The sequence below is a fragment of the Achromobacter marplatensis genome (assembly GCF_049060505.1).
Taxonomy (GTDB): domain Bacteria; phylum Pseudomonadota; class Gammaproteobacteria; order Burkholderiales; family Burkholderiaceae_B; genus Achromobacter; species Achromobacter marplatensis_A.
Genome location: NZ_JBMGRB010000005.1, coordinates 453180 through 508533 on the forward strand (window position 1 = coordinate 453180; position 55354 = coordinate 508533).

At 65.6% G+C, this 55354-nt stretch carries 55 protein-coding genes (1 of these 55 running past the window's edge); 21 read left to right on the forward strand and 34 right to left on the reverse strand.

What is annotated here, in order from left to right; all coding sequences use genetic code 11:
• The 3 genes from ACI0FO_RS15745 to ACI0FO_RS15755 all read right to left on the reverse strand — a co-directional run.
• Nucleotides 1-59 carry the beginning of a Bug family tripartite tricarboxylate transporter substrate binding protein gene (locus ACI0FO_RS15745; RefSeq protein ID WP_233213992.1) on the reverse strand. The gene continues 865 nt to the left of window position 1, outside the view, so the window shows 59 of its 924 coding nt (coding positions 1-59); its start codon is at nucleotides 57-59; its stop codon lies off the left edge, out of view.
• A gap of 65 nt (nucleotides 60-124) precedes the next feature.
• Nucleotides 125-1177, reverse strand: a complete 1053-nt coding sequence (locus ACI0FO_RS15750) for an NADPH:quinone oxidoreductase family protein (RefSeq protein ID WP_416028115.1) — start codon at nucleotides 1175-1177, stop codon at nucleotides 125-127.
• Entirely contained in the window at nucleotides 1177-2391 is a 1215-nt protein-coding gene (locus ACI0FO_RS15755; protein ID WP_416028017.1) for a CaiB/BaiF CoA transferase family protein, read from the reverse strand. The genes ACI0FO_RS15750 and ACI0FO_RS15755 overlap by 1 nt, the downstream gene beginning before the upstream one ends.
• A gap of 89 nt (nucleotides 2392-2480) precedes the next feature.
• On the opposite strand from ACI0FO_RS15755, the gene ACI0FO_RS15760 reads away from it, so the two are divergent.
• Nucleotides 2481-3419 carry a LysR family transcriptional regulator gene (locus ACI0FO_RS15760; RefSeq protein ID WP_416028019.1) on the forward strand — a complete coding sequence of 313 codons (939 nt, stop codon included), beginning with the start codon at nucleotides 2481-2483 and terminating at the stop codon, nucleotides 3417-3419.
• A 58-nt stretch (nucleotides 3420-3477) separates the two neighbouring features.
• Here the strand turns inward: ACI0FO_RS15760 and ACI0FO_RS15765 are convergent, their stop codons facing one another.
• The gene (locus ACI0FO_RS15765; protein WP_416028020.1) at nucleotides 3478-3921 is read right to left on the reverse strand and encodes a MarR family winged helix-turn-helix transcriptional regulator; all 444 of its coding nucleotides are present in this window, start codon (nucleotides 3919-3921) and stop codon (nucleotides 3478-3480) included.
• A 3-nt stretch (nucleotides 3922-3924) separates the two neighbouring features.
• The gene (locus ACI0FO_RS15770; RefSeq protein WP_416028022.1) at nucleotides 3925-5523 is read right to left on the reverse strand and encodes an MDR family MFS transporter; all 1599 of its coding nucleotides are present in this window, start codon (nucleotides 5521-5523) and stop codon (nucleotides 3925-3927) included.
• A gap of 397 nt (nucleotides 5524-5920) precedes the next feature.
• Between ACI0FO_RS15770 and ACI0FO_RS15775 the strand changes: the two genes are divergently transcribed.
• Both ACI0FO_RS15775 and ACI0FO_RS15780 read left to right on the forward strand, forming a co-directional pair.
• The gene (locus ACI0FO_RS15775) at nucleotides 5921-8410 is read left to right on the forward strand and encodes an AsmA family protein (protein WP_416028024.1); all 2490 of its coding nucleotides are present in this window, start codon (nucleotides 5921-5923) and stop codon (nucleotides 8408-8410) included.
• The gene (locus tag ACI0FO_RS15780; RefSeq protein ID WP_416028025.1) at nucleotides 8407-8793 is read left to right on the forward strand and encodes an MOSC N-terminal beta barrel domain-containing protein; all 387 of its coding nucleotides are present in this window, start codon (nucleotides 8407-8409) and stop codon (nucleotides 8791-8793) included. The genes ACI0FO_RS15775 and ACI0FO_RS15780 overlap by 4 nt, the downstream gene beginning before the upstream one ends.
• Nucleotides 8794-8827: 34 nt before the next feature.
• On the opposite strand, the gene ACI0FO_RS15785 is transcribed toward ACI0FO_RS15780, so the two are convergent.
• From ACI0FO_RS15785 to rsmD, 4 genes are all read right to left on the reverse strand, one after another.
• The gene (locus ACI0FO_RS15785; RefSeq protein WP_416028027.1) at nucleotides 8828-10060 is read right to left on the reverse strand and encodes a benzoate/H(+) symporter BenE family transporter; all 1233 of its coding nucleotides are present in this window, start codon (nucleotides 10058-10060) and stop codon (nucleotides 8828-8830) included.
• Nucleotides 10057-10308 carry a YfhL family 4Fe-4S dicluster ferredoxin gene (locus ACI0FO_RS15790; protein ID WP_006227600.1) on the reverse strand — a complete coding sequence of 84 codons (252 nt, stop codon included), beginning with the start codon at nucleotides 10306-10308 and terminating at the stop codon, nucleotides 10057-10059. Before ACI0FO_RS15790 ends, ACI0FO_RS15785 begins: the two co-directional genes overlap by 4 nt.
• A gap of 109 nt (nucleotides 10309-10417) precedes the next feature.
• Complete coding sequence (gene coaD, locus ACI0FO_RS15795) at nucleotides 10418-10921, reverse strand: pantetheine-phosphate adenylyltransferase (protein WP_006227601.1); 504 nt, start codon at nucleotides 10919-10921, stop codon at nucleotides 10418-10420.
• A 58-nt stretch (nucleotides 10922-10979) separates the two neighbouring features.
• Entirely contained in the window at nucleotides 10980-11546 is a 567-nt protein-coding gene (rsmD, locus tag ACI0FO_RS15800; protein ID WP_416028117.1) for a 16S rRNA (guanine(966)-N(2))-methyltransferase RsmD, read from the reverse strand.
• 343 nt (nucleotides 11547-11889) lie between these two features.
• On the opposite strand from rsmD, the gene ftsY reads away from it, so the two are divergent.
• Nucleotides 11890-12951: a signal recognition particle-docking protein FtsY gene (ftsY, locus tag ACI0FO_RS15805; protein WP_416028119.1), complete on the forward strand. Its 1062-nt coding sequence runs from the start codon at nucleotides 11890-11892 to the stop codon at nucleotides 12949-12951.
• A 119-nt stretch (nucleotides 12952-13070) separates the two neighbouring features.
• Here the strand turns inward: ftsY and ACI0FO_RS15810 are convergent, their stop codons facing one another.
• The 9 genes from ACI0FO_RS15810 to ACI0FO_RS15850 all read right to left on the reverse strand — a co-directional run bounded on the left by ACI0FO_RS15810 (nucleotide 13071) and on the right by ACI0FO_RS15850 (nucleotide 23005).
• Complete coding sequence (locus tag ACI0FO_RS15810) at nucleotides 13071-15278, reverse strand: phosphocholine-specific phospholipase C (RefSeq protein ID WP_416028030.1); 2208 nt, start codon at nucleotides 15276-15278, stop codon at nucleotides 13071-13073.
• 37 nt (nucleotides 15279-15315) lie between these two features.
• Nucleotides 15316-15501 (reverse strand): hypothetical protein, encoded by a 186-nt coding sequence (locus ACI0FO_RS15815; protein WP_310031681.1) that lies wholly within the window; start codon nucleotides 15499-15501, stop codon nucleotides 15316-15318.
• A gap of 310 nt (nucleotides 15502-15811) precedes the next feature.
• Nucleotides 15812-17470: a CHAD domain-containing protein gene (locus tag ACI0FO_RS15820; RefSeq protein WP_416028032.1), complete on the reverse strand. Its 1659-nt coding sequence runs from the start codon at nucleotides 17468-17470 to the stop codon at nucleotides 15812-15814.
• A 218-nt stretch (nucleotides 17471-17688) separates the two neighbouring features.
• Entirely contained in the window at nucleotides 17689-18513 is an 825-nt protein-coding gene (gene phnE / locus ACI0FO_RS15825) for a phosphonate ABC transporter, permease protein PhnE (protein ID WP_416028034.1), read from the reverse strand.
• Nucleotides 18510-19394, reverse strand: a complete 885-nt coding sequence (gene phnE, locus ACI0FO_RS15830) for a phosphonate ABC transporter, permease protein PhnE (protein ID WP_416028036.1) — start codon at nucleotides 19392-19394, stop codon at nucleotides 18510-18512. The genes phnE (ACI0FO_RS15825) and phnE (ACI0FO_RS15830) overlap by 4 nt, the downstream gene beginning before the upstream one ends.
• Nucleotides 19391-20161 (reverse strand): phosphonate ABC transporter ATP-binding protein, encoded by a 771-nt coding sequence (phnC, locus tag ACI0FO_RS15835; RefSeq protein ID WP_105560350.1) that lies wholly within the window; start codon nucleotides 20159-20161, stop codon nucleotides 19391-19393. Before phnC ends, phnE (ACI0FO_RS15830) begins: the two co-directional genes overlap by 4 nt.
• Before the next feature lie 6 nt (nucleotides 20162-20167).
• Complete coding sequence (gene phnD, locus ACI0FO_RS15840) at nucleotides 20168-21166, reverse strand: phosphate/phosphite/phosphonate ABC transporter substrate-binding protein (protein WP_416028037.1); 999 nt, start codon at nucleotides 21164-21166, stop codon at nucleotides 20168-20170.
• 183 nt (nucleotides 21167-21349) lie between these two features.
• Nucleotides 21350-22165, reverse strand: a complete 816-nt coding sequence (locus ACI0FO_RS15845) for an IclR family transcriptional regulator (RefSeq protein ID WP_416028038.1) — start codon at nucleotides 22163-22165, stop codon at nucleotides 21350-21352.
• A gap of 12 nt (nucleotides 22166-22177) precedes the next feature.
• Nucleotides 22178-23005 carry an HAD-IIB family hydrolase gene (locus ACI0FO_RS15850; protein WP_416028040.1) on the reverse strand — a complete coding sequence of 276 codons (828 nt, stop codon included), beginning with the start codon at nucleotides 23003-23005 and terminating at the stop codon, nucleotides 22178-22180.
• 156 nt (nucleotides 23006-23161) lie between these two features.
• Here ACI0FO_RS15850 and ribBA point away from each other — a divergent pair, with 156 nt between their 5' ends.
• From ribBA to ACI0FO_RS15880, 6 genes are all read left to right on the forward strand, one after another.
• Nucleotides 23162-24340, forward strand: a complete 1179-nt coding sequence (ribBA, locus tag ACI0FO_RS15855; RefSeq protein ID WP_105560354.1) for a bifunctional 3,4-dihydroxy-2-butanone-4-phosphate synthase/GTP cyclohydrolase II — start codon at nucleotides 23162-23164, stop codon at nucleotides 24338-24340.
• 10 nt (nucleotides 24341-24350) lie between these two features.
• Nucleotides 24351-24881: a 6,7-dimethyl-8-ribityllumazine synthase gene (gene ribH / locus ACI0FO_RS15860; protein ID WP_006227613.1), complete on the forward strand. Its 531-nt coding sequence runs from the start codon at nucleotides 24351-24353 to the stop codon at nucleotides 24879-24881.
• The gene (gene nusB / locus ACI0FO_RS15865; protein WP_105560355.1) at nucleotides 24850-25353 is read left to right on the forward strand and encodes a transcription antitermination factor NusB; all 504 of its coding nucleotides are present in this window, start codon (nucleotides 24850-24852) and stop codon (nucleotides 25351-25353) included. Before ribH ends, nusB begins: the two co-directional genes overlap by 32 nt.
• 216 nt (nucleotides 25354-25569) lie before the next feature.
• The gene (gene thiL, locus ACI0FO_RS15870; RefSeq protein WP_416028043.1) at nucleotides 25570-26535 is read left to right on the forward strand and encodes a thiamine-phosphate kinase; all 966 of its coding nucleotides are present in this window, start codon (nucleotides 25570-25572) and stop codon (nucleotides 26533-26535) included.
• A 90-nt stretch (nucleotides 26536-26625) separates the two neighbouring features.
• Nucleotides 26626-27132, forward strand: coding sequence for a phosphatidylglycerophosphatase A (locus tag ACI0FO_RS15875; protein WP_105560357.1), 507 nt, complete (start codon nucleotides 26626-26628; stop codon nucleotides 27130-27132).
• Entirely contained in the window at nucleotides 27129-27698 is a 570-nt protein-coding gene (locus tag ACI0FO_RS15880; protein ID WP_416028044.1) for a CinA family protein, read from the forward strand. Before ACI0FO_RS15875 ends, ACI0FO_RS15880 begins: the two co-directional genes overlap by 4 nt.
• A 112-nt stretch (nucleotides 27699-27810) precedes the next feature.
• Here ACI0FO_RS15880 and pyrF read toward each other — a convergent pair whose 3' ends face one another.
• The 3 genes from pyrF to ACI0FO_RS15895 are packed head-to-tail and all read right to left on the reverse strand — an operon-like array spanning nucleotide 27811 to nucleotide 30403.
• Complete coding sequence (gene pyrF / locus ACI0FO_RS15885) at nucleotides 27811-28629, reverse strand: orotidine-5'-phosphate decarboxylase (protein WP_416028046.1); 819 nt, start codon at nucleotides 28627-28629, stop codon at nucleotides 27811-27813.
• 7 nt (nucleotides 28630-28636) lie between these two features.
• The gene (locus tag ACI0FO_RS15890) at nucleotides 28637-29956 is read right to left on the reverse strand and encodes an NAD(P)/FAD-dependent oxidoreductase (RefSeq protein ID WP_416028048.1); all 1320 of its coding nucleotides are present in this window, start codon (nucleotides 29954-29956) and stop codon (nucleotides 28637-28639) included.
• 48 nt (nucleotides 29957-30004) lie between these two features.
• Nucleotides 30005-30403, reverse strand: coding sequence for a diacylglycerol kinase (locus tag ACI0FO_RS15895; protein WP_105560360.1), 399 nt, complete (start codon nucleotides 30401-30403; stop codon nucleotides 30005-30007).
• 171 nt (nucleotides 30404-30574) lie between these two features.
• Between ACI0FO_RS15895 and ACI0FO_RS15900 the strand changes: the two genes are divergently transcribed.
• From ACI0FO_RS15900 to ACI0FO_RS15940, 9 genes are all read left to right on the forward strand, one after another.
• Complete coding sequence (locus ACI0FO_RS15900; RefSeq protein ID WP_416028050.1) at nucleotides 30575-31288, forward strand: FadR/GntR family transcriptional regulator; 714 nt, start codon at nucleotides 30575-30577, stop codon at nucleotides 31286-31288.
• A gap of 151 nt (nucleotides 31289-31439) precedes the next feature.
• A complete protein-coding gene (locus tag ACI0FO_RS15905) occupies nucleotides 31440-32414 on the forward strand; it encodes a sialic acid TRAP transporter substrate-binding protein SiaP (RefSeq protein ID WP_416028052.1) in 975 nt (324 codons plus the stop codon).
• A 61-nt stretch (nucleotides 32415-32475) separates the two neighbouring features.
• Entirely contained in the window at nucleotides 32476-33120 is a 645-nt protein-coding gene (locus tag ACI0FO_RS15910) for a TRAP transporter small permease (RefSeq protein WP_416028054.1), read from the forward strand.
• Nucleotides 33121-33176: 56 nt separating this feature from the next.
• Nucleotides 33177-34586 carry a TRAP transporter large permease gene (locus ACI0FO_RS15915; RefSeq protein ID WP_416028056.1) on the forward strand — a complete coding sequence of 470 codons (1410 nt, stop codon included), beginning with the start codon at nucleotides 33177-33179 and terminating at the stop codon, nucleotides 34584-34586.
• A gap of 13 nt (nucleotides 34587-34599) precedes the next feature.
• Nucleotides 34600-35346, forward strand: coding sequence for an SDR family oxidoreductase (locus ACI0FO_RS15920; RefSeq protein ID WP_416028058.1), 747 nt, complete (start codon nucleotides 34600-34602; stop codon nucleotides 35344-35346).
• Between the two features lie 33 nt (nucleotides 35347-35379).
• Complete coding sequence (locus ACI0FO_RS15925; protein ID WP_416028060.1) at nucleotides 35380-36246, forward strand: fumarylacetoacetate hydrolase family protein; 867 nt, start codon at nucleotides 35380-35382, stop codon at nucleotides 36244-36246.
• A 40-nt stretch (nucleotides 36247-36286) separates the two neighbouring features.
• On the forward strand, nucleotides 36287-37822 hold the full coding sequence (locus tag ACI0FO_RS15930) for a UxaA family hydrolase (protein WP_416028062.1): 1536 nt from the start codon (nucleotides 36287-36289) through the stop codon (nucleotides 37820-37822).
• Between the two features lie 142 nt (nucleotides 37823-37964).
• Entirely contained in the window at nucleotides 37965-39485 is a 1521-nt protein-coding gene (locus ACI0FO_RS15935) for a mannitol dehydrogenase family protein (RefSeq protein ID WP_416028063.1), read from the forward strand.
• A 10-nt stretch (nucleotides 39486-39495) separates the two neighbouring features.
• Nucleotides 39496-40548 (forward strand): Ldh family oxidoreductase, encoded by a 1053-nt coding sequence (locus ACI0FO_RS15940; RefSeq protein WP_416028065.1) that lies wholly within the window; start codon nucleotides 39496-39498, stop codon nucleotides 40546-40548.
• A 43-nt stretch (nucleotides 40549-40591) separates the two neighbouring features.
• Here ACI0FO_RS15940 and ACI0FO_RS15945 read toward each other — a convergent pair whose 3' ends face one another.
• The 10 genes from ACI0FO_RS15945 to ACI0FO_RS15990 all read right to left on the reverse strand — a co-directional run bounded on the left by ACI0FO_RS15945 (nucleotide 40592) and on the right by ACI0FO_RS15990 (nucleotide 50471).
• Nucleotides 40592-41302: an ABC transporter ATP-binding protein gene (locus tag ACI0FO_RS15945; RefSeq protein ID WP_416028067.1), complete on the reverse strand. Its 711-nt coding sequence runs from the start codon at nucleotides 41300-41302 to the stop codon at nucleotides 40592-40594.
• Nucleotides 41299-42087 carry an ABC transporter ATP-binding protein gene (locus ACI0FO_RS15950; RefSeq protein ID WP_416028069.1) on the reverse strand — a complete coding sequence of 263 codons (789 nt, stop codon included), beginning with the start codon at nucleotides 42085-42087 and terminating at the stop codon, nucleotides 41299-41301. The genes ACI0FO_RS15945 and ACI0FO_RS15950 overlap by 4 nt, the downstream gene beginning before the upstream one ends.
• On the reverse strand, nucleotides 42084-43070 hold the full coding sequence (locus tag ACI0FO_RS15955) for a branched-chain amino acid ABC transporter permease (protein WP_416028071.1): 987 nt from the start codon (nucleotides 43068-43070) through the stop codon (nucleotides 42084-42086). Before ACI0FO_RS15955 ends, ACI0FO_RS15950 begins: the two co-directional genes overlap by 4 nt.
• Before the next feature lie 11 nt (nucleotides 43071-43081).
• Nucleotides 43082-44002, reverse strand: a complete 921-nt coding sequence (locus tag ACI0FO_RS15960) for a branched-chain amino acid ABC transporter permease (protein ID WP_416028073.1) — start codon at nucleotides 44000-44002, stop codon at nucleotides 43082-43084.
• A gap of 49 nt (nucleotides 44003-44051) precedes the next feature.
• A complete protein-coding gene (locus ACI0FO_RS15965) occupies nucleotides 44052-45227 on the reverse strand; it encodes an ABC transporter substrate-binding protein (RefSeq protein WP_416028075.1) in 1176 nt (391 codons plus the stop codon).
• A gap of 60 nt (nucleotides 45228-45287) precedes the next feature.
• On the reverse strand, nucleotides 45288-46289 hold the full coding sequence (locus tag ACI0FO_RS15970; protein ID WP_416028077.1) for an amidohydrolase family protein: 1002 nt from the start codon (nucleotides 46287-46289) through the stop codon (nucleotides 45288-45290).
• Nucleotides 46290-46299: 10 nt separating this feature from the next.
• The gene (locus ACI0FO_RS15975) at nucleotides 46300-46851 is read right to left on the reverse strand and encodes a 3-hydroxyanthranilate 3,4-dioxygenase (protein ID WP_416028079.1); all 552 of its coding nucleotides are present in this window, start codon (nucleotides 46849-46851) and stop codon (nucleotides 46300-46302) included.
• A 651-nt stretch (nucleotides 46852-47502) separates the two neighbouring features.
• Nucleotides 47503-48534 carry a LysR substrate-binding domain-containing protein gene (locus tag ACI0FO_RS15980; protein WP_416028121.1) on the reverse strand — a complete coding sequence of 344 codons (1032 nt, stop codon included), beginning with the start codon at nucleotides 48532-48534 and terminating at the stop codon, nucleotides 47503-47505.
• Between the two features lie 24 nt (nucleotides 48535-48558).
• On the reverse strand, nucleotides 48559-48990 hold the full coding sequence (locus tag ACI0FO_RS15985) for a RidA family protein (RefSeq protein WP_006227638.1): 432 nt from the start codon (nucleotides 48988-48990) through the stop codon (nucleotides 48559-48561).
• A 23-nt stretch (nucleotides 48991-49013) separates the two neighbouring features.
• Complete coding sequence (locus tag ACI0FO_RS15990; RefSeq protein WP_416028081.1) at nucleotides 49014-50471, reverse strand: 2-hydroxymuconic semialdehyde dehydrogenase; 1458 nt, start codon at nucleotides 50469-50471, stop codon at nucleotides 49014-49016.
• Between the two features lie 152 nt (nucleotides 50472-50623).
• On the opposite strand from ACI0FO_RS15990, the gene ACI0FO_RS15995 reads away from it, so the two are divergent.
• Complete coding sequence (locus ACI0FO_RS15995) at nucleotides 50624-51100, forward strand: MarR family winged helix-turn-helix transcriptional regulator (protein ID WP_416028083.1); 477 nt, start codon at nucleotides 50624-50626, stop codon at nucleotides 51098-51100.
• A gap of 91 nt (nucleotides 51101-51191) precedes the next feature.
• Here the strand turns inward: ACI0FO_RS15995 and ACI0FO_RS16000 are convergent, their stop codons facing one another.
• The 3 genes from ACI0FO_RS16000 to groES all read right to left on the reverse strand — a co-directional run bounded on the left by ACI0FO_RS16000 (nucleotide 51192) and on the right by groES (nucleotide 54303).
• Entirely contained in the window at nucleotides 51192-52118 is a 927-nt protein-coding gene (locus ACI0FO_RS16000) for a YihY/virulence factor BrkB family protein (protein WP_416028085.1), read from the reverse strand.
• Nucleotides 52119-52338: 220 nt separating this feature from the next.
• Nucleotides 52339-53979 carry a chaperonin GroEL gene (gene groL, locus ACI0FO_RS16005; RefSeq protein ID WP_310031606.1) on the reverse strand — a complete coding sequence of 547 codons (1641 nt, stop codon included), beginning with the start codon at nucleotides 53977-53979 and terminating at the stop codon, nucleotides 52339-52341.
• Between the two features lie 36 nt (nucleotides 53980-54015).
• On the reverse strand, nucleotides 54016-54303 hold the full coding sequence (gene groES, locus ACI0FO_RS16010) for a co-chaperone GroES (RefSeq protein WP_054423089.1): 288 nt from the start codon (nucleotides 54301-54303) through the stop codon (nucleotides 54016-54018).
• A 476-nt stretch (nucleotides 54304-54779) separates the two neighbouring features.
• Between groES and ACI0FO_RS16015 the strand changes: the two genes are divergently transcribed.
• Nucleotides 54780-55229, forward strand: coding sequence for a lysozyme inhibitor LprI family protein (locus ACI0FO_RS16015; protein ID WP_233213866.1), 450 nt, complete (start codon nucleotides 54780-54782; stop codon nucleotides 55227-55229).
• The last annotated feature ends 125 nt before the right edge of the window (nucleotides 55230-55354 follow it).

The window sequence follows — 55354 nt, forward strand, 5'->3', positions numbered from 1 at the left end:
ATCGTGATTGGGCGGTTGGGATAGGCGTCGGCGGCGTCCGCCGGCATCGCGGCGGTCATGCCGGCGCAGGCCAGCGCCAGCACGGCAAGGCGGTTGAAGGCGGGCCGCGGCGCCTGGCGCGGGCTTAGGGCGTGGTCGCCGCAAGCGGCGGTGGGGGATTGCATGGGCTTGTCTCCGATATTATTTTGAGTGCCACTTTGCCCACGACCTGGCGGCTTTCCAGCGCTTCGAGCGCAGCGGCGAGTTCGGCGATCGGATAGACCGCCGTTACTGCGGGATGGATGCGCTTGCCGCGCGCCCATTCAAACAGGGTCGCCATGGCGCGCTGCATGGCAGGCGCATGGACCACGCGCTCGTCGACGGGCGTCCAGCCCAGGTAGCGCCCGAAGAAAAAGCCGTGCAATGCAATATTCTTGACCAGCAGCAGGTTCAGCGGCGCTTGCGGCACGGTGCCGCTGGCAAAGCCCACGGACAGCATGCGTGCGTTCGCGGCGGCCGCGCGCACCCCGTACTCGAATGCCGTTCCCCCTACCGGATCGAACACGATGTCGGCGCCGCGGCCTTCGGTCAGCGCCTTGACCGCCGCCGCCATGTCGGCGTCCGCCAGCATGGCGTGGCTGGCGCCTGCCGCCAGCGCGGCTTGCCGCTTGGCCTCGGTGCTTGCGCAGGCGATGACGCGGGCGCCCAGCAGTGCGGCCAGTTCCACCGCGGCAAGGCCCACGCCGGAGCCTGCGCCCAGCACCAGCACGGTTTCGCCGGGCTGCATGGCCGCGCGCCACAGCAAGCCGCAGTAAGCCGTGCCATAGGAGATGGGCACGGGCAGGGCGAGCAGCGGCTCCAGGCCGTCCGGGACGGCGTAGACGGTGTACTCGGGCAATGTCAGCCGTTCCGCATAGCAGCCCCAGCGAGCCAGCGCCACCACGGTGTCGCCGGGGCGCAGCCGTGTCACCGCGCTACCGCAGGCCAGCACTTGGCCGACGGCCTCGGTTCCGGGCACGAAGGGCATGGGCGGGCGGGTCTGGTAGCGGCCTTCGATCAGCAGTTTGGTGGCGTGGCTGACGCTGGCGTATTGCACCTGGATCATGACTTCGGACGGGCCCGGTGGCCGGGCATCGGGCGCGTCGCGCAACGCCACGTCGCGCACGGGGCCGAACTGTTCGCAGAGCAGGGCGCGCATCATGCCTGCTCCGGTTGCGTGTCGTCCTGCCGCAGCGCGCCCGCCGTCATCAGCGCGCGAATGTCGGCCGGGCTCCACCCCCAGTCTTGCAGCACCTCGGTGGAATGCTGGCCGATCCGCGGCGCTGGCGTCAACGGCCGCCGCCGCGCCAGGCCGGGTAGCGGCGCATAGGGCAATGCGCCCACGCCGGGCTGGTCCAGCGTCTGCAGCAGTTCCACGTGCGCGGCCTGGGCATGCGCCGCCAGATCGTCGTAGTCGCGCACCGTGGCGTGCAAAACCTCTTCGCGCGCCAGCCGTTCGATCCAGTGCGCCGAAGGCCGGGTGGCCAACTGCGCCGCAATCTGTTCATGCAATTCGTTCAGCCGCGCCATGCGGCCGGCGTTGTCCGCATAGGCGGGCTGCTGCAGCCATTCGGGCCGTTCCAGCGCGCGGCACAGGCGGGCGAACTGCTCATTGTTCAGCGCCAGCACCGATAGCCTGCCGTCAGCGGTGGCGAACACGCCGTTGGGCGCGCTGACCGGGCCGGCGCGTCGCGCGCCCGCCATGGCGTGGGCCAGGATGTCATTCACCTGCAGCGCGGCGCACGCTTGGAACAGGCTAAGCTCGACATGGCTGCCGCGACCCGTCCTGGCTTGCCGGTACAGCGCGGCGGCCGTGGCCTGCGCGGCATACAGGGCGGTGGCGATATCCGCCATCAGCATGCCCATGCGGCGCGGCGTCCCGGCCTCGTCCTGGTTCGCGTACATGAGACCGCTGTCGGCTTGCATGACCGAATCCGATGCGGGCGCGCCGGCGTAAGGGCCGTCCGGCCCGTAACCGCTGATCGACACATAGACCATGCCCGGCGCGTGCTGCCGCACGTCTGCGTAGCCCACGCCCATGCGTTCGGCGACGCCAGGGCGGAAGTTCTGGATCAACACGTCGGCGCTTCCGGCAAGGCGGCGCAGTGCCTTTTTTCCCTGGGGATGGCGCGCGTCCAGGCACACGCCGCGCTTGCCGGCGTTGTAGGCCACCGATAGTGCGCTGTGCCCGTCGCGCTGCGTGCCGACATGGCGGCCCCAGTCACCGGCGGGCGGCTCCACCTTGATGACTTCGGCGCCTTGCTGCCACAACATCTGCGCGCAATACGGGCCGGCGATGCCCTGGCTGATATCCAGCACGCGCAAACCGGAAAAGGGACCGCAGGCCTGATCGGCGTCAACAGCTGGGTTCATGGCATCCATGGGCGGAAGATCGATAAGCCGATGGTAGACTCGGCTCGTCCGGTGGACAATCCAAGTAGTTGTTCCTTTAATGGTGAACAATGATTGACAAAGAGTTGGATCTGAACCTGGTCAGGCTATTCGTCGCGATGGTGGAATCGCGCAACCTAAGCGCGGCAGCCGAGCGCTGCGGCATGACCCGTTCAAACATGTCGCACCGGTTGAAGCGGCTGGAGCTGGCGATGGGTTCGCAGCTTTTGCGCCGCACCACCCGGCATGTGGAACTGACCCAAGCGGGGCAATTGCTATACCAGCACGGCGTGCGGCTGCTGGACGAAATGCGTGCGGCGCAAGCCTCCATTCCTAGCCTGGATGGCACCGTGCGCGGCGACGTCCGGATACGCCTGCCCACGGGGTTAGGCCATCTTTATCTTGCGCCGGTGCTGCTGGACTTCACGCGCCGCTATCCCGATATTTCATTGCGCGTCCACATCAATGACGCCATCGGCGACCTGGTGTCGGCCGAAGTGGACATGGCCCTGAAGATCACTTCCGCGCCGCCGGAAGACCATGTGGCGCGGCGCATTTGCGACGTCCAGTGGTGCCTGTGCGCGACGCCGGATTTCCTACGCCGCCAAGGGCCGGTGACGACGCTTGAGCAGTTGGGCCTTTGTTCGTTGATCGCGCCGCAATCGCTGGGCCGGCGCTTTGATCTGCGCTGCAAGCGCGAAGATGGCGACCCGCTGCTGCTGCGTGTGGCGCCAAGGGTGCAGTCCGGCGATTATCCCTTCTTGCGGGATGCCGTCATGGCCGGATTGGGCGTGGCGCTGCTGCCCCGCTACGCGGTTTGGAGCCAGCTGCGCGACGGCGAGCTGGTCGAGATACTGCCCGAGCTGGAACCGGAAGGCGTGGGCAACGCCATCTATTTGCTGACCGCTCCGAATCGTTTTCCGTCGATGGCCACGCGGACCTTGGTGGAGCATCTGCGCGAACATATCGAACAGCATCGCGGCGATTGGCAGCGCGTTGCCGCTGCTTGATGGCCTAGGCTTGGCTGGCGCGCCGCGCGCGGCCATGCCGCAGCCATTTCGCGGCGGGCTACGCGGGCTTGCCGCCCGCCGCGCGCAGGAAGTTCTCTTCCAGCACGCTCAGCACGCGGTTCAACGTGTCGACATCGGCCGCCGACAACCCCTTGAGCGATTCCTCGAAGAAGGCCGCGCGCTTGGGCAGGGCGTCGTTCACCACGGCCTGGCCCGCCGGCGTAAGCGTGGCGTTGGTCAGGCGGTTGTCTTGCGGGTCCACCGCGCGTGAGATCCATCCCAGTTTCTGCATGGCCTGCAACTGGCGCGTCAGTGATGCGGGGTCCAGACGGCAGCGTTCGGCCAGATGCTTTTGCGAACACTGTCCGCATTCGTGCAGCGCCAGCAGAATGCGCCAGCGGGGCAGGGCGTGCCCCACCTTGCTGCTGAACGCGCTTTGCATCACGCGGTACGTCTGCCCCATGTGCTGGACGACTTGCAGGCCTTGTTGTTGTTTGGGCAAAAGCTACTCTCCGACGCCCGCAGGCTCCGCTTTCGCAGGCCGGGCCAATTGCACCAGGGGCACCCGCCGCACGCACCACAGCGCGAAGATGGCGACGGCCAGCGCAATGAGCTGCCCTTCGTGAATGGCGCCCACCAGCGCAACGCGCGCGATCTCGATCAACGACGTGCCGTCCTGGCCTTGATGCGCCAATTGTGCCAGGAACTGCGTTTGCGCCGCGGGATTCACCAGCATCTGCGGATCGTTCAGTTCCGGCAGCCATTGCGCCGAGGCGCCGCGCAGCGTGGATTCAACGCCGCTGAAATAGCTGTGGCTCACCATCGTGCCGACCACCGCCGTGCCCAGCATGCCGCCGATCATGCGCAAGGATTGCAGCAGCGCCGTGGCGATGCCCAGGTGCGTGCGCCCCGCGGTCTGCTGCGCGAAGACGGTAAGGTTGGGCATGATGAAGCCCATGCCCAGGCCGGCCATCAGCATGTAAACGGCGATCAGCCCGTGTGACGTATAGCTATGGGTGGTAACAATACCCAAACAGGACAGGGCCATCAGCAGGAAGCCGGCGTAGAGCATCCGGTTGGGGTTGCGGATGCGCGTGATGACGCGCCCGTTGATGATGCTACCGACCGTGATGAAGACGACCATGGGCGTGATCAGCAGGCCGGCGTCCTGCGGCGACAGGCCGAAGCCGCCTTGCAGCAGCAGGGGGGCATAGAACAGTAGCGAGTACATCGTCACGCCCACCAGCAGCGCCAGCGTGAAGAGCGTGGCCAGCCCACGGTTGCGGAACATGTCCAGCGGCAAGAGTGGGTGCGGGCAGCGCTTTTCCCACCAGTACAGCAGCGCGAACGCGGCGATGCTTCCCGCGCCCAGCAGCACGATCAAAATGCTGAGGCCTTCCTTGGGCAAGAGTTCGACCAGCAACTGCAGGCTGCCCAGCGCCAGCGCGACCAACAGCGCGCCCTGCCAGTCCAGCCGCACTTTGCCCGACGTATGGTTGCGCAAGTGAGGCAGGTAGCGCGCCACGAACCACAGGCCCAGGATGCCGATCGGCAGGTTCACGTAGAACACCGAGCGCCAGCCATAGTGTTCAGTCAGCGCGCCGCCCAGCGTCGGGCCGACGGCGTTGGCGATGCCGAAGGCGGAACTGAGCATGACCTGCCAGCGCAGCCGCACGTGCGGGTCGGGAAACAGGTCGGGGATCGACGCGAAGGCCGTGCCCACCAGCATGCCGCCGCCAATGCCTTGCAAGGCCCGCGCCAGCACCAGCGTAAGCATGCTGTCGGCCGCGCCGCACAGTACCGAGGCCAGCGTGAACAGGATGATCGCGGCCACCACGAAAGGTTTGCGGCCGTAGTAGTCGCCCAGGCGTCCGAAGATCGGCACCGTGATGACGGACGTCAGCAGGTAAGACGTCGCAACCCATGCATACAGTTCGAAGCCCTTGAGTTCGGCCACAATGGTCGGCAAGGCAGTGCCCACCACCGTCTGGTCGATGGCGACCATCATCATGACGAAGCACATGCCCAGCATGGCCATCAAGGTCTGGCGGAAAGGCAGCACCTGGCCGGGCGAATGCGAAGTGCTGGGGGCGGGGGCGGGCATTGTTGGATGTATCAATGATTGATGGATCAATCATTCTAGTCCTACAATCCGCCAGACAGAAAACCGTCAGCTTCCGGGCGCCGTCAACGCCCGGTGAGCTACGTGAATCGCCCTGGTTTTTGGCGCCGCGGCCGGGTTGGCATCGCGAAGCCGGCCCGATTTGTTACGATAGCGGAATCTGCACGCTGGTCATGCCGGCGTCTTCAGCAGGCCTTCCTTGGTAGACCCTCTCTTTTGGCGCCGCAGCCACAGGCTTCCGGCAGAAGCGAGGACTCGTCCTAAAAGGCACACAGCTCCAATTGGCGCGTGGTTTTCCACCGCTATTAGCACCATCCCCGCGCCATGGCGTGGTGGGCGGCATTCAAGGATTTCCAGTCGAGGTACCGACGGGGCGGCAATGAAAACGTGGTTCAAGCGCATTTTGATAGGCCTGGTGGTGTTGGTTGTCGTGGCCGTCGTTGGCCTGGCCATCTTCTTGCTGACATTCGATCCCAACGCGTACAAGTACAAGCTGGAAGAGCTTGTGCAGGAACGCTATCACCGCACCCTCACGATCGATGGCGAGATCGAGCTGTCGCTCTTCCCGCGCATCGGCCTGTCGGTGCAGGGCGTGTCGCTGTCCGAGCCCAATAGCTCCGACACCTTCGCTTCCATCGAAAGCACCCGGCTGGCGGTTGCGGTGTGGCCGCTGCTGTCGAACAGCTTCGTGGTGGACCATGTGGCCATCAGCGGCTTCAAGGCGCGCGTGGTGCGGGACAAGGACGGCCAGTTCAACTTCAGCAACCTCGTGGGCGGCACGCCCGTGATCATGACCGCGCCGGCCAATCCCGCCGAAGCGTTGGTGGGGGCGGCCCAGACCGCGGCCCAGGCCATCACCAGCGGCACGTTGCCGCCGACCCGCAACAACATGCAGATCGACATCGCCGGGCTGGACCTGAAGGATGGCGAAGTGCAGTTGCAGGACGCGATCTCGGGCATGGCCGTGGCCGTGACGAAGATCAACGCCAACACGGGCCGCGTCACGTTCAACCAGCCGTTCGATGTGCGCCTGACGGCGCGCGTCGAAGGCGGCAACCCGCGTGTTGACGCCAACCTGACCGGCCAAGCTTTGCTGACGCTTGACCCGTCGGCCAAGCGTTACGCGGCCCAGAAGCTGGATTTGCGCATGGACGGCAAGCTGCCAGGCGCCGAGGCCAAGAGCCTGGCCATGCGCGGCAACCTGGCCTTCAATGGCCAGAAGTCGGCGCTGGACGTGGCAGGCCTGGAAGTGGTTTTCCAAGGCGACATCACCGATCCCGCCGCGCGCGCCACCAATGTAGAGGCCAGTGTGGCCATGCCCAAGCTGGCAATCGATCCACACAAAAGCCAGCTGCAGATCGAAAAGCTGGCGGTGCGCGCCAAGGGCAGTTCGCCTGATGGCCCGTTTGAACTGGCCGTGGACGCGCCCGCGCTGAATATCTCGCCCGCGTCGGCTACCGGTGAAGCGCTGACCGGCCGCGTGCGCGTCAGCGGCCTGGATGCCAGTTTCGGTCTGAACGGCATCAGCGGCAACGCTGGCGAATTGGACATCAAGGAAGCCAAGGTCGACAGCACGTCGAAGAATGGCGAACGCGTGGTGAAGCTGAATTTTGCTTCGCCGCTGACGTTGAACCTGCTGCAACGCAGTGGCGGCCTGTCCGGCTTGCGCGGCGATGTCAACATTACCGACCCGGGGTTGCCCAAGGGCAGCCTGCAGATCCCCGTGATCGGCAGCCTGACCGTGGACCTGCTGAAGGACCAGGCCAGCAGCAAGATCAACGCCGTGCTGGAAGGCGGCAAGTTCGACCTTAGCGCCGACATCACCAAGCTTTCCGATACGCCGATGGTGAAGTTCGCCTTGGCGGTGGATACGCTGGACCTGGACAAGCTGGTGCCGCCCGTCGCGGCCGCGCCGGCCAAGCCGCCCGCCGAAGGCAAGAAAGACGAATCCAAGCCCGCAGCGCCGGCTGCGCCCGTGGACGATTCGATCGATCTGTCCGCGCTGGTGGGCCCCAGCGTCAACGGCACCTTGAAGGTCGGCAAGCTGGTCGTGCGCGGCCTGAAGGCCGATGAAGTCGCCGCAGTCGTGAAGCTGGACAAGGGCAAGCTGGATATCTCCAGCCTGACCGCCGGCCTGTACGGCGGCAAGCTGGCTGGCGCGTTGTCCGTGGACGCCGCGCAGGGCAACCAGTTGGCCACCAAGATGTCGTTGGCGGGTATTGCCATCGAGCCCCTGCTGATGGACCTGGCCAACCGCAACGTGCTCAGCGGCACGGGCAGCCTGGCGCTGGACCTGAAGACGGGCGGCGCCAATGTCTATGCAATGAAGAGTGGCCTGGGCGGCACCGTGCAGGTGCGCCTGCGCGATGGCGCGGTCAAGGGCATCAACCTGACGCAGACGTTGCGCGAATTGAAGGCCGCGTTCAAGCCCGAATCGCAGGACGAGACCGTAGCCGCCGACACCAGCAAGCAAACCGAGTTCTCGGAGATGGACGCCGATCTGGCCTTCACCAAGGGCGTGGCCACCGTGAAGCGCTTGAACGTCGTGTCGCCGTTGCTGCGCGTCACGCAGGGCGAGCCGGCCACCATCGACTTCGTGAAGAGCGAGCTGGACCTGGTGGCGCGCGCGCGTGTCGTCAACCCGGCGGCCGATCCCGAAGGCAAGGAACTGATCGATCTGAAAGATGTGACGATCCCGGTGCACGTGAAGGGCCATTTCGACAAGCCGACCTATACGGTGCTGTGGAAGGACGCCATCGGCAACATCCTCAAGCGCAGCCTGGAAAACAAGCTGCGCGAAGCCGCCACGGGCAAGGGCAAGAATGGCGCGCCGCTGGATAAAGCCTTGAAGGGATTGCTGGGCAAATGAGCACTGAAAATTTCCAGCCCATCGCGGAATGCGGCGTCACCACGCAACCGGCCGCGGCCGCGTATCAGCGGCAATGGCTGATCGCCAACGATTCCGGCCAGTGGTTGAACCGCGAATTGTGCCCCCGGCTTGCCGACGTGTCGGTCGAGCTGCGCTTGGGCTATCTGGTGCTGAAGGCGCCGGGCATGCTGCGCATGGATATTCCGCTGGACGTCATCGAAGACGATGACAGCGTGCGTTACAGCATGAAGGTGGGTGAGCAGACCATCGACGTGATCGACGAAGGGGAGCTGGCCGCGGCCTGGATCTCGAACTTCGTGCAGGTGCCTTGCCGCATCATGAAGGTGCACCCGGACACGCCCGTGGCCGCCTGGCCTGCCTGAACGTGTTCGGAAACCGCCGGAGCGATCCGGCGGGCTAGACGCCCGACTTGGCGCGCTTGTATTCGAATGCCGTATGGGCCAGCAGGCCCGCCGCCAGGCCCCAGAAGGCCGACCCGATTCCCCAGAAGCTGAACCCCGACGCCGTTGCCAGCAACGTGATGAGCGCGGCTTCGCGCCGTTGCGGGTTGGCCATCGCGGCGGCCATGCCGCCCATGATCGTGCCCAGCAGCGCCAGACCGGCCAACGCGGCCAATAGCGCCCCCGGCAAGGCCTGGAAGAACACCGCCACGGCGCCCGCCACGACGCTTAACCCGACATAGCCCAGCCCGTAGGTCGCTGCCGCGATATAGCGCTTGGCGGGATCGGGGTGGGCTTCAGGGCCGGTGCAGATGGCCGCGCTGATGGCCCCCATGGTGACGCTGTGCGCGCCGAAGGGGGCTGCCAGCAAACCCAGCAGGCCCGTGGCGGCCACGATGCGCGAGGCAGGGGGACGGTAGCCGGCGGCTTGCAGGATCGCCAGGCCGGGCAGATTCTGCGACGCCATGGCCACCACGAACAGCGGGATGCCCAGGCTGACGATGGCCTGGGCGCTGAAGGTGGGCGTGGTCCAGACGAATTCCGTCAGGTGCCAGTCCAGCAAGTCCAGCCGTATCAGGTCCAGCCCGAAGGCCAGCGCGATGGCGATCACCATCACCACCAGGACGGCGTAGCGCGGCGCCCAGCGCCGGCAGGCCAGATAGGTGGCGCACATCGCCAGGACCAGTGCGGGTTGCTTGCCGACGCTGCTGAAGATGCCCATGCCGAAATTGAGCAGCACGCCGGCCAGCATGGCGGCGGCGATTTCACCGGGGATCCGACGCAGGATGGGGTCGATCCAGCCGAACAGCCCGCAGAGCAATGTCAGGCCCGCGGCCAGCACGTAGGCGCCGATTGCTTCATTGAAGGGAATGCCGACCAGCGCCGTGACGAGTAGCGCGGCGCCGGGCGTGGACCAGGCCATGACGATGGGCAGGCCGGTGCGCAGGCTGTAGAACGCGCCGCCGAATCCGAAAGCCAGGCTCAGCGAACCGATCCAGGAGCCGATCTGCGCCGAATTCAGGCCCGCGGCATGGCCGGCCTGCACCATCAGGACGGCGGTGCCGCCGAAGCTGACCAGCACGGCGACCAGGCCGGCGGCGACCGCCGAGGCGGACACGTCGCGGCGCGCGTGATGGGGAGCTGGCGACGGGGAAGGAAGGTTGATGCCCGTCTGCGTCGTGCCGCTCATGCGGCACCGGTCAGGCGGCGGTACTTAGCCATGAGCTGCTCTTGGCCTTCGTTCCATTGCGGGTGCAGTTCAATGCACTCCACCGGGCACACCACCTTGCACTGGGGTTCGTCGTGATGGCCGACGCACTCCGTGCATTTGTCGGGATCGATGACGTAATAGTCCTCGCCCATAGAAATCGCGTCGTTCGGGCACTGGGGCTCGCAAACGTCGCAATTAATGCATTCTTCGGTGATTAGCAGGGCCATGATGGGCAGCGGAGGAAAGCCAGGGGCGGCTCACATTGTACTGCCGGGCGGAAAAGCGCAAGAAGGGCGCGAAATCGCGCCCTTCAGGGATGGTGCGGCGCTGGGCGGATCAGCCCGGCCAGGACTGTTCGCGGCGTTCCTTGGCCTTTTCCTGCAGCCAGCGCTCGACGGACGGGAACACGAACTTGCTGACGTCGCCGCCCAGCTGGGCGATTTCGCGCACGATCGTGCCCGAGATGAACTGGTATTGGTCCGACGGGGTCATGAACAGCGTTTCCACGTCGGGCAGCAGGTGGCGGTTCATGCCAGCCATCTGGAATTCGTATTCGAAGTCGGACACGGCGCGCAGGCCGCGGACGATGACGCGGCCGCCCTGGTCGCGGACGAAGTCCTTCAGCAAGCCGCCGAAGCTCTGCACTTCCACGTTGGGGTAGTGGCCCAGGACTTCACGGGCGATTTCCACGCGTTCGTCGATGCTGAAGAAAGGCTTTTTGTTGCGGCTAAGCGCGATGCCCACCACGACTTTGTCGAAAAGCGTGGCCGCGCGGCGGACCAGGTCTTCGTGGCCCCGGGTCAGCGGGTCGAAAGTGCCGGGATATACAGCGATGATCATGCGAGCTCCGTACCGTTATTAGTGGTGTACACCATCCTCCGAAGCTCGGATTATTGATCTATTTCCGCAATGCAGCAAATTCGAGCAGGTGGTAGTGGACCGCGCCTGCCTTGTCCTGCCGCAAGATCTGGAATCCTTCGGGGGCGTCGATGGCGGTTTCCGCCTCGACATAGACTAGCCCATGCTCGGTCAAAATGCCCGGCAGGATGGGCCACAGGCGCGGCAGCCAGCCCTGGCCAAAGGGCGGATCCAACAGGATGAGGTCAAACCGGGACGCATCCATCCGTTCGGCGACCTGCATCGCGTCGCCCACATGGATGCGTATCATGTCGGCTTTGAGCTTGTCGCGCAGTGTCCGCAGCGCGGACGCAGCGGTTTTGTCCCGCTCGACCATCTGCACATGCGCCACGCCGCGCGAGGCCGCCTCGAACCCCAGGGCGCCGCTGCCGGCGAACAGATCCAGTACCTGTTTGTCGGAGAATTCGCCGGCCCACAGGTGATTCAGCCAGTTGAATAGTGTCTCGCGCACCCGGTCGGGCGTGGGGCGCAGCGTCTCCACGTCGGGCACGGCGATGGGGGTGCGCCTGTATTGGCCACCGACGATACGAATATACTTGTTACCCATGTTTAGCCGCTTCTTCAAGAAAAAATCCCCACCGCCCGCCGCGCCGGCTCAGCCCGCGCCGCCGCCTGAGGTCGTAGACGCCGCCGTGGCGCCTGCGGAGCCCGCCGCCGCGCCGGTGATTCCGCCGGCCACCGTGCCGGCCGCACCCGCTCCGAGTCCCGTGGTTGCCGTGCCGACGCCTGCGCCGGTGCCCGATCAGGTGCCCGCGCCTGCGCCTGTCGCACCGACCGTGCAGACAGCGCCGGTTGCTCCGACTGTAGCGCCGATCGCACGCGCCGATGCGCCGGCCCAGGCGCCGACGCCGGTCAACGCACCGCTTGATGCACCGCCCGCCGCGGCGCCCGTGGCAGCACCCGCGCCGGCTCCGACTTCAGCGCCAGCGCCTGCCGCGCCCGTCGCGGTCACCGCACCTGCTCCTGCACCTGCTCCTGCACCTGCTCCTGCACCGGAACCTGTTCCGGCCGTCGAACCCGCGCCCGCCGAAGCGCCGAAAAAAGCGTCGTGGCTGTCGCGGTTGAAGCAGGGCCTGTCGCGCACCGGCCAGAGCATTGGCGGCATCTTCATCGGCGTCAAGGTCGACGAAAACCTGTTCGAGGAACTCGAATCGGCGCTCATTATGGCCGATGCGGGCCTGGAGGCCACCGAGAAGCTGCTGACCGCGCTGCGCGCGCGCGTCAAGAAGGAACGCATCGAAGACCCGGCGAAGGTGAAGACCGCCTTGCGCCAATTGCTGGCCGACCACCTGCGTCCGCTGGAGCGCGCGTTCGACCTGACCCGCACCAAACCGCTGGTGGTGATGATCGCCGGCGTGAACGGCGCGGGCAAGACGACGTCCATCGGCAAACTGGCCCACACGTTCCAACGCCAGGGCGCCAGCGTCCTGCTGGCCGCGGGCGACACCTTCCGCGCCGCCGCGCGCGAACAACTGGTGGAATGGGGCAGCCGCAATAACGTCAGCGTCATTGCGCAGGATGGCGGCGACCCTGCCGCCGTGGCGTTCGACTCGGTCAACGCCGGCCGCGCGCGCGGCATGGGCGTGGTCATGGTGGACACCGCGGGGCGCTTGCCGACGCAGTTGCACCTGATGGAAGAACTGAAGAAGATCCGCCGCGTCATCGGCAAGGCCGATGCCACCGCGCCGCACGAAGTGCTGCTGGTGGTGGACGGCAACACCGGCCAGAACGCGCTGGCGCAGATCCGCGCGTTCGACGCGGCCATCACGCTGACTGGCCTGGTCGTCACCAAGCTGGACGGCACGGCCAAGGGCGGCACGCTGGCGGCCGTTGCCGCAGGCAGTCAGGGGGTGCGTCCGATCCCGGTCTACTGGATCGGCGTGGGCGAAAGCCTGGAAGACCTGCAGCCTTTCGTGGCGGACGAATTCGCCGCGGCCTTGTTGGCGGACTGATCCGCCGGCAGGCCTGAAACAACGGGGCGGTGCGCAAGCGCCGCCCCGTTGCCGTTTGCGCGGGGTACACCGCGAAGTGAGCAGCGAAATGAGCCGCAGGGTGAGCCGCGGCGCTACCGTCAGGCCGTCGCGTCAGGCACCTGGCCCATCGCCGGGTCGCTGACCCCGTCCTTGCCCGTTTCCATGCGGCCGGCAAAGCGGCGTTGGAACGCGGCATAGCCTTCGCATGCCACCGCAAAGTCGTACCACTGCCCGCTGTCGCTTACGGGCCAGCTCAGTTCACCGGTTTGGCCGGCCTGCACGATGGCGGTCCACGGGCCGTCGCTGCGGTATGCCTTGGCGCTGACGGTGAATGTGCAAGCCTGGCTGCCGTTGTTGTGCAGCTTGACTTGCACCTGCGGGTCGTCGCAAGGCACGTAGCACACCTGGATCTCCGGCTGCGCGCCGCCGGTCTGCATCAAGTCGCCCGCGAAGGCGCGGTGATAGCCGTTCGGCCCCAACACCCACAAGTCGTACTTGCCGCTATCTGCGGACACATCCCAGGCGTCGTCCAGCGACTTGCCCGCCTCCACCACATAACGGCGCGGGATGCGGTCCAGATGCAGCTTGTCGTACACGTGGAAGACGGCGGCTGTCTGGCCGTTGCTGGCGTTGGCGAATAGCAGCCTGACGCGGTGCTCGCGCGCTTCTTCGCGGGCGCTCGTGTGCAGCTCGTAGGGCAGCGCGCGCGAGGGTCGGGTGCCGGGCGCCTGCTTGGCCAGCGTCTGTTGCGTGGGGATGGCAATGGCAGGCTGCGATTCCTGCCATGTGGTCAGGCCGTCGGCGTCCGTCTTGGTCGTGCGGCCCGACAACGTTGGCAGGGCGGCGCTGTTGGGCGAGACGAAATTCAGCGTCGAGGTGAGGTCGCCGCAGACCGCGCGCCGGAACGCGCTGATGTTGGGTTCGACGACGCCGAAACGCTGTTCCAGGAAGCGCAGCGCCGATGTGTGGTCGAACACCTGCGAGTTGACCCAGCCGCCGCGGCTCCACGGCGAAATCACCCACATCGGCACGCGCATGCCGGGGCCGTAGGGCTTGCCGTCGGCGGTCAACTGCTTGGGCGTGGCGGGCGGGTAGGTGAAGTACTCGAACGCCATCTCGGCGTCCGTCAGGGTGGACTTGCCCGCCAGTGTGCCGTCATCGTTGCGCGAGGGCGCGGAAGGCGTCGGCATGTGGTCGAAGAAGCCGTCGTTTTCGTCGTAGGTCACCAGGAATACGGTCTTGCTCCAGACCTCGGGCGATTGCGTCAGGGCGTCCAGCGCGGCCTGGATGTACCACGCGCCCTTGGCGGGGCTGGAGGGGCCGGGGTGTTCGCTGTAGGCGGCGGGCGGGATGATCCACGACACTTCCGGCAACGTGCCGTTCATCACGTCGTCGCGCAGGCTTTGAAGAAAGCCGCCGTCGGGCATGGTGTTGCCAAAGCCCTTGGCCAGCGGGCTGTAGAGATCGTCGATGGCGGGGTTGTAGGCCGGGCCGCCCTGGTTGGTCACTCGCCGGTCGGCGGGCATCTTTTCGATTTCGGCGCGCCAGTGCCGGAAGCTCATCATCTCGTTGCAGCCGAAGTTGTCCGGGATGTTCTGGTAGACCTTCCAGCTGACGCCCGCCTGTTGCAGGCGGTCGGCGTAGGTCGTCCAGGTCCAGCCTTCGGTGGACGGGCCCACGTCGGCGCCATCGTTCATTTCGTTCATCACGACCGACACGTTGTCGCCCGACGGACCGTTGGTGCCGGTCCAGAAGAAAAGCCGGTTGGGGATGGTGCCCGCGTGCATCGCACAGTGGTAGTTGTCGCACAGCGTGAAGGCATCGGCCAGTGCGCGGTGGAAAGGGACTTCGGCGGTCTCGTAGTAGCCCATCGACAGCGGCTGTTTGACGCTTGCCCACTTGTTCATGCGGCCATGGTCCCAGGCGGCTTGGCAATCGGGCCAGGAGTGCGGCGTGCTGCCGGCGCGCTGTGCGTTGCCCAGCGTCGTGTCCAGGTGATAGGGCAGCTCTTCGGTGCCGTCGCTGCGCGTTTGGTGGAACACCGACTTGCCGTTGGCCAGCGGAATGGGGAAGCGGTCACCGAAGCCGCGCACGCCGGGGAAGGTGCCGAAGTAGCCGTCGAAGGAGCGGTTTTCCAGCATCAGCATCACGACGTGCTTGACGTCCTGGATGGTGCCGGTCGGGCTGCTGGCTTCAATGGCCAGCGCGCGGCGGATGCTGGGCGGGAACATCGACAAGGCGCTTACGGCAGCGGTGGTTCCCAGCGTGGTCTTGAAGAACTTTCTTTTGGAGGCGTCGAACGTCATTGGCTTCTCTGTCGTTGAAGGTCGGAGGGGAACGGGCTCAGGGGGCGCAGTGCGACGCGCACGCGGCGGGCGGCGGGGTGGGCGTCGTGGTGGGCGGGGGAGCGGGTTCGTCCGAATCGTTGTCGTCGCCGCCGCAGGCGGACAGCGAAAACACGAGCGACAGCGCGCAGAAGGCCGCAAGGCCTCGTCTTGCATGGGCGAGCAAGTGGGAAGTGGTTTCCATGGTTCTGTAAGTGTGGATGGGCTGACGGCCCGCAGGGGCCGTTGCCGTCACACAGGACGCATGTCGGGCGGATGCTGCGGGCCACGAGTGCGTCCGGCGCAGGGGGCCGGACGACAGCGATCCAGTATTGGCGCGTCGGATGTCGTTCTTTTTACAGACAGCTGACCCGAAGCTGGCCGTGCCATTTTTTTTGAAACGCAGTGCTAGATGCGTGTCCAGGTGAAAACGAATTCACGAATTGACTTGCCGCTGCGGTAAACGCGCGCGCCCGTCCGGGCCAGGGCGGCCGGGACGGGCGGGCTTGAAGCCATTACTTCCAGAAGGGCTTGCTGCGCGCCAGGTCGTCGAAGGCTTTCTGCGCTTCGTCCGCCAGTTCTTCCAGGCGCGCGCTGATCCAGCCCAGCGCGAACCAGGCTTGCGGATGCGTGGCGGTACACGACTCGTAGTAGTCGCGGGCGACGGCCAGGTCGTTGATTTCGCCCAGCACGTCCTGCACCTTGGACAGCAGCTTGCGGTAGCCGCGCAGCTTGGCCGCGGGCAGCAGTGATTCCGCGAACGCCAGGCTGTAGCGCAGCCGCTTGCCGCGCTTGCGCAATTCATGGCGGGTGGGAACATCAAGCGTGGCGAACTGCGTGCCCTGGTCAGCCACTTTGCTGTGCCAGCGGTGCAGGCGGCGCGCCAATTGCTTGTGCAGACGTTGCGGATCGGGTTCCGGCGCCAACATGGGGATGATGGTGGGCTTGACGCTGGGACCGGCCACGCCGCCTTCCAGCCGGATGGCAGGCTCGGGCGCGGCGTCGCTGGGCGTGCCGTTGGCGATGGCATGGCCAGGGTTGGCGGGAACTGCGGTCGGCACGTCCAGGCTCCATTCCAGCAGTTCAAGCAGCCAAGCCTGGAAGGCCTTGCCGCCGGCGATGGTCTGGGCGTCCTGTTCGGGCGGTGCGGCCTCCATGGGGATCACGGGCATGCCGGCGCGGATAAGCGCGGGCGCGACGGTCTCGTTCAGCACGTCCTGGTCGCGGTTGGCGCCGAAAGCGGCGAAGTGCGTGCGCACGCCTTGCAGCATGGTCTCGGGCACCGGCGCGATCCAGCCATCGAAGAGCTTCCAGGCTGAGCGCAGACGGCGCACGCCCACGCGCAACTGGTGCACGTGTTCGGAGTTGCCGGCGCGGTACACGCCTTCTGTGTCGACTTCGGCCAGCACCGCGGCGTTGCGCGCGATCTGGTCCAGGCATTCGGCCGCGATGCGCCCCATTGCCTGCGACGGCGTCATGTCGTCGCGCAGCTTCACGGCAGCCGCGCTGCGAGGCGCCCAGAATTGGGCGATGGCCTGGGCCCGGCGCGTTTCAAGGTCGTCGCCCGGGATGGCGTCCACGTCGGCCAGGCGTTGCGCCAGCTGGGCAAGCGCGTCGCCGCGTTCGGACTTGCTGCGGGGATCCAGCACCAGGCTATGGCGCTGCTGCCAGCCGCGCGCGCAAGCAAAGATGGCGGCCGGACGGCCCGACACCAGTTCGAATTCCAATTCCGAGATGGGCAGTTCCAATGCGCCGGCGCGCAAGATGCCGGTGTCGTAGGCAAGTTCCACCGTGCCGAAGCGCGTGCGGACCTTGCGCAGCAGGCGCTGCACGTCGGTCTCGTAGCGCAGGCCAAGTTCGCCTTTGACCGCGGACAGCGCGGCTTCGACCTCGGTGCCGGCATACACAGACAGGTCCAGCACGGGGCCGGGACGCGGGTGATTCAATTCAATGCGGGTGATGGCGTTGATGCCTGGCATCTTCAGCGTCTGCACCCAATCGCGGCCTTCCTGGCGCAGGCGGATGGCGATGCGCGCCCGCGCGAGTTCGCGCTCCGGCGTGTCGAAATACATGGCATGCAAGCGGATGCGCGTGGCCTCGCGTTGCTTGATCTCTTTCAGCACGGCCTGGCGCGAAGCCGTGGGCACATGCAGTTTCAATTCCTGTTCCGACATGGCGGTGGGTGTCCAACGGCAAAAGCCGAGATCTTAATCAACCCGGAGGCGGGATTTGATGACCGTTCATATTTTGTTCACATTGAGCATAGACGTGAACGCAGCCTGTGGACAAGCCGCGTGCTTTTGCTGGGCAAGAAAAAACGCCGCCCTTTTTCAAAGGCGGCGCCAAGGAGCGCTGGTCAGGGGAAACCGACAAGCGTAAAACAGGGACGCGATCAAAGAATGCGTTTGCGCGCCTGCGTGATGATGATTTCCGCCAGCACGACCACAATGAAGATCGCGGCCAGCACCAGCGCCACGCGGTCCCACTGGAAGAGGTTCAGCGCGGTGTCCAGCGCCATGCCGATGCCGCCCGCGCCCACCAGGCCCAGCACGGCGGATTCGCGCACGTTGATGTCCCAGCGCAGCAGCACGATGGACCAGAACGCCGGACGGATTTGCGGCCAGTAGGCGTACCACAGCACCGATGCCTTGCTGGCGCCAGTGGCGGTCACGGCTTCAATGGGCCCGCGCTGCGCTTCTTCGATGGCTTCGCCGACGAGCTTGCCCACGAAGCCGATGGAACGGAATGCGATGGCCAGCGTGCCGGCCAGCGCCCCCGGGCCGAAGATGGCGATGAACAGCAGCGCCCACACCAGCGAATTGACCGAGCGGCTGGACACCAGGATCAGCCGGGCCAGCATGTTGATGGTCTTGCTGGGCGTCAGATTGTTGGCCGCCAGCAGGCCCACCGGCACCGCCATGAAGACGGACAGGATGGTGCCCAAGGTGGCGATGTGCAGCGTTTCGATCAGCGCGTTATGCACGCCGTCCGGGTAGTAGGCCCAGTCGATCGGCCACATGCGGCGGAACAGGTCCGCCATCTGCTCGGGGGCGTCATACAGGAACTCCGGGATGACTTCCACGCCGCGGATGGCCTGGACGATGGCCGCGACCACCAGCAGGTACAGCGCGAAGCGCAGCAGCCGCTGGCCCATGCTGTAGCGCTGCCACACGCGCGGGGAACCGGCGGGGTTCAGGGTGGAGGCATGGACGTTCATTCTTCCACCTCCGCCTTGCGGGCCACCGGGGGCTTGCTGGAGCCGATGCCGCGGGCCCCCGCGAAGCGGCCTTGCAGAATGCGGTCGAAACCCAGGTTGTCCAGGAACACGGCGCGCACAAAGCCCGCGATGATTTCACCCAGCATGATGATGGCGATGAGCGTCAGCAGGATGGCGCTGACGAAGTCGTAATCGAAACGCTGGAAGGCCGAGAACAGGGTGCCGCCCACGCCGCCCGCGCCCACGATACCCACCATGGTGGAGTTGCGCAGGTTGGAATCGAACTGGTAAGTGGCAAAGCCGATAAAGCGCGCGAACACCTGCGGCAGCACGCCAAAGATGATCACGTTGGCAAACGACGCACCGCTTGCGCGCACGGCTTCCACCTGCTTGAGCGAAATCTCTTCGATGGCTTCGGTGAACAGCTTGCCGATGAACCCGATCGACGCCACGGTCAGCGCCAGGATGCCCGCCAGCGCGCCGAAGCCCACGGCCTTGACGAACAGGATGGCGACGATGACCGGGTGCAGGGCGCGGCACAGCGCCACCAGCGAACGCGCGGGCCACGACACCCAGGCGGGCATCATGTTGCGGGCGCCAAGAAGGCCTACCGGCAGCGCGAACAGAATGCCCAGCACTGAGGCCAGTACCGCGATTTCCAGGCTTTCCGCGATGCCCTTCCACAAGGTCGCGGGCTTTTCGAAATTAGGCGGGAACATGCGCGAAAGAAACGTCGACGCGTGCCCCATGCCGGTTTCAAAGCGCGCCCAGCTGAAATCCAGCTGCGCACCGGCGTAGATCGTGTAGATCACCAGCAACACCAGGCCCGCCTTGGCGCGCCCGGACATGGCAAAGGGGCGGGCGCCCCGGGGATGCGTCATTCCAGCCAAGACTCGCCTCCATAAATGGTTTTGAGCATGGTCGCATCCAGGCCCTGGCCATCGCCGTCGTAGACCACGTGCCCGCCGGACATGCCGACGATGCGGGTGGCGTAGCGGCGGGCCAGTTCCACGTCGTGGATGTTCACGATGACGGGAATGCCGGTGGCGCTGCCCTGGTCGGACAGCAGCTCCATGATTTCAACGGAGGTCTTCGGGTCCAGCGACGACGTGGGTTCGTCGGCCAGCAGCAACTGCGGGCGCTGCATCAGCGCGCGGGCGATGCCCACGCGCTGGCGCTGGCCGCCCGACAGCGCATCGGCGCGCTGGTCGGCAAAGCCGGCCAGGCCAACGGTATCCAGCAGCTTGTAGGCGTGCTCGATGTCTTCCGGTTCAAAGCGGCGCATCCAGGCCTTGAGGGCCGAGGTGTAGCCCAGCCGTCCGGTCAGCAGGTTTTCCATCACGGTCAGGCGTTCGACCAGGTTGTATTCCTGGAACACCATGCCGATGCGGCGGCGTGCGCGGCGCAGCGACGCGCCGCGCACGCGGGCCAGGTCCACGGACCCATCCTTGGACTGCAGCACGATCTCGCCCTGGGTGGGTTCGATCAGCCGGTTGATGCAGCGCAGAAGCGTGCTTTTGCCGGTGCCGGAAGGGCCGATGATGGCGGTCAGCCCCTGGCCGGCGATTTCAAGGTTGATGCCATTGAGAACCGGCCGGCCGGCCCGGTATTCCTTGACCAGGCCGGAAATGCGTAGCGACGTCGTCATGCTGGATTACTTCTTGCTCTTTGCGGATTCGCGGTCGTAGGCGGCGCGGTTGAAGCTCTCGCCACCCGATTCAGCCACCTGGCGGACGATGGCCCAGTCCTTCTGGTAGGTCACCGGATAGAAGCGGTCGGCGCCGTCGAAGGCCTTCGACATTTCCGCGGGGAAGCGGTAGTCGTAGAAGCACTTCAACATCTGGTCGCGGAACTTCGGTTCCAGGTCATGCGCGTAGGCGAATGACGAGGTGGGGAATTTCTCGCTCTTGTAGATCACGCGGAAGTCGGCTTCCTTGACCTGGCCGCGTTCGACCATGCGCTTGAACACGTCGGAGGCCACGGCGGCGGCGTCATAGTCGCCGGAGTTCACGCCCATGACGGATTGGTCGTGCTTGCCCGAGAAGATCACCTTGTAGTCCTTGTCCGGCGTCAGGCCTTCCTTGGGGAACAGGGCCACGGGCGCCATGTGGCCCGAGTTCGATGACGGCGCGGTGTGCGCCAGCTTCTTGCCCTTCAGGTCAGCCAGCTTCTGGTAGGGGCTGTCTTTCTTGACGATGACGATCAGGTTGTAGCCCTGGAAGCCGTCGGCATAGCCCTTGACGGCAAACGGCACGGCGCCCGCGATGTTCACGGCGAAGGCAGTAGGGCCGGTCGAGAACCCGCCCACGTGCAGGCGGCCCGAGCGCATGGCTTCGATTTCCGCAGCGTTGCTTTGCACCTGGTAGAACACCACGCGCTTGCCGGTGCATTCCGACAGGTGCTTGGTGAAGGGCTTGAAGATGTCTTCGTAGACCGCCGGATCTTCCACCGGGGTGTAGGTGAACACCAGCGTCGAAGGCGTCTTCAACTTGGACGCGTCGGCGGGCGTATCGGCCACCAGGTCCTTGTTGTTGTCGCAATACATCTGGTCCAGATCGCCCCGGTTGGAGCAGGTGTCGGCGGCCTGGGCGGTGGCGCCGCCAACGGCGAATGCGGCCAGGGCGGCCGCTTGCAATAGACGCATCGCGTGCATGGTTTGTCTCCTCTTGTGGGACGAATTTGAATATTCGCTGAATTCAACCACACAAGCGGGGACGGCACACCTGGGAAAGTCCCTGCCTTTCTTTTCGTCTTTTGTTCGAATTGTTCGTTTTATGTTCGTTTATTTTCGGTCAATCGAACGTGCCGGGTATGCGCCTGGCCAGGATCCGCCGGTTCAGCCCCGGTAGCCCAGCTTGCGCGAGATCTCCTGCGCGCACGCCAGCAGCGGGCGGGCGATCGTGCCGTCCCAGCCCACATCGAAAAGGCCCGTGGGGCCCAGGCTGGTCAAGCCCAGGACGATGTTGCCGGTGTTGTCGAACACCGGCACCGACAAGGCGTCCACGCCGGGCAGCGGGTTGCCCAGCGCGCGGGCCATGCCGTGTACGCGGATATCGGCTAACTGCGCTTCGATATTGGCCCGCGATGCTTTGCGAGGGGGCGGCACGCTGGCGATGACGGCCGTGTCGCCTTCTTCGCGGGCGATGTAGTGTTCGCTGACCTTGGGCGGCAGCCAGGCCGCGAACACCAGGCCGGTGGCGGTGTGCAGCATGGACATGACGGTGCCCTTGCGCATGTTCACGTGGACCGGGTAGCTGGCTTCGGTCATGTGGATCATGGTGGGTCCGTGCGAACCCAGCACCGCGATGCCCAGCGTGTGGCCGATCTCGGATTGCAGCTTGGCGATCTCGGGCATGGCGATGCGCACGGGGTCCAGCCGTTGCAGGCTGACCAGCCCCATCTGCAGGGCAAAGGGGCCAAGTTCGTACTGGCCGGTGATGGTGTCTTGCTGCACCAGGCCCACGCGGATGAAGCTGACCAGATAGGGGTGCGCCTTGGCGGACGTCATGCCGGCGCCCGCGGCCAGGTCGCGCAGGGTCAGGGGCTTGGCGGCGTCCACCAGGGCGGCCAGCAACGGCACGCCCACTTCGATGGACTGGATGCTGCGGCGGCCGTCGTTGGCGGCGGAGGCGGGAGTCTTGGGAGTGGCCACGGGATGCGGACCTCAGGCCGGTTGCGCGTGCGGCGATTGCACGGACGGGCGGGCCGCCAGCAGCCGGTCCGCCATTTCAACGAAGCCCGCGCCGCCGTGGAAGGCCGCGACGAAGGCGGGCCGGTGCGTCAGGCGGTGCAACTGGGCCTGGATGTTGGCCACGCCGACCGAAATAGGGAAGTACGCGAACATGGGTTCGTCGTTGGGCGAATCGCCGATGAACAGCGTGCTGTCCAGCGCGCCAGCCACGTCCGCGCCGAATTCGCGCTGGAACATCGTGCGGGTCATGGTCAGCTTGTCATAGTCGCCGAACCAGCCGTTGACGTGGATCGAGCTGACTTTGGCTTGGGCGCCAGCGTCGTGGAAGATCTGGACGATCTTGCTGATGGCCGAATCAGGAAGCGCGGGCACGTCTTCGCAGAAGTCGATGGCCAGGTCGGCCACGCGATAGTCCTGGTCGCTGGCGACGGCCGAGCCCGGCACCTCGGCCAGCACGCGGTCGCGGATGGCGTCCAGCTGCTTGCGGCTGGCCTGGCGCGAAGCGGCGTCCGTCCAGTAGTGGGTGGTCATGCGGCGGGCCTGGCGGTCGTAGGCGTAGTAGAACGCGCCGTTCTCCCCCACCACGGCGCGCACGGGCCACATGCGGGCGATGTGGTCGCACCAGCCGGCCGGGCGGCCGGTGATGGGCACGACCTGGATGCCCGCCTGTTCCAGGCGTTCCAGCGCGGCGTAGGCGTCGGCCGGCAGGCGGCCCTCGGTGGTCAGCGTGTCGTCGATATCGGTCAGGACGACGCGAACCGCCGCCGCGACGGTCAAAGGCATGGCCGCAAGGGCTTGCATGGGTTTTTTCCTCGAGGGGGTGTCGTTTTTAGGGGTATCTCCGGGCGAAAGTTTAACCGGATGGCCCCCGCCGGCAGCCGTTCTGGCGGCCCGATAGGGGATCTGGCGCCAGGGGCGCTAAAATCCGGGCTTTCCCGCCTGGTTTGCGTGCCCGCCATGTCCGTCCAGTTGTCCTCTTTGCCCGGCTCCGAGCCGGAATCCTTCGGTATCGCTTCGGTTGCCGAGATCATCGCCGAGCTTCGCGCCGGCCGCATCGTCATCCTGGTTGATGAGGAAGACCGTGAAAATGAAGGCGACCTGGTCATGGCCGCCGAATTCGTCACGCCTGAAGCCATCAATTTCATGGTCACGCACGGCCGCGGCCTGGTGTGCCTGACGCTGACCGAAGAACGCTGTCGCCAGCTGGAGCTGCCAATGATGGCGGCCCGCAACGGCACGCGATACGGCACCAATTTCACGCAGTCCATCGAGGCCGCGGTAGGGGTGGAAACTGGTATCTCGGCCGCCGACCGCGCCCGCACGATCCAGGTGGCGGTGGCGCGTGACGCCAAACCGGCCGACCTGGTGCAGCCCGGCCACATCTTCCCGGTGCGCGCCGTGCCCGGCGGAGTGCTGGTGCGCGCCGGCCACACCGAAGCCGGCTGCGACCTGACCGCTATGGCTGGCCTGACGCCTGCCGCGGTCATCTGCGAGATCCTCAAGCCGGACGGCACCATGGCCCGCCTGCCGGACCTGGTGGAATTCGGTCGCCAGCACAACCTGAAGATCGGCACGATCGCCGATCTGATCCAGTACCGCAGCGAACACGAATCCATCGTCAAACGCGTGGGCAAGCGCCCCATGCAGACGGCCTGGGGCACCTTCGAGGCCGTGGCCTACGAAGACGCCGCCACGGGCTCCGCCCATTTGGCGCTGGTGCATGGTAACGTGAGCCCCGATGTTGAAACGCTGGTGCGCGTGCATGAGCCGGCCTCGGTGCTGGACGTGCTGGACACGGGCGCCAGCCCGCACAGTTGGGGCGTGGCAAAAGCGTTGCAGGCGATTGCGGCCGCTCCGGCAGGGGTGCTGGTGTTGATGAACTGCCAATCGTCCACCGAGCACCTGTTCGGCCAGATCGCCGGCTGGAACGACCCGAAGGCCCAGGCCGACGCCGCCGCCAGCACCGACCGGTTCGGGCTGCGCACCTACGGCATCGGCGCCCAGATTCTGCGCGACCTGAATGTTGGCCAGATGAAGCTGCTGGCCCGGCCGCGCAAGATGCCCAGCATGGCGGGCTTTTCGCTCACCATTACGGGTTACGATTGCGACCCGCTGAATACTTCCGCAACACACTGAAGGCCGACACATGAACCCTTACATCCTTACCCCCGACCTGAACGGCGAAGGGCTGCACATCGGCATCGTACGCGCCCGCTTCAATGAAGAAATCGGTCAAGCCGAACTCGAAGCGTGCCTGAAGGAACTGGCCGAACTGGGTGTGGACGAACGCGACGTGATGGTCGCCACCGTTCCCGGCGCCCTGGAACTGGGCGTGGCCCTGTCGCACATGGCCGAAACGTTTGAATTCGACGCCTTGATCGCGCTGGGCGCCGTCATCCGTGGCGAGACCTATCACTTTGAAGTGGTCAGCAATGAAATGGCCATGGCAATCACCCGTATCTCCCTGGAAACCGGCATCCCCGTCGCAAACGGCGTGTTGACCGTCGACACCGACGAGCAGGCGCAAGCCCGCGCCGCCGGCAAGGGTCGCGATTGCGCTCAGGTGGCCGTTGAAATGGCCAACCTGGTGGCGGCGCTGGAACCCGAGGAAGAAGACGAAGACGACGAAGACGAGGACGAAGATTTTGACGACGAAGAAGACGACGACCAGCGCTGATAGCGCGGCGCAAGCCCGCGCCAGCGCGCGCAGCGCCCGCCGCCGTGCACGCGAATTCGCGCTGCAAGGTGTGTACGCGTGGCTGCTGCGCGGTGGCGAAGGCACGCAAGACGCCGGCGAGATCGACGCCCACCTGCGCGACACCGAGGATTTTTCCGAGGCCGACGCGCAGTGGTTCAAGACCTTGCTGCACGGTGTCCTGCGCGAAGCGCCCGCGCTGCGCGAGCGTTTCACGCCCTACGTCGACCGCCCGCTGGCCGAGCTGTCGCCCGTTGAACATGGCATCCTGCTGATCGGCAGCTTCGAACTGATTCATCATGTCGAAGTGCCGTACAAGGTTGCCATCAACGAAGCGGTCGAGCTGGCCAAATCGTTTGGCGGCACCGACGGCTTCAAGTTCGTCAACGGCGTGCTCGACAAGCTGGCCGCCGACGTGCGTGCGACCGAAGTCCAGGCTGCCGCTAGGAGGTAGGCCCCCCCGAGCGCTGCGCGCTTCCCCCCAGGGGGGCGCCTCTGCGGACCGGCGGAGCCGGCTCCGCGTGGCCCCGTTTTTTGGGGGCATTTGCTTCTTGCGATGCGCGCGGCGGTGGGCTTTTTTCCCCGTTGCGTGCGCCGCGCATGATCTTCGGGACTGTTCGTCCCATGTGGGCGTTAATGCCGGCCGGCCGTGCCGGATAGCGGAGTCGCCGTGGCGTCCGAATTCGATCTGATCGCGCGCTATTTCACCCGGACCGCGCCCGCAGGAATGCTGGGCGTGGGCGACGATTGCGCCTTGTTTCCCGTGCCGCCTGGCGAACAGGTCGCCACCAGCACCGATCTGCTGCTGGTGGGCCGGCATTTCTTCCCCGATGTGGACCCCCGCGCCCTGGGCCACAAAGCCCTGGCCGTGAATCTTTCCGACCTGGCCGCCATGGGCGCCCGGCCGATCGGCTGCGTGCTGGGCCTGGCCTTGCCGCGCCTGGACGAACCCTGGCTGGCCGCGTTCGCGGACGGCTTTCACGCATTGGCTGCCGCCCATGGCTGCCCGTTGATCGGCGGCGACACCACGCGCAGCGCGCATGACCTGGCGATCAGCGTTACCGTGTTCGGTGCCGTGCCCGCCGGCCAGGCGCTGCGGCGCGACGGCGCGCAGGCGGGCGACGACATCTGGGTGTCCGGAGAACTTGGCGCCGCCGACGTGGCCTACCGCCTGCTGGACGGCCAATATCCGGTCGACACGGCCCTGCTTGCCGCCACTCGCGGCGCGCTGGAATGGCCGCAGCCTCAGGTCGCGCTGGGATTGGCGCTGCGCGGCGTCGCGCACGCCGCCATCGACCTGTCCGATGGCTTGCTGCAAGACCTGGGCCACATCCTGGCCGCCAGCCGGGTGGGCGCGTCGGTCGAATTCGGCCGGATGCCGGTGGCTGCCGCCTTGGCGGCGATGGACGCGGCGCCGTTGCAACGCGCGGTGCTGGGCGGCGGTGACGTCTATCAGTTGTGCTTCACCGCGCCCGCCGCCAAACGCGACGCCGTCCAGGCCGCCGGCCTGGCCGCCAATGCCCGCGTGACCCGCATCGGCCAGACGCTGGCGCAGCCGGGCTTGACGGTGCTGGACGGACAGGGTCAGCCGATGACCGCGCTGCCGGCTGGTTTCGACCACTTTCCCGCGGCCTGATCCACCGCGGATCCGCCAGCCTCTACCAACATCCCCTTTACCCACCGGCCCAGGAACGCCATGTCCCTTACCGATAAGCCATCACCGTCCATGCGCGAACGTTCGCGGGCCGAGTATCCGCCGCTATCCTGGATATGCCGCGATCCGGGCCGGCTGATCGCCTTTGGCCTGGGCAGCGGCCTGATCCGTCCGGCGTCGGGCACGTGGGGCACCTTGCTGGCGTGGGGCATCTGGGTGGCGGCCGCGCCTGCCGCATCGGACTTGGCGATTGGCGTGTTCCTGGCCCTGGCTTTTCTGTACGGGTGCTGGGCCTGCCATCGCGTGGGCCGCGAACTTGGGCAGGCGGATCATGTCGGAATGGTCTGGGACGAGATGGTGGCGTTCTGGCTGGTGCTTTGGCTGACGCCCGCGGGCTGGGTGTCGCAGTTGCTGGCGTTCGGGCTGTTTCGCCTGTTCGACATCGTCAAGCCGCCTCCCATCAAGTTCTTCGACGCTCATATCAAGGGCGGCTTCGGGGTTATGTGGGACGATATCGTGGCGGCCGGCTATGCCTTGCTGGTGATGGCGTTGGTCGCGCGCACAGGAGTCTTGGGATGAACGATCAACACGAAGCGGGATCGCGGTCGAATCTGTCGGCCGCGCAGTTGAGCGAGGCCACGGCTATCGGTCTGGCCGAGCGGCTGGGCGACGCGATGCGGCGCCACGGCTGGATGCTTGGCACCGCGGAATCCTGCACGGGCGGCTTGTTGGCCGGCGCGATGACATCGGTAGCCGGTTCCAGCGAATGGTTCGAACGTGGCTTCGTCACCTATAGCAACGAGGCCAAAGTGGCGGAGTTGGACGTTTCCCCCGATGCGCTGCATCACTTTGGCGCGGTCAGCGAACCCGTTGCACTGGAAATGGCCAACGGTGTGTTGCTGGCGTCGCCCGCCGCACAGGTGGGCGTGTCCACGACCGGCATCGCCGGACCAGGCGGCGCCACGCCGGGCAAGCCGGTGGGCATGGTGTGCTTCGGCTTTGCGATGCGCGTGGGCGACGGCATCACCAGCCGCGCCGTGACGCACGTGTTCCCCGGCGACCGGACGCAAGTGCGCCAGGCCGCGGTGGAATACGCGTTGCGGGGGCTGCTGGAATTCGTGGGCGCGCCGGTCAACCGGCGCTAGGCGGGTGTTGGGCCCCACGCTGCACACGCGTTGCGTGTTTGCTGCCCCCTAGGGGGCTTTTTTGCCTTGGGGCGGCCCGGCGGCAAAAAGGCCGCCCGGCCACATCCCAGGATCAACGCACCGCGTTGATCGCGTCGCGCAGGCCCATGGCCGCGCGGCCGGCGGCCTCGCGCCAGTCGTCGCCGCCGCTGGCGTAGATGATGGCGCGCGAAGAGTTGATCATCATGCCGTTGCGGGCGGCGTTCGCGCCCGCGTTCACGGTGGCGGTGATGTCGCCGCCCTGGGCGCCGATGCCGGGCACCAGCAGGGGCAGCGCGTCGCCGATGCGTTGGCGGACGGCGGCCAGTTCGTTCGGGAACGTGGCGCCCACCACCAGGCCGCACTGGCCATTGGCGTTCCATTTGTCGGCCACCAGCCCTGCGACGTGCAGGTACAGCGGTTCGCCGTTATCCATTTTCAGGAATTGCAGGTCGGAACCGCCGGGGTTCGACGTGCGGCACAGCACGATCACGCCGCGGTCGCGCCAGGCCAGATAGGGCTCGACCGAGTCCAGCCCCATGTAGGGGCTGACGGTCAGGGCGTGCGCCTGATAGCGCTCGTAGGCTTCGCGCGCGTAGTTTTCAGCGGTGGAACCGATGTCGCCGCGCTTGGCGTCCAGCACGATGGGCAGGTCGGGATGCTTGTCACGGATGTGCTGGCACAGGGCTTCCAGCTGGTCTTCGGCGCGATGCGCGGCGAAGTACGCAATCTGCGGCTTGAAGCTGCAGGCGTAGGGCGCGGTGGCGTCGACGATGTCGCGGCAGAACTGGAAGATGGCGTCCGGTTTGTCCTGCAATTCGCGCGGGAAGCGTTGCGGGTCGGGATCCAGCCCAACTTGCAGAAGCGAGTTGCTGGTGGTCCAGGCGTGTTCGAGTTTTTGCAGGAAATTCATGGGGAGTTCAGTGCAGTTTGACCCGGGGGCGCGTGCGCCGCATAAGCAGGCGGGCCAGGGCCAGGGAGGCGGTGCGAGAAATGCCGAGCACTGCTTTGTGGTGCATCAGGTGCAGGCTCATGTACATCAAGCGCGCCAGTGTACCGCTTACGAACAGACCCCGTCCGGCCAGCTTGCCCATCAGGCTGCCGACGCCGGCGTCCTGGCCCAGCGACACCAGCGAACCGTGGTCCTGATAGACGTAGGGGCCGGCGGGCTCGGCCGAGCCGCGCAGCCGAGCCGTCAGCTTCTTGGCCAGGTAATCGGCCTGCTGGTGGGCGGCCTGGGCGCGGGCGGGCACGGTGCGTCCGTCGCGCCAGGGAACCGAGCAGCAGTCGCCCAGCGCCAGGATGTGCGGATCCGCCGTTTCCATGCGTTCGTTCAATTCCAGCTGGCCCAGCTTGTTCAGCGGCAGGCCCAGGTCGGCCAACAGGGCCGGGCCCTTGATGCCGGCCGCCCACATGCACAGCTGGGCAGGGAATTCGCGCCCGTCGGCGGTCTTGACGCTGCTGTCCGTCACTTCCGACACGCGGCAGGAGGTTTCCACGCCAATGCCCAGTTCTTTCAACCGGTTAGTGGCGGCTTCCGAGATTTTTTCGGGCAAGGCGGACAGGATGCGCGGCGCGCCTTCGACCAGCGTGATGGCCAGGTCGCGTTCGGCGCGGAAGTTCGGCAGACCGTAGGCGCTGACCACGTGGCTGGCCTCGGTGAGTTCCACGGCCAATTCGACGCCGGTGGCGCCGCCGCCCACGATAACCAGATCCAGCCGGGCCGACGGGTTGCGTACCTTCGCCAGGTCCACTTGCGCCATGGCCTTCAGCATGGTCAGGCGGAACTGTTCGGCGTTTTCGGTGGTGTCCAGCGTCACGGCGTGGTCGGCCGCGCCGGGCGTATTGAAGAAATTGGAGGTGCTGCCCAGGGCCAGCACCAACGTGTCGTAGGCCAGCTCGCGGCGGGGCAGGACCTCTTGGCCTTGCGCGTCGTTGACGGCGTCCACCGCGATCTGGCGGCGCTCGCGGTCCACGCTCAGCAAGCGGCCCTGCGCGAACGAAAAGCCGTTCATGTGGGCCAGCATCAGGTAGGACAGGCCTTCCTGATGGATGTCGAGCGTGCCGGCGGCCGCTTCATGCAGCGATGGCTTCCAGATATGGAAGGGGCGGCTGTCGACCAGCGTGATGTGTTGTCGGCCATGAATCCGGCCCAACTTGGCGGCCAATTCCAGGCCGCCGGCACCGCCGCCGACGATGACGATGCGTTGAGTGGGGGCTGACGTCGATTTAGGCATCATGGCTCCCAGTATAAAGACAGGCGCGGCCCTCGTGGGACGCCGGCCGTGTCAATGCATGACGAAACGGCTGATGGCCACGCCGATCCAGACCGCGCCCGCGAAGAGCAGCAGCAGCATCACCGCCGCGCTGCCCAGGTCCTTGGCCCGCCCCAGCAAGGGATGACGTTCCACGGACAGCGCGTCGGCCAGCGCCTCGATGGCGGAGTTCAGCAATTCGGCCGCCAGCACCATGATCACGGTGCCGACCAGGAAAAAGACCTCGACCGTGGTCCGGCCCAGGAAGAACGCCGCCGGGATCATCAACACCGCCAGCGCCAGTTCCTGGCGGAAGGCGGCCTCGTATTTGACGGCCGCTTTCAGCCCCTGCCAGGAGTAGCGCAGCGCATTCAGGATGCGGCGCAAGCCGCCAGTGCTTTTAAAGGGCGAGTGTTGCGGGTCGTAGGTCATGGATGCGGAAGATTGCCGGGTGTGGCGGCTTTTTAACAGATAAGGGTTGCCCGCGTGGTGCGGCGTGGGGCTATGGGCAAACCCTAATTGTGACGGAACGAAGGCAGGCGCAGGATTCTGGTCAATTGGTAAGGCCACTTTACCTTTTCGCTGTTGCCTCCCCCTGATCCCATGCCGATCCAGACTATCGAGCCCCGCCGCTTGTACCGCCAGATCGCCGACCAGCTCCGGTTGCTGATCGAGGCCGGGGAATTTCCGGTGGGCGCCCGGCTGCCGCCCGAGCGCGACCTGGCGTTGAAGCTAGGGGTGTCCCGCCCGTCGGTGCGGGAAGCGCTGATCGCGCTGGAGGTCGAAGGCTGGGTGGAGGTGCGCATGGGGTCGGGCGTGTATGTGCAAAGCCTGGCCGGCGCGCCGCGCGCCAGCCTGACCGCCGAAAGCCCCCTTGAAACCATCCGCGCGCGCTGGACGATCGAAGGCGAACTCGCCGCGCAGGCGGCGCGCAACCCCGTGCCCGCGCTGGTCGACGGCCTGCTGGAAGCGATGGGCGCGATGGAAGACGAGGCCCAGGCGGGCAGCGTGCCCATCCGTGGCGACCGGTTGTTTCACCTGCGCGTGGCCGAAATGGCCGGCAACGCCGTTCTGGTGCGCGTGGTGGGTGAACTCTTCGACGAACGGCACAACCCTTTGTCCGTGAAGCTGGGCGACTACTTCGAAAACCCGGACAGCTGGGCCGTGGCCATCACCGAACACCGCCGCGTCATCACTGCCATCGCGGCCGGTGACGAGGCCGCCGCGCGCGCGGCGATGCATCACCATCTTTCCTGCTCGTTTGACCGTTTGACGGCCAGTTGGCCGGCGGCCGCCGACGCGCTGAGAGCCGAATAGCAAAGAACCTGCGGCGTCTAGACGCCGCAGGGGAAGCCGTAGTCGCTGTACCAAGGTGCAACCTGTATGTGAAATTCCCATGTGAAACATAAAGCGGGCCGAGCGCGTAACGACATTCGCCGGACTCGCTACCTCAAAGAGAGGAGACATCATGAATCGAGGCAACGCTATCAAAGTGCTGTTTGCCGCCGCGCTGCTTGCCGTCAGTGGCAGCGCGCTGGCGCAAACCAAGCTGAAATGGGCGCATGTGTACGAGACGTCCGAACCGTTCCATACCTCGTCGGTGTGGGCGGCGCAGGAAATCGAGAAACGCACCAACGGCCGTTATCACATCGATGTCTATCCCGCCTCTCAGTTGGGCAAGGAAAACGACATCAACCAGGGGCTGACCCTGGGCACCGTGGACATGATCATTTCCGGGTCCAGCTTCGCCGCCAAGAGCTTTCCCCGCATCGGCGTCACGTACTACCCCTACATCTTCCGCAATCCCGAGCACTTGATCGCCTACACCAAGAGCGATATCTACAAAGAGCTGACGCGGGGCTACGACGAGAAAAGCGGCAACCACATCGTCGCCACCACCTATTACGGCACGCGCCAGACGACGTCCAACCGCGCCTTCACCAAGTGCGCGGAAATGAAGGGCATGAAGATCCGCGTGCCGGACGTGGCCGCCTACCTGGCGATGCCGCGCGCCTGTGGCGCCAACACCGCGCCCATCGCGTTCGCCGAGGTGTACCTGGCCTTGCAGAATGGCACGGTGGAAGCGCAGGAAAACCCGCTGACCACCATCGAAGCCAAGAAGTTCTACGAGGTGCAGAAGAACATCATCCTGACGGGGCACATCGTCGATCACTTGAATACGGTGATCTCGGGCAAGCTGTGGAAGAGCCTCTCCGATGAGGACAAGAAGATCTTCTCCGAAGTGGCGCAGCAGGCGGCGGAAAAGGCATCGTCCGAAGTGGCCGAAAGCGAGAAGAAGATGGTCGAGGTGTTCAAGAAGCGCGGGCTGAACGTGGCCGAAGTCAATGTCGATGACTTCCGCAAGACCGTGCTGGAGAAGGTGCCGTTCGAGCAATACGGCTACCAGAAATCGGATTGGGAAAAAATCCAGGCGGTGAAGTAAGCCGCGCGGGCGGGCCCTTGCGGCCCGCCGCCCCATACCCGATGACGACCAGGGGACATCCATGCACTTGAACGCGAAGGCCGCGCCGATGGCGGCCGTCAACCACGGCCCGGGCCCGGCGCCCGGCCACGATTCGTCGAAGCCGGGCCCGCACCAGGCGTCCGTGGACGAGCTTGTCCAGAGCTTTGAAGAAGCCGACCATCATGAAGTCAGCCTTGCCGGCTACCAGCCCGAAGACTGGATCTGCCTGGGAATATTCTGGACGATGGCGATGTTGGTCTTCCTGCAGTTCTTTTCCCGCTACGTGTTGAACGATTCCTATGCGTGGACCGAAGAGCTGGCGGTGTATTGCCTGATCGGCGTGGTGTTCCTGGGCGCCGCGATGTGCGTGCGCGCCTGCCGCCACATCCAGGTGGATTTCCTGTACCGCTATTTGCCAAAGCCGGTAGGCCGCGTGCTGTCTACCGTGATCGATATCTTGCGCACGGCCTTCTTCGGCTATGCCGTATGGATGACGTACCGCTACATCGTGCTGGTCGGCGACGAGCCCATGACCACGCTGTTCTGGAACAAATCCTATGTTTATTGGGTCGCCTTGGCGGGCTTCGTCATGATGTTCCTGCGGTCGTTGCAAGTGTCCGTGCAGAACTGGCGGCAGGGCTATTCGATCCTGGAGAATCCGGCGGCTTACGAGTCGCTGGATTGAACGGCGCGCTGCGTCGCAATGCTTAAGAATCCGCAGAGCCTTTCCAGGAGCAAGACATGGGCACACTGATTGGAACCTTTTTGCTGTTGATGATCCTGGGCCTGCCGGTGGCGGTGTCCATGGCGGGCGCGTCGCTGTTGTTCGTCCTGATCTCCGGCAGCGTGCCGGACGTGGTGGTCGCGCAGCGCATGATCGCGGGCGTGGAGTCGTTTCCGCTGCTCGCCGTGCCGTTTTTCATCCTGGCCGGCAATCTGATGAACATCGCCGGCATCACCGGCCGCATCTATAACTTCGCGGTGGCGCTGGTGGGCTGGATGCGCGGCGGGCTGGGGCAGGTAAACATCATCGGGTCGGTGGTGTTTGCCGGCATGTCCGGCACCGCCATCGCGGACGCCGCGGGCCTGGGCACCATCGAGATCAAAGCCATGAAAGACCACGGCTACGAGACCGAATTCGCCGTGGGCGTCACCGCCGCGTCGGCGACGTTGGGCCCGATTATTCCGCCGTCGTTGCCGTTCGTGATCTACGGCATGATGGCCAACGTGTCGATCGGCTCGCTGTTCCTGGCCGGCCTGCTGCCGGGTGCGGTGCTGACGATACTGATGATGTTGACCGTGGCTTACTACGCCCGCCGCAACAACTGGGGCGGCGACGTGGCCTTCAACTGGAAGCGGCTGGGCGGCGCGGGCCTGGAAGTGTTGATCGTGCTGTCGTTCCCCCTGTCGATCTGGCTGATGACGCTGGCCGGCGTGTCGCCCAACGTGGCGACGGGCATTGCATTCGTTGCGTTGCTGGCGCTGGATTGGCGCTTCAATTTCTCGGCCGTCATGGCGCTGATGGCGCCCGTGATCCTGATCGGGGGCATGACCCTGGGCTGGTTCACCCCCACCGAGGCGGCCGTGGCCGCGGTCATCTGGGCGTTATTCCTGGGCTTGGTGCGGTATCGCTCGATGACGTTGAAGACCTTGGCCAAGGCCTCGTTCGACACCATCGAGACGACGGCGTCGGTGTTGTTCATCGTGACGGCGGCCTCCGTCTTCGCGTGGTTGCTGACCACCACGCAGGCGGCGCAGGCGTTGACCGACGCCATTCTCAGCGTGACCCAGAACAAATGGGTATTCCTGCTGATGGCCAACGTGCTGATCCTGATCGTCGGCTGCTTCATCGACACCATCGCCGCCATCACGATCCTGGTGCCGATCCTGTTGCCCATCGTGCTGAAACTGGGCATCGACCCGATCCACTTCGGGCTGATCATGACCCTGAACCTGATGATCGGGCTGCTGCATCCACCGATGGGCATGGTGCTGTTCGTGTTGGCGCGCGTGGCGCGGTTGTCGGTCGAGCGCACCACGATGGCCATCCTGCCCTGGCTGGTGCCGCTGTTCGCGGCGCTGATCGCCATCACCTACATCCCCCAGATCACGCTGTGGCTGCCTACCGCGATGGGCATGGCCGGCAAATAACAGGAGCTTATCCATGTCGGGAAGACTGCAAGGCAAGACCGCCCTGGTCACGGCCGCGGGCCAGGGTATCGGCCGCGCCGTGGCCGAGGCGTATGCGCGGGAAGGCGCCGACGTGCTGGCCGTGGACATCAACGCAGAGGCGCTGCAGACCTTGTCTGGCTGCCGGACCCAGGTGCTGGACGTGACGGATGGCCGCGCCATTCTGGCGCTGGCGCAAGGCGCGGGCCCCTTCGACGTGCTGTTCAACGGCGCGGGCTTCGTGCACGCCGGCACCATCCTGGATTGCGACGAAGACGCCTGGGATTTTTCGTTCAACCTGAACGTGCGGTCCATGTACCGGCTGATCCGCGCCTGCCTGCCGGGGATGCTGGCGCGCGGGTCGGGGTCCATCGTCAATATGGCGTCGGTGGCGGGCAGCATCAAAGGGGCGCCCAACCGCTGCGCCTATGGCGCGACCAAGGCAGCGGTGATCGGCCTGACCAAGGCCGTCGCGGCCGACTTCGTGGCCCAAGGCATCCGTTGCAATGCCATCTGCCCGGGCACGGTGGAGTCGCCCTCGTTGCGGCAGCGGATCGAAGCGCAGGCGCAGGCCAGCGGCCAGTCCATCGCGGCGGTGGAGGCCGCGTTCACGGCGCGCCAGCCGATGGGCCGTATCGGGCGTACCACTGAAATCGCCGCGCTGGCGGTGTATCTTGCCAGCGACGAATCCGCCTTCACGACCGGCACCGCCCAGGTGATCGACGGCGGCTGGTCCAACTGAATCCTTAAACCCGTTTGCAACAAGGAAGCTGCTATGAAACTGATGCGCTATGGCGCCAAGGGCGCCGAAAAGCCCGGCCTGATCGATGCCCAGGGCAAGGTGCGCGACCTGTCCGGCGTGTTGCCCGACATTACCGCGCAGACGTTGGGGCAGGCCCGTCTTGCCGAACTGCGCGCGCTGGACCCGTCCTCGCTGCCATTGGTGGCCAACCCCGGCCGCGTGGCGCCGCCCTGGAGCGGCATGGGCAAGTTCATCTGTATCGGCCTGAACTACGCGGACCACGCCGCCGAATCCGGGTTGCCGGTGCCCGCCGAGCCGGTCATCTTCATGAAGCCCACGTCGGCCGTCGTTGGCCCGAACGATCCCGTCGTGCTGCCGCAGGATTCGGTCAAGACCGATTGGGAAGTCGAGCTGGGCGTGGTGATCGGTGAAAAGGCGCGTTATGTCAGCGAAGCCGACGCCATGAAGCATGTGGCGGGCTACTGCGTGGTGAACGACGTGTCTGAACGCGAATACCAGATCGAACGCGGCGGCACGTGGGACAAGGGCAAGGGCTGCGACACCTTTGGCCCCATCGGCCCCTGGCTGGCCACGGCCGACGAGATCCCGCATCCGCAAGACCTGGAAATGTGGCTGGAAGTGAACGGCAAACGCTATCAGAACGGCAGCACGCGCACGATGGTGTTTGGCGTGGCGCAGTTGGTGGCCTACGTCAGCCGCTTCATGACGCTGTATCCCGGCGACCTGATCAGCACCGGCACGCCGCCGGGCGTCGGCATGGGCCAGAAGCCCGCGCCCATCTACCTGAAGGCGGGCGACGAGATCAAGCTGGGTATCGCTGGCCTGGGCGAACAGCGCCAACGGGTGCATGCCTGGGACCCGGCACTGATCGACGGCTGACCGGCCGGCGAACCCGCACCCCTTACTTTCCGGAGTCCTCATGTCTCAGAACGACACGGCAGTGATACGCATCCACCCGGCGGACAACGTCGTGATCGCCCGGCGCCAATTGGTCAGCGGCACGCGGCTGGAAAGCGAAGGGGTGACGGTGCAGGGCCTGGTTCCGCCCGGCCACAAAATAGCCGTGCAGGCTATCGCGGCGGGCCAGCCCGTGCGCCGCTACAACCAGATCATCGGCGTGGCGCGGCAGGACATCGCGCCGGGCCAGCACGTGCACACGCAGAACCTGGAGTTCTCGGAGTTCGAACGCGACTACGCAGTGGGACAGGGCGCGCACGCCACGGACTATGTGGCGGAACCCGCCACCTTTGACGGCATCGTGCGCGCCGACGGCCGCGTCGCCACGCGCAACTACATCGGCATTCTGACCAGCGTGAACTGTTCGGCCACGGTGGCGCGCGCCATCGCCGACCATTTCCGCCGCGACATCCATCCCGAAGCGCTGGCGTCCTGTCCGAACGTGGATGGCGTGGTGGCCCTGACCCACGGCGCGGGTTGCGCCACCGGCAGCGAAGGCGAACCGCTGCGGGTGCTTCGGCGCACGCTGGGCGGCTATGCGCGCCATGCCAATTTCGGCGGGCTGATGATGGTGGGGCTTGGTTGTGAAACCAACCAGATCGGCGGCCTGATGGAACAGGAGGGCCTGCGCGAAAGCGGCCTGCTGCACACCTTCAACATCCAGGACACCGGTGGCACGCGCAAGACGGTGGCGCGCGGCATCGAACTGGTGGAGCGGATGCTTGAGCAAGCCAATCAGATACGGCGCCAGCCCGTGCCGGCCAGTCACCTGACCGTGGGGCTGCAATGCGGCGGGTCGGACGGCTATTCGGGCATCAGCGCCAACCCGGCGCTGGGCGCGGCGGTGGACCTGCTGGTGCGCCACGGCGGCACCGCCATCCTGTCCGAAACGCCCGAGATCTATGGCGGCGAACACCTGCTGACGCGCCGCGCCGAAACGCCAGCCGTGGCCGACAAGCTGCTGGCCAGAGTGCGCTGGTGGGAAGACTACTGCGCCCGCAACGACGCTGAAATGGACAACAACCCGTCGGCGGGCAACAAGGCGGGCGGCCTGACCACCATTCTGGAGAAGTCGCTGGGCGCAATCGCCAAGAGCGGCACCACCAATTTGACCGACGTATTCGAGTACGCGGAAACCGTGCGCACGCGGGGGCTGGTGTTCATGGACACGCCGGGCTATGACCCCGTGTCGGCTACCGGCCAGGTGGCGGGCGGCGCCAACCTGATCTGTTTCACGACGGGGCGGGGCTCCGCCTACGGCTGCGCGCCCGCGCCGTCCCTGAAACTGTCGACCAACACGGCGCTGTGGCAGCGCCAGTCGGACGACATCGACATCAATTGCGGCGAGGTCGTGGACGGCGCGCAAAGCGTGGCGCAGATGGGCGAACGGATCTTCCAGCTGATGCTGCAGACAGCATCGGGGCAGCGCACGCGCAGCGAAACTCATGGCTATGGCCAGAACGAATTCGTGCCATGGGCGCTGGGCGCGGTGATGTAGCGGCGGCGGCATGGCGGGCGCCGGCGTTGCAATAGGTCACGCTGCCGATATCGACGAAATCGGCGTCAGCGGATATCCTCATCCGCGCGCCGACTGGCCGGTCATCCGACAGGTGCATGGCGCCTTACGCCACTGCTCAACCATGCTTGAACGTTTGAATACGGAGTCGTTGCCGCGCCTGCCCGCAGACGTGGAAAAACCCATGTATGACCGCAGCCGCCTCACCCCCGGTATCGTGCATCTGGGGATGGGCGCCTTTCACCGCGCGCATCAGGCGGTGATGACGGACCTGGCGATGCAGGCCAGCGGAGATCTCAGTTGGGGCATTTTGGGCGTCTCGTTGCGCAGTGCCGCCACGCGCGATGCGCTGACGCCCCAAGATGGGCTGTATACGCTGGCCTTGCGCGACGGCGGACCCGAAGGCAAGACTCGCGAGCAATTGCGCGTGGTGGGTTCGGTGCTGCGGGTGATGGTGGCGGCCGAAGACCCCAATGCGGTCCTGGAACGCATTGCCTATCCGCAAACGCGAATCGTCAGCCTGACCGTGACGGAAAAGGGCTATAGCCACGAGCCCGCCACCGGCCATTTGCGCTGGGACGATCCCGACATCCTGCACGATCTTGAAAACCCGCACCGCCCGCGCAGCACGATAGGCATGCTGGTGTACGGCCTGGCCCTGCGCCGCGAACGCGGCCTGCCGCCTGTCACGCTGCTGTCCTGCGACAACCTGCGCGGCAACGGCGATACCTTGCGCAGCCTGGTGCTGGCTTTCGCCTTGCGCGTGGACGTGGGGCTGACCCAGTGGATCGACACGCATTGCACCTTCCCGAATTCGATGGTTGACCGCATCGTGCCGGGCACCGGCGATGACGACCGGCAACGCATCGCCGAACGCCTGGGTGTGCAAGATGCGTGGCCCGTGGTGGGCGAACCCTATATGAACTGGGTCATCGAAGACAAATTCGCCGCGGGCAGGCCGGCTTGGGAAAGCCATGGCGGCGCGACGTTCGTGCGCAATGCCGCGCCCTACGAACGGCTGAAGCTGCGCATGGTGAACGGCCCCCATTCCACGTTCGCCTATCTGGGCGCGCTGCTGGGCCTTCGGACGATCAGCGAATCAGTACAGACGCCCGCGCTGCGTCACTTCGTCGATGCCATGATGCAGCACGAGATCGGACCCACGCTGAAAGGCGTGCCGGATAGCGGGCTGGAGGAATATCGCCGCCGCTTCCTGGCGCGTGTTGCTAACCCGGCGCTGCCGCATCCGATTTCGCAAGTGGCGATGGACGGCTCGCAGAAGGTTCCGCAGCGCCTTCTGGACACGATCCAGGACCGCCTGCGGACGGGCGACGATATCCAGCGCCTGACGCTTGCCGTTGCGGCGTGGCTGCACTACCTGCGCGGCGAAGACGAAACGGGTGCCCGCTACAGAATCCAGGACCCGATGGCGGCGCGCCTGGCCAAGCTGCTGGCGCGCGCCGATGTCGCCGCGCGCGCATCCGCGCCGTCGCAGGCCGCGCATCGCCGTGCCATGGTGCTGTCGGGATTCAAGCCCGTGTTTGGCGACTTGGGCCGCGCATCCGAATTCGTTTCGGCGTTGGCCGCGCATCTGGAAACCTTGCGCCTGCACGGCGTGATGCGTGCCGTGGAGGCCGCTACCTGAGGAGTGCTGCATGAATGCGCAATGCCGAGTGGACGCCGTTGAATGGGAACGTTGGGGACAGGACTGCCTGCGCGTCCAGGGCTTCAGCGATGAAGACGCACGGTGCCTGGCCGAAAGCCTGGCACGGACAAGCTTGTGGGGCATCGATTCCCACGGCATCGGGCGCTTGCCGCATTACTTGAACCGGGTGGCGCACGGCTCCATCGTGGCGCGGCCCGATATCCGTATCGAACGCACGGGACCGGGCACGGCGCAGCTACATGGCGGGCAAGGGCAGGGCATCGTGGTGGCGCATCGCGCCAACGCGCTGGCGATCGAGCTGGCGCGCGAGGCGGGCATCGCCGCCGTGGGCGTCAGCGACTCGTCGCACTGCGGCGCGATCGGCCTGTATAGCCGCGCAGCCGCCGTGCAGGGCCTGATCGGCATCGCATTCACGCATTCCGATTCGATCGCCGCGCCGCACGGCGGCTATCAGCCGTTTTTTGGCACCAACCCCATTTCAATGGCGTTCCCACGCGCGGGCGGCGAACCCCTGTGCCTGGACATGGCCACCACGGCCATTCCCTGGAACCGTGTCATGAACGCCCGGCGCGACGGCGTGACGCTGCCGCCCGGAGTGGCCCTGGACGCGCAAGGGCAGGATTGCACCGATGCCGCCCAGGCTCGCGCGTTGCGGCCTTTGGGCGGTGAGGACTATGGCCACAAGGGCTATGGCCTGGCGATGACGATCGAGCTGTTGTGCGGGCCGCTCAACGGTAATCCCTTCGGGCCGCATATTTCACCCATGTACGACGCGCTGGAACGCCCGCGCGAACTGGGCGCATTCTTCATCGTGATCGATCCCCTGCGGTTCGCCGGTGGCGCCGCCTTGGCGGGCGTGGTCGCCGGGATGGCGATGGAGTTGGCCCAGGCGCCCGGCGGGCCGCGCATGCCGGGCGACCCCGAGGCCGCCGCGCACGCCCAGCGCCGGCAGCTGGGCATTCCCATTCCGCCGGCCCTGTGGGATGAAATGGCGGACTGGAGCGCGCGGCTAGGCGTGGCGCTGCCCGCGCGACGGGCCTAGCCGGCAGGGCTGCCTGGCCGTGCCGGACCCGCCTTCCGGGGGGTCAGACGCCCAAATATTGCAGGAGCCGGGGTTCATCGTTCAGAAATGCCTGCGACGAACCGGTCCAGGCCACGCGGCCCTTTTCCACGATGGCGTGATGGTCCGCCGTGGCCAGCAGCGGCTCCAGGTTCTTGTCGATGCACAGCACCGCCAGTCCCGTCTGCTTCAGCGTGTCCAGCGCCGTCCAGATTTCCTCGCGGACCACAGGCGCCAGGCCTTCCGTGGCTTCGTCCAGGATCAGCAGGCGGGGGTTGGTCAATAGCGCGCGTCCGATTGCCAGCATCTGCTGCTCGCCGCCCGACAGATGGCTGCCCAAGTGGCGGGCGCGTTCGGACAGACGGGGAAACAGCGCATATACCCGGTCCAGTGTCCAGGGATGCGCCGCGCCCTGTCGGTTGTGGGCGGTGGCGACCAGGTTTTCGCGCACCGACAGGTTGGGGAAGATGTGCCGCCCTTCCGGCACCAGCCCGATACCGCATTGCGCCACCTTGTACGAGGGCAGCCGGCTGATGTCGCGGCCATCGAACACGATGCTGCCCTGGGTGGCGGCGTGCAGCCCCATCACGGTCTTTACCGTCGTGGACTTGCCCATGCCGTTGCGCCCCAGCAAGGTCACGAATTCGCCGGGGCCGATGTCCAGGTCAATGCCAAACAGCGCCTGGCTGGCGCCATAGTGCGCGGTCACGCCTCGCAGCGACAGCAGGGCGCTCATGCGGGTACCGCCGGATGTTGCGCGCTGCCGGCGCGCCGGTTGCCGCGTTCGCTGCCCAGGTAGCATTCGCGCACCTGGGGATTGTTGCGGATGTCGTCCGCCGTGCCGCACGCCAGGGCGCGGCCATAGACCAGGACGGTGATGCGGTCGGACAACGCGAAGACGGCTTGCATGTCGTGTTCCACCAGCAGGATCGTGTAGTGCCCGCGCAATTGCAGCAGCAGGCGCGTCATGGCGTCGGATTCGTGTTGGCTCATGCCGGCCATCGGCTCGTCCAGCAGCAGCAGGGATGGCTGGCAAGCCAGCACCATTGCCAGTTCCAGCTGCCGTAGCTCACCGTGCGCCAGTTCGCCCGCGGGCGTGTGGGCGCGGGCGGACAGGCCGACAAGGGCCAGGGCGTCCTGCGAGGGTTCCGTCAGCGCGGCGGTGGACAACACGGGGCGCCAGAAGCGGAAACTGTGCCCGCGCCGCGCCTGCACCGCCATCACCACGTTTTCCAGCGCCGTGAACGGCTTGAAGACCGAGGTGATCTGGTAGGAACGGGCCAGGCCGTGGCGCACCCGCTTTTCGACCGGCATCCGGGTGATGTCCCGGCCATCCAGCAGCACGCGGCCGCCGTCGGGTCTTAGTTCGCCGCTAAGCTGGCCGATCAGCGTGGTCTTGCCCGCGCCGTTGGGGCCGATCACGGCATGCAGTTCGCCAGCGTGCACGTCCAGCGACAGGTCGTCGGTGACGGTCAGCCCGCCGTAGCGCTTCAGCAGGTTCTCCACGCGCAGCGCGCTCATAGCGGTTCTCCGGAAGGCTGGCGCAGCGGCCGCGCCCCGCGCCGGCGCCAAGGCGTATCGCGCAGGCTGCCGTACACGCCTCGCCGCGATACCAGCACCACGCCGACGATCAGCAAGCCCATGATCAGCATCCAATGCCCGGTCAGCAGCTTCAAGCCTTCTTCCAGCAGCAGAAAGGCCAGCGCGCCCACGACGGGGCCGAACAGCGTGCCGATACCGCCCAGCACGACCATCACGATCAATTCGCCAGAGGTGGTCCAGGCCAGATAGGACGGCGACACGTACATCGTCAAGTTGGCCAGCAGCACGCCCGCCACCCCGCAGATCATCGCCGACATCACATAAGCGGCCAGCCGGTAGCGCAGCGTGGGAAACCCAAGCGCGCGCATCCGGCGTTCGTTGGCCTGGCAGCCGCGCAGGGCCATGCCGAAAGGCGCGTGGACCAAGCGGTGCATCAGCCCCAGCACGGCCAGCAGCACGCCGAACGCCGTGTAGTACAGCGCCAACGGCGTATCCAGCCGAAAGGCGCCGAAGTCGCTGCCCGCGAATAGCGACATGCCGTCGTCGCCGCCAAAGCCGTCCAGGCCTGTCGCCAGAAAATAGAACATCTGCGCGAAGGCCAGCGTGATCATGATGAAGGCGATGCCCGACGTGCGCATCACCACATAACCACTGATCAGCCCGACGACCGCGCAGGCGCCCAGCGCGCCCGCCAGATGCAGCCAGCCGCTTTCGATGCCGTAATGCGACATCACCCCGACGGCATACGCGCCCAGCCCCAGATACAGCGCGTGGCCGAAGCTGACCATGCCGCCGTACCCTAGCAGCAGGTTCAGGGCCAGCGCGGCCACGCCATAGACCAGCACGCGGCCGAACAGCGCCAGCAGGAACGGTTCGCCCTGCCATTGGGCGTAGACGGGCACCAGCGCCAGCAACAGCAACAAGGCGCCGGCTACTAGCGTGCGAAGAGAGAGCCTGTGCATGATGTTCGCCTTTATCCGTGCTTGACGGGAAACAGGCCCTGCGGCCGCAGGGCCAGCACCAGCGCCATCACCACATAGATCAGCATTGAGGCGATGGCCGGTCCGGCCGCGTTGGCGGCGGCAGGCGGCAGTGCGGCGCGCAGCAACGTCGGCAGCAACGCGCGCCCCAGCGTATCGATCAACCCGACCATCAACGCCGCCAGGAAGGCGCCGCGCACCGAGCCGATACCGCCGATCACGATCACCACCAGCGTCAGGATCAGAATGGGTTCGCCCATGCCGGTCTGCGCGGACAGGATCGGACCTGCCATCAGCCCGGCCAGGCCCGCCAGCACCGCGCCCAACACAAACAGCAGCGTGTTCAGCCGCGCGATGTTCACGCCCAGCGCGCCCACCATCATGCGGTCGGTTGCACCCGCGCGTATCAGCATGCCCAGCCGCGTGCGGTGAATCAGCACATAGCAGCCCGCCGCCACCAGCAAACCCACCACGATGATCAGGAAGCGATACAGCGGATAGGTCACGCCCAGGATATCGATGGTGCCCGACAGCCACGACGGCAAGCCCATGCTGATGGGCGCCGGCCCCCAGATGATGCGGGTCAGTTCGTTGAAAAACAGGATAAAGCCGAAGGTGGCCAGCACCTGGTCCAGGTGTTCGCGCGGATACAGCCGCGCCAGCGCGATGCGGTCCAGCAGCAGGCCCAGCGCCGCCATGCCCGCGACGACGGCGGCCGCAGCCAGCAGGAACGACCCGGTGTGGCGGAACACGGTGGCGGCGATGAAGGCGCCCATCATGTAGAGCGAACCGTGGGCCAGATTGATGAAGTTCATGATGCCGAACACCAGCGTCAGGCCGGCGGCCAGCAAGAACAGCAGAATGCCAAGTTGCAGGCCATTCAAGGCCTGCACCAGCAGCAGCGTCGTGGACATGGGAATCACCTCTTGCCGGCGGCCGCGACGGACGTCTTGGCCGCCCGCCTTACTTCATGGCGCACTGGGCGGCGTACTGGTCGGCGACTTTGGACAGGTCCGGGAAGATAGGGCCTTTGTTCACAAAGGCCACCTTGCCGTTCGCGCCCGCTTCCACGTCGGCGCGGAAGAATCCGGCCACCGGGAAGTGGTTGGGTTGATAGCGGAATTCGCCGCGCACGGATTGGAAATCAGCGGCTTCCAGCGCTTTGCGCAACGCGTCCTTGTCGTCGGTCTTGCCGCCCGTTTTTTTCAACGCCGAGCCAATCAGTTGCGCGGCATCGAAGGACTGCGCCGCGTAGCTGGAGGGCTCGCGTCCGTACTTCTGACGGAACGCCGCGGCAAAGGCCTTGTTGGCGGCGTTGTCCAGGTCCGGCGAATACGGCACGTTGGTTACCGCGCCCAGCGCGTCCTTCTGCAGCGCAGGCAGCGTCGCGCCGTCGATGGTGTCCACCGACAGCAGCGGGATTTTGCCGAAGAGCCCCGCCTGGCGGTATTGCTTGATGAAGTTCACGCCCATGCCGCCAGGAAAGAACACGTAGGCGGCGTCCGGCTTGGCGTCGGCCAGCGCGGCCAGCTCCACCGAATAATCCGGCTGGTTGACCTGCGTGAAGACTTCGTTGGCCACTTCGCCTTTGTAGAAGCGCTTGAAGCCAGCCATGGCATCCTTGCCCGCCTGGTAATTGGGCGCCAGCAGGTAGACCTTCTTGAACCCCATCTGGTTGGCCATTTCGCCGCTGCCTTCATGGCGTTGCGTGTTGTTCCAGGAGGTAGAGAAGAAATAGGGCGAACAGTCCTTGCCCGCCAGGTTGGTGGGGCCGGCGTTGGATCCCACCAGGAACACGCCGGCCGTCGTAACCGGGCGCACCACGGCCAGCATCACGTTGGAATACACCACGCCGGTGATGATCGGCACCTTGTCGCTTTGCACCAGTTTGCGCGCGGCCTGCACGCCGACTTCGGGCTTGAACTGGTCGTCTTCCTTAATGACCTGCACGGCAACGCCGCCCAGCTTGCCGCCGCCTTGCTCCACGGCCAGCATGAAACCATCCAATTGATCCTGGCCCAGCACGGAGCCCGGACCGGTCAAGGTGGTCAGCAGGCCGATTTTCACGTCTGCCATCGCGGTGGCCGATAAGGCCAGCCCCATGACCGCAGCGGCGGCCAGCGTGTTGGTGCGTTTCATGGTGTTTTCCCTTGAGTCGCCGTGTGGCACGGTCGTGTGTCGTGAAAGGCGCGCAGCGGGCTACGCGTTCAAGCCAAAGAACGTCGTGGTATTGCGCAGCAGGATCTTCTGCTGCACCGTCGGGCTCAAGTCGGCGTGGGCCACCAGGCGGCCGACTTCCTGCTCGCCCAGCGGGTAGGGGTAATCGGAGCCCAGCAGCACGCGGTCTTCGCCCATCACATCCACCAGCAGGCGCAGCGCGCGCGGGTCGAACACCGCGCTGTCGGTATAGAACCGGTTGGTGTAGGACGACGGCAGCTGCGGGCAGTCTTCGCGGATGATGTCGCGGTGACGCCAGGCGTTGTCCACGCGGCCCAGCAGGTAGGCGAAGCTGCCGCCGCCATGCGCGAAGCACAATTTCAGGCTGCGGGGAATGCGTTCGAACGCGCCGGACAGGATCAGCGACAAGATACCCAGTTGCGTCTCGGCAGGCATGGCCACCAGCCACGGCAGCATCCATTTCTTCATGCGGCCGTCGGTCATCATGTCCCAAGGGTGCACCAGCACCGGGATGTCGTTGTTGGCGCAATGGATCAGGAATTGCACCAGCGTGTCGTCATCCAGATCGCGCGGGCCGACGTGGTTGCCGATCTGCACCCCCAGGTGGCCGGCGGCGCGCGCACGCGACGCTTCCTTGCAGGCCAGGTCCAGGTCTTGCAGCGGCACTTGCGCCAGCGCCTTCAGGCGCGACGGCGCATAGGCGCAATGCTCAAGCGCCAGGTCATTCATGCGGGCCGCCCAATCGGCCGCGGCCTGGCCGGGGTAGGTGTAGCCGAACATGATGGGCGTGGCGCACAGAATCTGCACGTCGACGCCGTGGCGGTCCATCTGCGCGATGCGCAGCGCCGGGTCCCACAGGGTGGCGTCCACGGGGCGGAATGGCCGGTCGCCCGCCATGATCTGGCCGGTGGCGCCATCGGCGTCGGGCCGCAGCCACGGGGCGTTGACGGGGTCCAGCGCAGCCGCTTCCTGCCGTGTGATCGGCGGAAAGAAGTGGGCGTGCATGTCGATTTTCTGGATCATGGAACAGGCCCTAGGCGGGGGTGGCTTGTGGCGAAGGGGCGTGGCCTTTGCCGGGATGGATTTCTCCGCAACCGGGGCAGGTGCGTTTTTCGGTGCTGGCGTAGAAGCCCTGGAACAAAGGCGGCAGGTCGGTGACGATGCTCTTGAGCTGTACTTCCACGCGATGCACGAGGTGCCCGCAATGCGGGCAATACCATTCAAAGCCGTCGACCAGGCCCAGGGGGCGCTGGCGTTCGATGACCAGACAGGCGCTATCGGTTTCGGGGCGTTGCGGCGAGTGCCTGACGTGCGGGGGAAGCAGGAAGATGTCGCCTTCCTTCAGGTCCACGCGTTCGGGTTTGCCGTCTACCCAGAGGGACAGCCAGGCGTTGCCTTTGATCTGGTAGAAGAACTCTTCCAGCGGGTCGTCGTGATAGTCGGTGCGATGGTTCGGACCGCCAACCACGGTGACGATGAAGTCCGCGTCCTGCCAGATCTGCTGGTTGCCGACCGGGGGCTTCAGAAGATGCGCGTGGTCTTGAATCCAGCGCTGGAAATTCAACGGCGGGCCGTAGGCGGGCATGACGGGACTCCGATGGGGATTTTGATGCAGTCTAGGCGGGCGAGGCGGCGCCGCATAATAGAAATTGTCGGGCTGGGTATGCGGGTTATCTATCGCGGGGTTTCCCTTGGGGGGTTGGTTCTTGAGACGCTCTGCGCACGGGCGGCGTGGGGCGCGCGGGTCAACGATTGCGGCCCGGAGCCTTCGCTCCGGGCTGCCCCTGCGTCATCCTCGTCCGCCTTCGGCTCCCTTCGGATTCCCTCGGGCTTATCGACTCCCCGCGCACCGCGGGCACGCGCCACGCCGCGCTCCGTCAGTGGCACTCTGCCGTCAGCGGGGGAGAGGGGTGTGCTTGGGGTGCTCGCCGCCGGCGGGGGGGGGATGGAGGATCTTGCGGGGCTCGCCCCAGGCCGGCCGCGCGGGCGGCCTTTTGGGGCTTTGGCGGTGTCTTGCGTCGTGGCGTTTGGAGGCTTGCTGCTGGAAGGGTGGACTCGAACTTGGGGGCGGAATCGTGCGACGGGATGGCGGGACTGGAATCTCGGCGCTAGGACTTCGGAGCTGAGATCGCGCGGGATTCGTAGGATGGGTGGAGCGCGGCAAGCGGGGCAAAAGGACGCGGCGGTTCTTCGCGCGCAACCCATCATCGCGGCAAGGTAGGCGGTGCGCGATGTATTACGGCCGTTGCGCCGCGATCGTTTTCAGATAGTCCACCAGCCGTTGGCACGCTGGGGTCAGCGGGCGGTCTGCGCGGATGGAATAGCCGACGTCGCCGAAATCGCCGAATACATCCGTGGGCAGACGGGCAAGCAGGCCCATCGAGAGGAATTGAGCGGCGGCGTCGTAGGGGATCAGGGCCAGCGCGTCGCTGTGCATGAGGATGCCGATGTTGGTCAGCAACGAAAGCGATTCGACGTGGCGGGCGGGCAGGCGCAGGCCGGCGTCGAAGAAGGTGCGTTCCACGGAGGCGCGCAGCGGCGAGGTGGGGGCCGGCAGGATCCAGATGTGGTCGATCAGATCGGGCAACGTCACCGAGGCTGCGTTGGCCATGGGGTGCTGGGCGCCGACCACCAGGCATAGCGATTCGCGGTAGAGCTTATGGTGGTCGACCGCCACGCCCGAGATCGAAGCCATGTCCGCGCCGGGCAGGCGGCCCACGACGATGTCGACGTCGCCGGTCGCCAGCGCGGGCAGCAACTGGGCGGACGGGCCTTCGCGGACCGTGACCTGGATGCCGGGATGTTCGGTCATCAGGCGCGCGATGGCTTCGGGCAGCAGCTTGGCGGAGGCCGCGATCAATGTCCCCACCACGACGTGGCCGCTGGCGCCGCCCAGCACCGCGTCGATGTCGTCGGCCATGTACCGCACCTCTGCCATCATGGCGTGGACGCGGCGGCCCAGCACCAGGGCCAGCTCGGTGGGCGTGACGCCCCGGTTCGACCGTTCGAACAGCGTAGCGCCGAAGAAGGCTTCCAGGTCGTGGACGGCTTTGGTGACGGTGGGCTGGGTCAGGTGCAGTTCGCTGGCCGCGCGCGACAGCGAACGGCGCGCCAGCACGCGTTCGAAGATCTGCAATTGATGCAGCTTCAGCTTGTGGCTGAGCGCGTTGGGCGTGATGCGGAAGTTCGACATGCGTGGCCCGGCCCGCGCGGTGCGTCGCAAGCCGTCATCCTGTTCCCTGTGTGAACGCGAAACGCCATCGCCCATCATCTGCCCGCCGCGTCCCAAGGGCTAGCGCGCAAGCGGCTTGTAGGCGACCGCCTTGATTTCAATCAGCAATTGCGGGTGCGGCAGCTGATGCACCGCGACGGTGGTGCGCGCCGGGCCATCGGCGTCGAAGAACTCGCCGTAGACCTGATTGTATCCACCGAAGTCGTTCATGTTGACCAGGAAAGTACTGATCTCGACTACATCGGCCAGCGTCGCGCCGGCGGTCGCCAGGATGTCGCCGATATTCTCGATGACGGCGCGCGTTTGCACGCGGATGTCCAGCGTGGTGGTGCCCATGGCGTCGACCTCGGCGCCTGCGATGCGGTTGTCGGGTAAGCGCGAGCTGGTGCCGGAGACGAACAGGAAGTCGCCGGCGCGCTTGATGTGGGGATATTTGCCGCGCGGCGTGGCTTTGCCGGCGACGACGGTAGCGCTGACGTTGGACTGGGTCATCGTGCGTTCCTTGGTGTGCGGGATCAAAGTTTGATGCAGACGTTGGTGGGTTCAGTATAGAAATGCAGCGAATGGCGGCCGCCTTCGCGTCCGATCCCGGAAAGCCCGCTGCCGCCGAACGGCGTGCGCAGGTCGCGCAGGAACCAGCAGTTCACCCAGGCCAGGCCAACCTTCATGGCTTGCGCCACACGGTGGCCGCGGGTCAGGTTCTGCGTCCAGACCGCGGCGGCCAGGCCGTACCGCGTGTCGTTGGCCAGGCGGATGGCTTCGTCTTCGGTATCGAAAGGCGCTACGTGGCACACCGGGCCGAACACTTCTTCCTTGATGCAACGAGCATCTTCTTTCAGGCCGGTCCAGATGGTGGGTTGCACATAGGCGCCCGCGTCGCGGTCGTCGCCAAACACCGGCACGCCGCCGCCCGCCACCACGGTTGCACCTTCTTCGCGCGCCAGCGCAAAGTACGACAGCACTTTCTCGCGGTGTTCGCGCGACACCAGCGGGCCCATTTCGGTGGCCGGATCCAGGGGCCAGCCGATGCGCATGTCGCGCGCGCGGGCTGCCAGCGCGGCAACAAAGCGCTCGTAGATGGGGCGTTCCACATAGACGCGCTCGGTGCACAGGCAGACCTGTCCGCAATTGGCGAAGACCGACCGTGTCACGCCGTCGACCGCGGCGTCGAAGTCGGCGTCCGCGAAAACCAGCGCCGCGTTCTTGCCGCCCAATTCGAACGACACCGGCTTCACGCCCGGCGCCACCGCCCGCATGATGGTGGCGCCCGTGGCGGATTCGCCGGTGAAAGTGATGCCGTCGATGTCGGGGTGCGTGGTCAGGAATTCGCCTGCGGAATCCGGCCCGAAACCGTGTGCCAGATTCAGCACGCCGGCGGGCAGCCCCGCCTGGTCGGCGACTTCAGCCAGCAGCGTGGCCGTGCTGGGCGTGACTTCCGATGGTTTCATGATGACCGTGTTGCCGAACGCCAGCGCGGGCGCGACCTTCCAGGTCAAGAGCAACAGCGGCAGGTTCCACGGAGAAATCACGCCGACCACGCCCAGCGGCTTGCGGTAGGCGTAGTTCAGCGCCTGCCTGCCGTCCGGCGTGTCCGTCATGTAGCTTTCCATGTCCAGCGTGCGCGCCAGCTCCGCGAACGCGCGAAAGTTCGCGGCGCCGCGCGGAATGTCGATCTTCCCGGCCCAGCCGACCGGCTTGCCGGTGTCGCCGATCTCGGCTTGCAGGAAGTCATCGAACCGGCGCGTGATGCCGTCGGCCAGTGCCAGCAGATGGTCCGTGCGCGCCTGGACCGACAGGCCGGCCCACGCCGGCAGCGCCCGGTGCGCCGCGGCGATCGCGCGGTTCACCTGATCCCGGCTGGCTTCATGAACCTGCGCGATGCGTTGCCCGTTTACCGGGCTGTGCTTGTCAAAGGTGGACACGCCGTCTTCAAAGCGGCCGTCGATGTAATTGCGCAGTTGGCGGATCGTCACGATCTAGCCCCTCGGATGGTGTTTGAATGGCGGAAAATAAATACGTATACGTACTATATTCCCGGATCATAGGCAGCGCCAACAGCCAAGTCAATGCGCATTTTCGCGGAAGCCAACGCCTACAATCGTCGGGCACAACCCATGGAAGCCCGATGACCGCCCCCGCCCGTCCCGCCGCGGCCCCGCCCCGCGACTTGCAAGCCTTCGACCTGACCCAGGTCGCCTCGCACCTGCTGCGGCGGGCGCATTTCCGGGCCGAGGCCTTGTTCGCCCAGGCTTTTCCAGACGAAGACCTGACGCCGCGCCAGAAGGCCTTGCTGATCACGGTGTACCAGAACCCGGGCGCCACGCAGAACCGCATCGCGGAACTGATCGCGTTGGACCGCAATTCTTTCGCCGAAATGATGGCGCGCATGACGGCAAAGGGCTATGTGCGCCGCACGCGCTCGGCGGAAGATGGCCGGGCCTATGCGCTGGAGATCACCGACGCGGGCGTAGCGCTGCTGGCGCGCATCCTGCCGCAGGACGCCGACGTAGAGGCCCAGGTGTTGGCGCCGATCCCGCCCGAACTACGTCCGGTATTTTTGAAGTGCCTGCGATTGATGACGGGGTTGGAACAGCAGGATTGAACTCGCCGCAACGAGGTTCGCGGCGATGGCATGATGGGTGTTGCGCGTTCTGCCTAGGTGCCCAAGGCGAGTGCTTTCCGCGCTGCATCCATCATTTCGGTGGTGTCTCGGCGCCAGCATTCATCACGTTAACCTCTGGCTTTTCCGCATTGCCAAAACGCAGCGCGAATTGCCGCGTGAACACCGCGCCGAAGAAGAAAATTTGCGCGGAATAGTAGATCCACAGCAGCAGCGCGATCAGCGAACCGGCCGCGCCGTAAGCGGATACCGCCGCGCCGCGGCTCAAGTAGACGCCAATTCCCCACTTGCCCACCAGGAACAACGCGGCCGTCACGATGGCGCCGGGGATCACGTCCTTCCACGAGATCTTCGCGCTGGGCAGCAGCTTGAAGATCACCGCGAATAGCGCCACCACCACCGAAAACGAGAACAGGCTGGAAAGCCAATCGGCCGCCGTGGCGATGGTGGATGCCATCCACAAGTCTCCGTAGAACTTGCGCGCGGCGCCCAGGGCGGCGTTCACGGTCAGCGAAATCAGTAAAAACAGGGCCAGCACCAACACCAAGCCGAACGACAACATGCGGCTGCGCACCATGCCGTGGATGCCGCCCTTCTGGTGTGGCGGCACTTCCCACAGGTCGTCCAGGCTGGCCTTCAGTTCGGCAAACGCCGTCGTGGCGCTGAAGATCAGCACAAAAATCGAAATCAGCGCGGCAATCCAGCCGCCGCCTGATTCATGAGCGCTGGCCAGCACGGTCTGGATGACCTCGGCGCCGCGTTCGCCCGTCAGGTCGCGCAGGGAAGAAAACAGCTCGGAGCGCACCGCGTCTTCGCCGAAAAAAGCGCCGGCCACCGCGATCACCAGGATAAGCATCGGGGCTAATGAAAACACCATGTACAGCGCCAGCGCCGCGCCCTTGCTGGAGGCGCGATGGCTCGACCACTGGTTGGCGGAATCCATCAGCAATCCGCCGATTTCGGACGGACGCAGGGCTCGCAGGCTCTGGGGAAGGCGCATGGGTCTGGACTCGGTCTATGGACCCTTTATTGTAGGGACGCATGTGCCCAGGCGAAACCCACAGTTTGTGCGCAAACGTTTTTGGGCGCACAAGGCGCTGCGAGGCCTTGGAAGAAAAGCCGGCGCCAAAAGAAAAACCCCCGGGGCGAAGGTCCGGGGGTTTTTCAGATACTGCATTCCCCGGCATGAAGCCGGGGAGGCCGTGCAAGGGAAGCGGGACTTAGAAGTCCATGCCGCCCATGCCGCCCATGCCACCCGGCATGGCCGGGGCAGCGGGCTTGTCTTCGGCCAGTTCCACAACGGCGGCTTCAGCCGTCAGCAACAGGCTGGCGACGGAGGCAGCGTTCTGCAGGGCGGTGCGGGTCACCTTGGTGGGATCCAGCACGCCTTGCTCAACCAGGTCGGTGTACTCGCCGGTTGCGGCGTTGTAGCCGTAGTTGCCCTTGCCGTTCAGCACGTTGCTGACCACGACGCTGGCTTCTTCGCCGGCGTTCGTGACGATGGTGCGCAGCGGCTCTTCCACAGCACGCAGGATCAGCTTGATACCGGCGTTCTGGTCAGGCGTGTCGCCCTTCAGGTCAGCGATGGCTTGCTTGGCGCGCAGCAGTGCAACACCGCCGCCAGCCACAACGCCTTCTTCCACTGCGGCGCGGGTAGCGTGCAGGGCGTCTTCGACGCGAGCCTTCTTTTCCTTCATTTCGACTTCGGTGGCAGCGCCAACGCGAATCACGGCAACGCCGCCGGCCAGCTTGGCCACGCGTTCTTGCAGCTTTTCACGGTCGTAGTCGGACGTGGCTTCTTCGATCTGGATACGGACTTGCTTGACGCGAGCCTCGATCGACTTGCTGTCGCCAGCGCCGTCGATGATCGTCGTGTTTTCCTTGCCCACTTCGATGCGCTTGGCTTGGCCCAGTTCAGCCAGGCCGGCCTTTTCCAGCGACATGCCGGTTTCTTCGGAGATCACCGTGCCGCCCGTCAGGATGGCGATGTCTTCCAGCATGGCCTTGCGGCGGTCGCCGAAGCCCGGAGCCTTGACGGCGGTGGTCTTCAGGATGCCACGGATGTTGTTCACAACCAGGGTGGCCAGCGCTTCGCCTTCGACGTCTTCTGCGATGATCAGCAGCGGACGGCTCGACTTGGCAACTTGCTCCAGCACGGGCAGCAGGTCACGGATGTTGCTGATCTTCTTGTCGAAAATCAGGACATACGGATCTTCCAGCACGGCAACTTGCTTTTCCGGGCTGTTGATGAAGTAGGGCGACAGGTAGCCGCGGTCGAATTGCATGCCTTCGACGACGTCCAGCTCGTTTTCCAGCGACTTGCCGTCTTCGACGGTGATGACGCCTTCCTTGCCAACCTTGTCCATCGCGTCAGCGATGATCTGGCCGATGGAGGCATCGCTGTTGGCCGAGATCGAACCGACTTGAGCGATTTCCTTGCTGGTCGTGACCGGCTTGGATTGCTTCTTCAGTTCAGCCACGGCAGCGGCGACAGCCTTGTCGATGCCGCGCTTCAGGTCGATCGGGTTGAAACCGGCGGCAACGTACTTCAGGCCTTCCATGACGATGGCTTGAGCCAGCACCGTGGCGGTCGTGGTGCCGTCACCGGCGTTGTCGGAGGTCTTGGAAGCAACGTCCTTGACCAGTTGTGCGCCGATGTTCTCGAACTTGTCCTTCAGTTCGATTTCCTTGGCGACGGACACGCCGTCCTTGGTCACGGTCGGGGCGCCGAACGAGCGCTCCAGCACGACGTTGCGACCCTTGGGGCCCAGGGTGGTCTTAACAGCGTTGGCGAGAACATTCACGCCGCGGACGATGCGCACACGGGCGTCGTCACCGAACAATACTTGCTTGGCAGCCATTTCTTAGCTTCCTTCGAAAATTCGTTTGAGGCGGGATTACAGAACCACGGCGAGGATTTCGTCCTCGCGGATGACGAGCAGTTCTTCGCCATCAACCTTCACGGACTGGCCGGCGTACTTGCCGAACAGAACCTTGTCGCCAGCCTTCAGGTCGACGGGCAAAATCTTGCCTTCTTCGGTCTTCTTGCCGGGGCCGACGGCCACGACTTCGCCTTGATCAGGCTTTTCAGCAGCGCTGTCGGGGATGACGATGCCCGAGGCAGTCTTGCGCTCGTTTTCGAGGCGTTTGACGATCACGCGATCGCCCAGGGGACGCAAGGCCATGAGTAACTCCTGTTTACTTGAAAAAGTGAATGATCAGTGAGCCACGGGAGGGCTGTTAGCACTCACCGGTGTCGAGTGCTAATTATAGGGATGATGTTCTGAGGTTCAAGGGGGGGCGGGGCGGCTGTTACATATTCGAGGGCCGCAGGAAGCGCCGCAGCTGTCGAACGTCATCGAAAGTGCTGTCGAAATTCATCTAACTGGGGATTTGCGTCATCCAGCTTGGGGATCGAGGATTTACGATATACAAGCACTGATGCGGTCTCCAGCCGGATTTCGCCTCTGGAGGTCCAATTTCGTGTGTCACGCTTGGGGTGATGTCGCTTTAAGCCGGCAGCCATCGACGTAGCGCGTGAGCGCCGGCCACTGGTTCAAGGCATACGAGAGCCAAAAGTTGCACGACCTCTCGACAAACGGGAAAATCGATCGCTTGGTCCACCAGGTCCGTGGCCGCAGACTATTCAGGAGTGAAGGACGTGCGCAACCCCGTTCTCGCGGCAATACCGACCGGCATCATGGAAGGCCGGTGCCGGCAAAGCGCTCAAGGCAAACACGCGATCCTGCATGCTGTGATCTGCGCGGTCCTCGCCAGCTCTCCTTTCCTGCAGATCGAAGCCGCCCATGCCGCCGGCTTCGACTGCAAGGCCGCGAAAACCCATGTAGAACATCTAATCTGCGCCGAACCTTCGCTGTCCAAGCTGGACGATCAGGTGAAGGAGCTTTACGAAAAGATTCAGGCCGAAACCGCTGGCCGTGACGGTGAAACCGGTGAATGGCGCGATCCTGTAGCGAAAGAGCAGACGCAATGGCGCACCACCGTGCGCGACCGTTGCCCCGACGCCGCCTGCCTGAAATCCGCCTACGTGGACCGCATCGCTGCCATGAAAAAGAACTGGGCAGAGGCGCTGGGCCCCGCAGGCAAGTAATACGCGAAGCCCTCCGGGGTGGTCGAATTTTGCTATTTAAAAGCATCCTGTCGAGACCATTTAAGCTGAAACCGATGTCCAAAAAGCCGCTTAATCTGACTCGCCGGGCTGAGGTCCAAGGTCCA

Bases quoted from the DNA above. Each gene is read 5' to 3' on its own strand.
- ACI0FO_RS15790 (WP_006227600.1), bottom strand. From the start codon at position 10,308: ATGGCCCTGCTAATCACCGAAGAATGCATTAATTGCGACGTTTGCGAG.
- ACI0FO_RS15960 (WP_416028073.1), bottom strand. From the start codon at position 44,002: ATGTCCACGACGCTGCTGCTGGTGCAGGCCTTGAATGGCCTGCAACTT.
- phnE (WP_416028036.1), bottom strand. From the start codon at position 19,394: ATGACGCATCCCCGGGGCGCCCGCCCCTTTGCCATGTCCGGGCGCGCC.
- ACI0FO_RS15920 (WP_416028058.1), top strand. From the start codon at position 34,600: ATGTCGGGAAGACTGCAAGGCAAGACCGCCCTGGTCACGGCCGCGGGC.
- ACI0FO_RS15900 (WP_416028050.1), top strand. From the start codon at position 30,575: ATGCCGATCCAGACTATCGAGCCCCGCCGCTTGTACCGCCAGATCGCC.
- ACI0FO_RS15935 (WP_416028063.1), top strand. From the start codon at position 37,965: ATGCTTGAACGTTTGAATACGGAGTCGTTGCCGCGCCTGCCCGCAGAC.
- groL (WP_310031606.1), bottom strand. From the start codon at position 53,979: ATGGCTGCCAAGCAAGTATTGTTCGGTGACGACGCCCGTGTGCGCATC.
- pyrF (WP_416028046.1), bottom strand. From the start codon at position 28,629: ATGAATTTCCTGCAAAAACTCGAACACGCCTGGACCACCAGCAACTCG.
- ACI0FO_RS15895 (WP_105560360.1), bottom strand. From the start codon at position 30,403: ATGACCTACGACCCGCAACACTCGCCCTTTAAAAGCACTGGCGGCTTG.
- ACI0FO_RS15880 (WP_416028044.1), top strand. From the start codon at position 27,129: ATGAACGATCAACACGAAGCGGGATCGCGGTCGAATCTGTCGGCCGCG.
- ACI0FO_RS16000 (WP_416028085.1), bottom strand. From the start codon at position 52,118: ATGCGCCTTCCCCAGAGCCTGCGAGCCCTGCGTCCGTCCGAAATCGGC.
- ACI0FO_RS15910 (WP_416028054.1), top strand. From the start codon at position 32,476: ATGCACTTGAACGCGAAGGCCGCGCCGATGGCGGCCGTCAACCACGGC.
- ACI0FO_RS15850 (WP_416028040.1), bottom strand. From the start codon at position 23,005: ATGCAAGCCCTTGCGGCCATGCCTTTGACCGTCGCGGCGGCGGTTCGC.
- ACI0FO_RS15775 (WP_416028024.1), top strand. From the start codon at position 5,921: ATGAAAACGTGGTTCAAGCGCATTTTGATAGGCCTGGTGGTGTTGGTT.
- ACI0FO_RS15955 (WP_416028071.1), bottom strand. From the start codon at position 43,070: ATGCACAGGCTCTCTCTTCGCACGCTAGTAGCCGGCGCCTTGTTGCTG.
- ACI0FO_RS15925 (WP_416028060.1), top strand. From the start codon at position 35,380: ATGAAACTGATGCGCTATGGCGCCAAGGGCGCCGAAAAGCCCGGCCTG.
- ACI0FO_RS15810 (WP_416028030.1), bottom strand. From the start codon at position 15,278: ATGACGTTCGACGCCTCCAAAAGAAAGTTCTTCAAGACCACGCTGGGA.
- ACI0FO_RS15995 (WP_416028083.1), top strand. From the start codon at position 50,624: ATGACCGCCCCCGCCCGTCCCGCCGCGGCCCCGCCCCGCGACTTGCAA.
- ACI0FO_RS15785 (WP_416028027.1), bottom strand. From the start codon at position 10,060: ATGAGCGGCACGACGCAGACGGGCATCAACCTTCCTTCCCCGTCGCCA.
- phnD (WP_416028037.1), bottom strand. From the start codon at position 21,166: ATGCACGCGATGCGTCTATTGCAAGCGGCCGCCCTGGCCGCATTCGCC.
- ACI0FO_RS15760 (WP_416028019.1), top strand. From the start codon at position 2,481: ATGATTGACAAAGAGTTGGATCTGAACCTGGTCAGGCTATTCGTCGCG.
- ribBA (WP_105560354.1), top strand. From the start codon at position 23,162: ATGTCCGTCCAGTTGTCCTCTTTGCCCGGCTCCGAGCCGGAATCCTTC.
- coaD (WP_006227601.1), bottom strand. From the start codon at position 10,921: ATGATCATCGCTGTATATCCCGGCACTTTCGACCCGCTGACCCGGGGC.
- ribH (WP_006227613.1), top strand. From the start codon at position 24,351: ATGAACCCTTACATCCTTACCCCCGACCTGAACGGCGAAGGGCTGCAC.
- phnC (WP_105560350.1), bottom strand. From the start codon at position 20,161: ATGACGACGTCGCTACGCATTTCCGGCCTGGTCAAGGAATACCGGGCC.
- ACI0FO_RS15780 (WP_416028025.1), top strand. From the start codon at position 8,407: ATGAGCACTGAAAATTTCCAGCCCATCGCGGAATGCGGCGTCACCACG.
- ACI0FO_RS15940 (WP_416028065.1), top strand. From the start codon at position 39,496: ATGAATGCGCAATGCCGAGTGGACGCCGTTGAATGGGAACGTTGGGGA.
- ACI0FO_RS15975 (WP_416028079.1), bottom strand. From the start codon at position 46,851: ATGCCCGCCTACGGCCCGCCGTTGAATTTCCAGCGCTGGATTCAAGAC.
- groES (WP_054423089.1), bottom strand. From the start codon at position 54,303: ATGGCCTTGCGTCCCCTGGGCGATCGCGTGATCGTCAAACGCCTCGAA.
- ACI0FO_RS15815 (WP_310031681.1), bottom strand. From the start codon at position 15,501: ATGGAAACCACTTCCCACTTGCTCGCCCATGCAAGACGAGGCCTTGCG.
- ACI0FO_RS15905 (WP_416028052.1), top strand. From the start codon at position 31,440: ATGAATCGAGGCAACGCTATCAAAGTGCTGTTTGCCGCCGCGCTGCTT.
- ACI0FO_RS15945 (WP_416028067.1), bottom strand. From the start codon at position 41,302: ATGAGCGCCCTGCTGTCGCTGCGAGGCGTGACCGCGCACTATGGCGCC.
- ACI0FO_RS15755 (WP_416028017.1), bottom strand. From the start codon at position 2,391: ATGAACCCAGCTGTTGACGCCGATCAGGCCTGCGGTCCCTTTTCCGGT.
- rsmD (WP_416028117.1), bottom strand. From the start codon at position 11,546: ATGGGTAACAAGTATATTCGTATCGTCGGTGGCCAATACAGGCGCACC.
- ACI0FO_RS15915 (WP_416028056.1), top strand. From the start codon at position 33,177: ATGGGCACACTGATTGGAACCTTTTTGCTGTTGATGATCCTGGGCCTG.
- phnE (WP_416028034.1), bottom strand. From the start codon at position 18,513: ATGAACGTCCATGCCTCCACCCTGAACCCCGCCGGTTCCCCGCGCGTG.
- ACI0FO_RS15820 (WP_416028032.1), bottom strand. From the start codon at position 17,470: ATGTCGGAACAGGAATTGAAACTGCATGTGCCCACGGCTTCGCGCCAG.
- ACI0FO_RS15980 (WP_416028121.1), bottom strand. From the start codon at position 48,534: ATGGGCGATGGCGTTTCGCGTTCACACAGGGAACAGGATGACGGCTTG.
- ACI0FO_RS15950 (WP_416028069.1), bottom strand. From the start codon at position 42,087: ATGAGCGCGCTGCGCGTGGAGAACCTGCTGAAGCGCTACGGCGGGCTG.
- ACI0FO_RS15770 (WP_416028022.1), bottom strand. From the start codon at position 5,523: ATGCCCGCCCCCGCCCCCAGCACTTCGCATTCGCCCGGCCAGGTGCTG.
- ACI0FO_RS15750 (WP_416028115.1), bottom strand. From the start codon at position 1,177: ATGCGCGCCCTGCTCTGCGAACAGTTCGGCCCCGTGCGCGACGTGGCG.
- ACI0FO_RS15875 (WP_105560357.1), top strand. From the start codon at position 26,626: ATGCGCGAACGTTCGCGGGCCGAGTATCCGCCGCTATCCTGGATATGC.
- ACI0FO_RS15890 (WP_416028048.1), bottom strand. From the start codon at position 29,956: ATGATGCCTAAATCGACGTCAGCCCCCACTCAACGCATCGTCATCGTC.
- ACI0FO_RS15930 (WP_416028062.1), top strand. From the start codon at position 36,287: ATGTCTCAGAACGACACGGCAGTGATACGCATCCACCCGGCGGACAAC.
- ACI0FO_RS15965 (WP_416028075.1), bottom strand. From the start codon at position 45,227: ATGAAACGCACCAACACGCTGGCCGCCGCTGCGGTCATGGGGCTGGCC.
- ACI0FO_RS15970 (WP_416028077.1), bottom strand. From the start codon at position 46,289: ATGATCCAGAAAATCGACATGCACGCCCACTTCTTTCCGCCGATCACA.
- ACI0FO_RS15985 (WP_006227638.1), bottom strand. From the start codon at position 48,990: ATGACCCAGTCCAACGTCAGCGCTACCGTCGTCGCCGGCAAAGCCACG.